This is a genomic window from Brevundimonas sp., assembly GCF_041688735.1.
Taxonomy (GTDB): domain Bacteria; phylum Pseudomonadota; class Alphaproteobacteria; order Caulobacterales; family Caulobacteraceae; genus Brevundimonas.
In genome coordinates this window covers 1-40,838 of the sequence record NZ_JBDNHO010000057.1, presented here as the reverse complement: position 1 = coordinate 40,838, position 40,838 = coordinate 1, and the positions used below count along the sequence as shown (strand labels likewise).

The window sequence follows — 40,838 nt, the reverse complement described above, 5'->3', positions numbered from 1 at the left end:
CGGCGTCAACATCATGGGCTTCGTCAAGGAGTTCAACGCCCGCACCGAGAAGGAAGTCAAAGGCACGCCCCTGCCGACGGTGATCACCGTCTATCAGGACAAGAGCTTCACCTTCGTCACCAAGACCCCGCCCGCGACCCACTTCATCAAACAAGCCGCCGGGATCACCTCGGGCTCGAAGATGACGGGCCGCGAAGTGGCCGGCAAGATCAAGCGCAGCCAGCTGCGCGAGATCGCCGAGAAGAAGATGAAGGATCTGAACGCGAACGACCTGGACGCCGCGACCAAGATCATCGAAGGCTCGGCTCGCGCCATGGGCCTCAACGTCGTGGAGGGCTGAGAAGATGGCCAATCAAACCAAGCGCACCAAGGCCCGCACCGGCGATACGCTGGTGAACATGCCGTTCGCCGACGCCATCAAGGCCGTCAAGGAAAACGCCACCGCCAAGTTCGACGAGTCGATCGAGATCGCCGTCAATCTGGGTGTCGATCCGCGTCACGCCGACCAGCAGGTCCGCGGCGTGGTGAACCTGCCGTCCGGCACGGGCCGTGACGTTCGCGTCGCCGTCTTCGCCAAGGACGCCAAGGCCGCCGAGGCCCTGGCCGCCGGCGCCGACATCGTGGGCGCCGAGGATCTGTACGAAAAGATCAACGGCGGGTTCATGGACTTCGACCGCGTCATCGCGTCCCCGGACATGATGGCCCTGGTCGGTCGTCTGGGTAAGGTGCTGGGCCCGCGCGGCCTGATGCCCAACCCCAAGGTCGGCACCGTGACCCCGAACGTCGCGCAAGCGGTCAAGGACGCCAAGGGCGGCGCGGTCGAGTTCCGCGTCGAAAAGGCCGGCATCGCCCACGGCGGCATCGGCAAGGCCTCCTTCACCCAGGAAGCCCTCGAAGCCAACGTCCGCGCCTATGTCGACGCCCTGAGCCGCGCGCGACCGTCGGGTGCCAAGGGCACCTACATCAAGCGGATCACCCTGTCCTCGACCATGGGCCCGGGCTTCAAGATCGATCCCGCCTCGCTGGGCGCCTGAACGGTCTGAGCGACTGAAATGAAGAGGGCGGCGACCGCAGGGTCGCCGCCCTTTTTGTTGGGCGCGAAAAGGCAGCTGCGGGGCGCGAAATTCTAGGTCCGTTCGGCCGCGGCCATAAAACAGCCCCTGCGGGCGGTGTGCAGGTGGATGCTGGCGGTGTGGCCGTCGGCGAACCAGTATGTCAGCCGCTCCGCCAGATCGCGTCCCTCGACGACATCGGCATCCGTCATCATCCAGTCGGCATCATAGACACGGGCGGACAGCAGGCGACGCGACAGCATGTCGGGCACGACGCCGGGGGCGAGGTCCGCCTCGGTGGCCATCTCGCGGACGAAGATGGGCCCCTCCGAGCGATACGGGCTGGAAGATGCGTCGAGATGGCGATGGTTCAACAGGATCAGCCGTTCGCCGGGTTCGGCGTCGGTCAGGCTGATGCGGTAGGGCGAGCTGTGGGGTTTGTCGGCGATCATGCGGCGCGCGCCGATCGCCTCCAGCGCCGGATCGGCGAGGGCGAACACGGGCTGGAACGGCGCGAGCGGCAGGGCGCGGATGCGAAAGGTCATGCGGGTCTCCTTCGCCGTCGATGTGACGCGCGGATGATCGGGCGTCTGGCGGGTTTCGGACGTTGCGCGGGGCGCGCTCCATCCCCACAACGGAGGGCATGAACGCGCCCTTCAAGACTTCCGCCGATCCGCTGGACGCCCCGCTGTGGGATTTGTCCGATCTGTATGCATCGCGCGACGACGCGCGCATCGCAGCCGATTTGGAGCGGGCGCGCGGGGTGGTCGCCGAACTGGGCACCTTGCAAGGCCGGCTGGTCGCGGCGCGGGCCGATGCGCGGGGGCTGGGTCAAACGCTGGATCGGGCCGTGAGCCTGTATGAGCAGGTGTCGGACCTGCTGGGCGGGCTGGGAGCCTATGCCTTTCTGGCAGCCTCGACCAACCGCAACGATGCGGGCGCGCAAGGCTTCGAGGCCACGGTGCGCGAGAAGATGACGGCCATCGCCACGCCGACGGTGTGGGTGACGCTGGAGATCAACCAGCTCGACGAAGCCGGGATAGAGGCCGCATTGACCGCGTACCCGGCCGCGGCGCGCTGGCGGCCCTGGCTGCGGCGCGTGCGGGCGATGAAGCCGCATGAACTGTCGCAGGAACTGGAGACCTTCCTGGCCGAGCGCGGACCCATCAGCGCCCAGTGGCCGCGCCTGTTCGACGAGACCCTGGCGGCGATGACGGTGAGGGCGGGCAAGGAGGACCTGACCCTGTCCGAGGCGCTGAATCGTCTGTCCGACCCCAAGACCGCGCGGCGCAAGTCGGCGGCGGAGGGGTTGAGCGTCGCCCTGAAGGCACGAACGTCGACCATGGCGCTGGTGATGAACACGGTCGCCGCCGACAAGGCGCTGGAAGACAGATGGCGCGGGTTCAAGCGGCCTGCCGACGGACGGCATCTGTCCAATGAAGTGGACGGCGAGGCGGTCGATGCGATGGCGCAGGCCGTGGCCGCCGCCTACCCGCGACTGTCGCACCGCTATTACGCGCTCAAGGCCCTGGCCATGGGCAAGGCGAAGCTGGACCAGTGGGACCGCAACGCGCCGCTCGAGACCACGGCCCCGCGCGGCTATGACTGGGCGGCGGGCAAGGCGCTGGTCCTGGAGAGTTTCGCCGACCTGGGCCCCGAGTTCGCCGATAGGGCCGCCGGCTTCTTCGACAAGCCGTGGATCGACGGCAAGGCGCGGTCGGGCAAACAGTCGGGGGCCTATGCCCATCCGGTGACGTCGGACCGGCACCCCTATGTATTTCTGAACTGGATGGGCGAGCGGCGCGACGTGCTGACGCTGGCGCATGAGCTGGGGCATGGCGTGCACCAGACGCTGGCGGCGGGGCAGGGCAGTCTGCTGGCCGACACGCCGCTGACGCTGGCGGAAACCGCGTCGATCTTCGCCGAGGGGCTGACCTTCGACCGGCTGCTGAAGACCGCGCCGAAGGCCGAACATCGCGGGCTTCTGGCGGGACGGATCGAGGACGGGCTCAACACCGTCGTGCGCCAGATCGCCTTCCACCGGTTCGAGACCCGGTTCCATGACGAGCGGGTGGCGGGCGAGGTTCCCGTCGAGCGGATCGGCGAAATCTGGCTGGAAGAGATGCGCGCGTCACTGGGGCCGGCGGTGACGCTAAACGCCGGTTATGAGCACTGGTGGAGTTATGTCAGCCACTTCGTCCACTCGCCCTTCTATGTCTATGCCTATGCCTTCGGCGACCTGCTGGTGGCGGCGTTGATGGAGACGCGGGCCAAGGACCCGGCGGGCTTCACGCCGCTGTATCGCGAACTTCTGGCTGGGGGCGGGTCGCGCGGCTATGTCGAGGCCCTGGCACCGTTCGGGCTTAACCCACGCGATCCGGCGTTCTGGACCATTGGGACGAAACGACTGGAAGGGCTGATCGACCGGTTCGAGGCTATGGCTTGATGTTGTAAATACAGAAATGTACGTACAGGGAGACATCTGCGGAGATTGTCTGGGATCCAAAAAAAGGCCCGACGGAATTTGGTCAAGCACCGCATCGCTTTTGATGTTGCGGTGCAGGTCTTTGACGATCCCAAAGCGACGAGCGAGATGGATCGGATCGTCGTCGGCGAGCAACGTTGGCGGACCATCGGTCGTGTCGGGACGGCGACCATTCTTTTCGTCAGCCACACGTGGATCGATGACGACGGCGAAATCCGGGTGAGGATGATTTCGGCTCGAAAGGCCGACAAACGCGAGGTGAGAGCCTGTGACAGAAGTGACGAGGGATATTTCCGCGGAGCTGGAGGCTTTGGCCACGATGCGGGACGAGGACATAGACTTCAGCGACATTCCACTCGTCACCGACTGGAGCGGCGCAGTCCGCGGCAAATTCTATCGGCCGGAAAAGCAGGCCGTGACCATCCGGCTGGATGCCGATGTGGTCGACTGGTTCAAGGGGCGCGAAACCAAATACCAGACCGCCGTCAACCGCGTGCTGCGCGAATACATGCTGAGCCACCGCAAGTCGGCTTGAGCCTGCGCCAAGGCCCGCTATAAAGCGGCCAACCGATTGATCTGAGTCCCGGACACCATCATGGCCGACCCGCACCCCGCCGATTCCAACGACGCCTATGTTCGCGGCTCCCAGGAGATCAGCGAGCAGGGCTCAACCTTCCACGCCTTCATGGGCCTGGCCAAATGGGGCTCGCTGGTCATCGCGGCGCTGCTGTTGTTGCTCGTGCTGTGGTTCCAGCCGGGCGGCAGCCTCTTCACCGGTCTGATCGCGGCCGTGGTCATGCTGGTCGCCGGCTGGTTCCTGCTGAAGTCCGGCAAGGCCGCACGCTGAAGTCGGCCTTCTTCCGCAAGGGGAGAAGGACAGTTCTGTTTTTGACGCGCCGTCCCGGATAAGCCTAACGTTCGTCGTCCAATCTTGACGGAGGGATTCGTTTGGCTGTCGCCATCGCCGTGACCCGCGAACGCCGAGACGGCGAGACGCGCTGCGCCGTCACTCCGGACACGGTCAGGAAGCTGATCGCCATGGGCGCGACCGTGACGGTCGAGGCCGGAACGGGGACGGGTTCGTCCATGCCCGACGCGGACTATGTCGCCGCAGGCGCGACGGTCGCTCCGGACACCAAGGCGGTCCTGTCGAACGCCGACATCGTGCTGAAGGTGCGCGGCCCGACGGCGCAGGAGACCAGCGCGCTGAAGCCCGGTGCCATCGTCGTAGCCCTGCTGGACGCTTATCGCGACAAGGAGACGGTGACGGCGCTGGCCCAGGCCAATGCGACCGCCTTCGCCATGGAGTTCGTGCCGCGGATTTCGCGGGCCCAGGTGATGGACGCGCTGTCGTCACAGGCGAACCTGGCGGGATATCGCGCGGTGATCGAGGCGGCCTCCGCCTATGGACGCGGCTTCCCGATGATGATAACGGCGGCGGGCACGGTCGCCCCGGCCAAGGTCTTCATCATGGGCGTGGGCGTGGCGGGCCTGCAGGCCATCGCCACGGCGCGGCGGATGGGGGCGGTCGTCACCGCCACCGACGTACGGCCCGCGACCAAGGAGCAGGTAGAATCTCTCGGGGCAAAGTTCCTCGCCGTCGAGGACGAGGAGTTCAGGAACGCCCAGACCGCCGGCGGCTATGCCAAGCCGATGTCGCCCGAGTATCAGGCCAAACAGGCCGAGCTGACCGGCGAGCATATCAAGAAGCAGGACATCGTCATCACCACCGCCCTGATCCCCGGCCGCGCGGCGCCGGTGCTGGTCACCGCCGCCCAGGTGGCGACGATGAAGCCGGGGTCGGTGATCATCGATCTGGCCATCGAGAACGGCGGCAATGTCGAGGGCGGCAAGCTGGGCGAGACCGTGGTCACCGCGAACGGTGTCTCCCTGGTCGGTATTGCCAACCTGCCGGGCCGGATCGCGTCCGACGCTTCGTCGCTCTACGCCAAGAACCTGGTCGCCTTCGTCGGCCTGATGATCAAGGACGGGGCGCTGGCTTTGGATATGGAGGACGAGATCCTGAAGGCGGCGGCGGTTACGCACGGCGGGGCGGTGGTGCATGAGGGGGTGAGGGGGTGAGCGACGTCAAGAAGCAGCATCCGATCATGGGAGTCACAATTTTCGCCGGTATTGCTGTGCTTCTTCTCGCTCTGTCCTACTGCCAAGAATTGCCGAAGCACGCCTTCGAACGCGAAGCTGCGGCGATCGATGCACGGCCCGGCACGAGGCTCATCGATACGATGAAAACTGGCGACCTAGCATCGCCGATCACTTGGATTCGTCCCAACCAAACCATGTGGCGTTACGCAGTCCCCGACCCGGTTCAAACTGACCGTTTTGCGGTTATGGCCTTTCATTTTGAACATGAACCGTCAGCATACATGATCGATGCTGATTGCCCGGAACGTCGCTTATATTACGCGGGTTTAGACGAGCCTGAAGATGCTGTGCCGATGAGAGATGTTTTTGGACGTTCCGTTTCATCTGGTGACGGTAGAATTTTCAGGATGGTGGAGAATGCTCCAGAGCCCGACCCGAAACTCTTGGCGGCATTCTGCAATACTGATTGGACACTGGAACGCAGCGAGTTACGAACCGCGCAGGGTAACTGAACATGGAACACGTCGATCCCACCGTCTTCCGCCTGGCCATCTTCGTGCTGGCGATCTTCGTCGGCTACTATGTGGTCTGGAGCGTCACGCCGGCGTTGCACACGCCGCTGATGGCCGTGACCAATGCCATCTCCTCGGTGATCGTGGTCGGCGGGCTGATCGCGGCGGCGGCCTTAGGTGGGGACGGCGGGTCCGACGGCTGGATCGCCAAGGGGGCGGGGGTGGCGGCGGTGACGCTGGCATCCGTCAACATCTTCGGCGGCTTCATGGTCACCCGCCGCATGCTGGCCATGTACAAGAAGAAGGAACGGCCCCCCGCGCCCGCCAAGGCGGAGGCCGCCAAGCCTTGACCCTCGACGTCAATCAGTTCGCGGTCGGCGTGTCCTGGGTCGCCACGACGATCGGGGTGGGCCTGTGGCTGTGGAGCTGGCTGCGCCAGAAGGATGCGATCCAGAAGCTGCGCTTCATGGATTGCGGCGCCGCGCTGCTGTTCGCCTCGGTCCTGCTGCGAATCGTCATTCAGGAAAGGGCGATGAGCGTCTGGGACTGGGCCATGATCTTCGTCGGACCGCTGTTCATCGCCGCCGCCCTGTGGCGGCTGGGGCGGACGGCCTGTCCGCCGGGAGGGCGGTGATGGACAAGCCGGTCACGACGCTGGACCACGCACTGGAAGCTATTCGAAACGAGCGGCCGGCCGCTCGCGCACTTGGCGTGGAACTGATCGGTGTGGTTGGCTCGGTTGCGCGGGGAGACGCGCGCGCGGACAGCGATGTCGATGTGGTCTATGACGTGATCGGACGGCCGCCCTTGTTCGATCTCGGCGCGATCGTGGTCGAGCTTGAGGCCCGGTTGGGACGACCGGTCGATCTCATTGGCCGACAAGCCATGAAACCGGACCGTTGGGCCTATATGGGCCGGGATCTGGTTGTTGCCTGATGGAAGAGGCGGTCCGGATCAAACTCGAAGATATGCGGGACAACGCCGTCAAGGCGTTGAGCTTCCTGGATTTTCGGACACCGGCGGACCTGGAGGCAGAGCCCCTCCGCGCCTATGCGATCCTGCATGCCGTCCAGATGGTAGGTGAGGCCGCGCGAAAGGTGCCTCAAATCGTTCGTGAGGCGGCCCCGTCGGTGGCCTGGCAGGCGTCTGTCGCGATGCGCAAAATCCTGGTGCACGACTACGGCAAAGTCAGTTTTCAAATTCTCGTCGATACTGTTCGCGATGACTTCCCACCGTTGATCGCAAATCTCGAACGTCTGCTGGGGCAAGACGACACATGAACGCATCCATCGCGGCCCTGGCCTATCTGGTCTCGGGCGTCCTGTTCATCCTCAGCCTGCGCGGGCTGTCGAGCCCGGAGACGAGCCGGCGGGGCAATACCTTCGGCATGATCGGCATGGCGCTTGCGGTCGGGGTGACCTTGGCGACCCTGTGGTCGACCGGCACGCTGGACCCGCTGACCCTCGGCCTGATCGCCGGGGGCGTGATCGTCGGCGGTGGCGCGGGCGCGCTGATCGCGGCCAAGGTGCAGATGACCCAGATGCCGCAACTGGTCGCGGCCTTCCACAGCCTGGTCGGCATGGCGGCCTGTCTGGTGGCCATCGGCGCGGTCTATGCGCCCGAGAGCTTCGGCATCGCCACGGCCGGAGGCGGCATCAAGACGCTGTCGATCGTCGAGCTGGCGCTGGGCGTGGCCATCGGCGCGGTGACCTTCACCGGCTCGGTCATCGCCTTCGCCAAGCTGAACGGAAACATGAGCGGGGCACCGATCATCCTGCCGGCGCGGCACCTGATCAATATCGGCCTGGCGCTGGGGCTGGTCTTCCTGATCGGCATCATGATCGGCACGGGCGGGACGGCGACCTGGGCCTTCTGGGGCGTGTTCGCCCTCGCCCTGATCCTCGGCGCGACGCTGATCATTCCCATCGGCGGGGCCGACATGCCGGTAGTGGTGTCGATGCTCAACTCCTACTCCGGCTGGGCTGCGGCGGCGCTGGGCTTCACGCTCGAGAACATCGCCCTGATCATCACCGGGGCGCTGGTCGGCAGCTCGGGCGCGATCCTGAGCTACATCATGTGCAAGGCCATGAACCGCAGCTTCATCTCGGTGATCCTGGGCGGGTTCGGCGGCGATGCGGCGGCGGGACCCGCCGGCGCGGTCGAGACCCGGCCGGTCAAACAGGGCTCGGCCGAGGACGCCGCCTTCATCATGAAGAACGCCTCCAAGGTCATCATCGTGCCCGGCTACGGCATGGCCGTGGCCCAGGCCCAGCACGCGCTGCGCGAGATGGCCGACAAGCTGAAGGCCGAGGGGGTAGAGGTGAAATACGCCATTCACCCCGTCGCCGGTCGCATGCCCGGCCACATGAACGTGCTGCTGGCCGAGGCCAATGTGCCCTATGACGAGGTCTTCGAACTGGAGGACATCAACTCGGAGTTCTCCTCCGCCGACGTCGCCTTCGTCATCGGCGCCAACGACGTCACCAACCCCGCCGCCAAGACCGATCCGCAATCGCCTATCTACGGCATGCCTATTCTGGACGTCGAGAAGGCGGGGACCGTGTTGTTCATCAAGCGCGGCATGGCGGCGGGCTATGCGGGGGTGGAGAATGAGCTGTTCTTCCGCGACAACACCATGATGCTGTTCGCCGACGCCAAGAAGATGGTTGAGGGGATCGTGAAGGGGCTTTGAGGCCCACACTGCGTCAGCGTGTCCGCCCCTTTGCGACATCGCGTCGGCCCCATCGCGGTCTCTCGCGCGTTATGATCCATGAACGCCGACCCCCTGCGGTCGGAGCGCCGCAAGGACTGTCTCCATGGTCAACAAGATACTCGCTCCCGACGACCTCGCCCTGGCGGAAGAGAAGGACGCCGAGCCCGTCATCCACCACGAGCCGAAGGGCTTTTCCGACCGGTTCGCGCTGGGCTTCACCAAACTGCTGCGGTTCCTGGCCGACACCTTCTTCGCCAAGCGGTACGGTCACAGGGCAATTGTTCTGGAGACCGTGGCGGCGGTGCCGGGCATGGTCGGGGCGACGCTGCAGCATCTGAAATGCCTGCGCCAGATGAAGGACGACGAGGGCTGGATCCGCACCCTGATGGAGGAGGCGGAGAACGAGCGAATGCACCTGATGACCTTCATCCAGATCGCACAGCCGACCTGGTTCGAGCGGCTGGTGATCCAGCTGGCCCAGGCCGTCTTCTACATCGGCTTCTTCCTGCTCTATCTGATCTCGCCGCGAACGGCGCACCGGGTGGTCGGCTATTTCGAGGAGGAGGCCGTCGTCAGCTACACCATGTATCTGAAGGAGATCGACGAGGGCCGGTCGCCCAATGTGCCGGCACCCGCCATCGCCATCCACTACTGGAAACTGCCGGCCGACGCGACGTTGCGCGACGTCGTTCTGGTGGTCAGGGCCGACGAGGCTCATCACCGCGACGTCAACCACGGCTTTGCCAGCACATTGGCCAAGGAGCCGCCGAGTCAGCTAAGCTCGGCCCCCTATCCGCCCCACGCCACGGAGCTGAAAGGCGCAGCCTGACCGGGAGCGGCGAATGGCCGAACCGAAGACAAGACCCACCGATGTGCCGGTCGCGGACTTCATCGCCGCCATCGAGAACCCCGGCCGACGGGCTGACGCGGAGACTGTGAAGGCGCTGTTCGCCGCAGTCACGGGCGAGGCTCCCGTCATGTGGGGGAAGTCCATTGTTGGCTATGGCTCATACCGTGCGGCGTCGGGCGACTGGCCGATTATCGGCTTCTCGCCAAGGAAGGCCCAGCTGGTTCTCTATCTCATGGACCAGCTTGCGGACCGGTCAGGGCGCGTCGCCCGGCTGGGCAAGGTGACGACCAGGGGCGGCTGCCTCTATCTTACGAAGCTGGCCAATGTGGACATGGCCGAACTGCGTGATCTCGCCACGGCATCGGTCGCCTGGATGCGCGAGACGCACCCGGCGGCCTGATCAGGCTGCCATGCGGAAGTCTTCGGACGGGTCGAAGAGGGGGCGCGCTTCGTCCCACAGGGCGTCCTCGTCAGCGTAGCGGGCGCTGGCGCTGGCGTCGATGACGTCGATCACCTGTTCTTCCAGCCGGTCCCAGACGACCGCCAGATCGCCGCAACCCTCGGCCTCGCAAGGCACGATCAGGTAGCGGGAGGCGATGACGGAAGCGTGGGCGGCGAAGGCGCGGGTCATGGGGTGTCTCCGTGTCGGGTGTCTGTGTTGAGTTCCACCTTGAAGCAGCATTGCGTCAGAAACGGTCGCATGCGATATTGGTTCCATGAGACACGACAAGGCGGCGATGGTGATCGAGCTGGCGCGGCGGATGGCCGCCAGCGCCGAGGGCCTGACGCTGGACGAGATGGCTCGCGAGTCGGGCGTGGGTCGGCGCACTGCGGAGCGGATGCGAGACGCCGTGCTGTCGCTGTTTCCCCAGGCCGAGGAAGTCTCGGATCCGCCGTCCAAGCGCTGGCGCATCCGGGGCGGGCTGTCCGCCTTTGAACAGGCCCCGACGACCGAGGAACTGGTCGAGCTGAACAAGGCGGCCCAGGGCTTGCGTTTCAGCGGAGAGCCGGGCCGGGCGTCAGCGCTGGAGGGGCTGGAGCGCAAGTTGAAGTCGGCCATGCGGTCGACGACGCTGAACCGGCTGGCCCCTGACCTCGAGGCGCTGGTGCGGGCCGAGACCATCGCCGTGATGGCCGGGCCGCGCCCCTCGGCGGACGAGGCGGTGCTGGCCGAGATCCGACAGGCGATCCTCGCGGGCCAGCCCCTGGGCTTCATCTACAGCCGACCGGGCGCGGAGGCCCGCCGTCGCTCGGTCGCGCCGTGCGGGGTCATGTTCGGCCGGGCCAACTATCTGGTCGCGGCGGATCGCGAGAGCGACCGCATCCAGACCTTCCGCCTCGACCGGATGAGCGCGGTGAAGGCCGAGCCGGGCATCGCCGCGCCCCCCGCCGATTTCGACCTCCAGGTCTTCGCCAGCCAGTCCTTCGGCATCTATCAGGACGAGATCGAGGATGTGGTGCTGCGGGTGTCGCCGGAGGGCGCGGTCGAGGCCACGGCCTGGCGCTGGCACCCGACGCAGTCGGTGGAAGACGAGGCCGATGGCGGCGTGGTGGTGCGGTTCAGGGCCAGCGGCATGCGCGAACTGGCCTGGCACCTGTTCAGCTGGGGCGATCAGGTGGAGATCGTGGCGCCGGACAGGTTGAAGTCGGTGATGCGAGCCGAGTTGGACGCGGCCCGGCGGGCGCTCGAAGCGACGTCGGCCTAAAGCTGACAGGATCGTGCCCGCCACGAACCAGCCGATGAATGAGGCGGCGGTGATCGCTTAAGCGACCACCAGAACGAACAATCCGTGTGTCTTCAACAAACGCGTTGCGCCGCAACGCGCCGGCCGCGACACGCTTCGCGGCTGCCGCCATTCATCCCCCCGCGAACGGATACGGGCTGACCGACTTGGACCAGTCGTCGACCACCAGCGGGCGGTCGATGGGGGGGGCGGCGCGTTCGGCGCAGGGGTGGCGGTGGCACAGGCGGCAGGCGGGACCGATGGGGGTGACCTCGGGCGCCGTCAGGTCCAGGCCGCGGGCGTAGGTCAGGCGATGGGCGTGCTTCAGCTCGCAGCCCAGACCGATGGCGAGGTCGTGGCCCTCGGTGAAGGCGTCGTGCCCCGCTCTGCCGTGACCTTGGCGGTCCACCGTCCGCGCCAGGGTGAACCAACGCTGACCGTCGGGGGTCTCGATGATCTGGGTGATGACGCGACCCGGCGTGCGGAAGGCGCTGTGCAGCCGCCAGCGCGGGCAGGCCCCGCCGAAGCGCGAGAAGGGAAAGGCACCCGAGGCGAACCGTTTGGAAATGTTGCCCGCCTGATCGACCCGCATGAGGAAGAAGGGCACGCCCCTCGCCGTGGGCCGTGAAAGCGTGGTCAGGCGGTGGGCGGCCTGTTCGTAGCTGACCCCGAACCGGGCCTGGAGGCGGCCGAGGTCGTAACCGGTCTGCTCCGCCGTGTGCTGGAACGGGCCGTAGGGCATCAGGATGGCGGCGGCGAGGGTGTTGGTCAGGGAGACCTTGAGCAGGCGGCGGGTCGGTTCGTCCGGCGCAGCGGCGGCGTCGGCGAGGGCGGTCAGTTCGGCATCATGCTCGGACAGGGCCAGCTGGAAAGCCACGGCGAAGGCGCGCGAGGAGGGGCCCAGGGTCTCTGACAGCAGGAGCCGCTTGCGGTGCGGATCATAGCGGCGGGTCCATTCGACCATGACCTCAGCGGGCAGGGTGCGGACGCTGAGCCCATGACGGAACTGCAGGCGGGCGCGGACGCGGGTCTCGAATGGTTCGCCGGCGGCGTCGGCGGCGAGGGCCTCGGCCAGGATTTCACCCAGACCGTCCAGCTCGGGGAAGTGGTTGCGGCGTGACTGGACATATTCGCGCACCCACTCCGCCGGGCTGTCGTCGCCGCTTCCGGTGTCGGCGCCGTCGCGGGCACGGCGGTCGGCGAAAGCGCGGTAGAGGCGCAGCAGGGCGTCGGCGGCGGCGGGCTGGTCCTCGGCCAGTTGCACGATCTCGTGGCGCGGCACGGTCAGGCCGTGGAAGACCGGATCGGCGAAGGCTTCGGCCAGTTCGGCTTCCGAGGCGGGGCCGGCGGATTGACCCAGGGTGCGCAGATCGACGTCATAGGTGTCGGCCAGCCGCAGCAGCAGCTGGGCCGAGACGGGGCGCTGGTTGCGCTCGATGTGGTTGAGATAGGAGGGCGAGACGCCCAGATCGCCGGCCATGGCGGTCTGGGTCAGGGCCAGATCGCGGCGCAGCCGTTTGAGGCGGCCTCCGAGGAACAGCTTGCGATCAGCGGCGACGTCCATGTGCGGAGAATGTCACAAAATGACTTAACAGCAAGTGTCATATTATGACTGAATGACACGAAATGGGCGCTACGGGCTGTGTCATTCATGACTGACGCGTGTTCTTGTCCTCGAAACCGGCGGTGATGTCCGCCGTCTGGAGCCGAGACCGATATGACCAGCTTCGCCCATCTCGTTCCGTCGCCCGTCGGCCGTTTCGACGGAATCGAGCGGCCCTACACGCCGGACGACGTCCGTCGCCTGCGCGGCTCGGTGCCGATCACCCACACCCTGGCCGAGCGCGGCGCCAACCGGCTGTGGGAGCTGCTGCATGACGAGCCCTATATCAACGCCCTCGGGGCGGTGACCGGCAACCAGGCGATGCAGATGGTCCGGGCCGGGCTCAAGGCCATCTATCTGTCGGGCTGGCAGGTCGCCGCCGACGCCAATACGGCCGGGGCCATGTATCCGGATCAGTCGCTGTACCCGGCCAATGCGGCGCCTGAGCTGTGCCGTCGCATCAACCGCACCCTGCAACGCGCCGACCAGATCGAGCACGCCGAGGGCGGCGCAAAGCGGGACTGGTTCGCGCCCATCGTCGCCGACGCCGAGGCCGGCTTCGGCGGCCCGTTGAACAGCTTCGAGATCATGAAGGCCTTCATCGAGGCGGGGGCCGCGGGCGTCCATTTCGAGGACCAGCTGGCGTCCGAGAAGAAGTGTGGGCATCTGGGCGGCAAGGTGCTGATCCCGACCCAGGCGCATGAGCGCAATCTGATCGCGGCGCGTCTGGCCGCTGACATCATGGGCGCCCCGACCCTGATCCTGGCCCGCACCGACGCCGAAAGCGCCCAGCTGATCACCTCGGACGTCGACGAGCGCGACCGGCCCTTCATCGACCGCGAGAGCCGCACGCCCGAGGGCTTCTTCCGGTTAAAGGCGGGGACTGGACTGGACCACTGCATCGCCCGCGGCCTGGCCTATGCGAAATACGCCGACGTCCTGTGGTGGGAGACGTCGCATCCCGATCTGGAGGATGCGCGTCGCTTCGCCGAGGCCGTGCACAAGCAGCATCCGGGCAAGCTGCTGGCCTACAACTGTTCGCCCTCGTTCAACTGGAAGGCCAAGCTGGACGACGCCACCATCGCCAAGTTCCAGCGCGAGCTGGGGGCCATGGGCTACAAATTCCAGTTCGTGACCCTGGCCGGCTTCCACAGCCTGAACAATGCGATGTTCGAGCTGGCCGACGGCTACCGCGACCGCGGCATGACGGCCTATTCCGAGCTGCAGCAGCGCGAGTTCGCCAATGAGGCCATTGGCTACACCGCCACCCGCCATCAGCGCGAGGTCGGCACCGGCTATTTCGATCAGGTCGCCACCGTCATCTCGAACGGCCAGTCGTCGACGACCGCGCTGAAGGATTCCACCGAGACCGCCCAGTTCGTGGCGGCCGAATAGGCAGGAGAGAGACCATGCAACCCCTGAACAGCCCCACGGCCATCATCGATTTCTGTCTGGCACCCCTGAACCTGGACACCGGAACCGATTCCGAGCGCGAGGTGCGTCGCCGCCTTGAGCATGTGATCAAGACCTTCCGCGCCAAGGCGGCCCAGCCGGTCAGCGTCGATTTCTCGTCCATGCCCTCGCAGGTCATCAACGAGGCGGCGCACGGCTACGAATAGGCGTCAGGCGGCGATGCGCCGGCCGGCTTCGGGCAGGTTGACCACGAGGTCGATGAGTTCGGCGGCTTCGAAGGGCTTGGCCATGTGACGATCCGCGCCGGCCGCCTCGGCGGCAGCGATATGTTCGGACAGGGCGTTGGCCGTCAGCATGACGATGGGCGTCCGCTCCAGACCCATCACCGCCTCGTGCAGGCGGATCTCCCGGGTGGCGGCCAGACCGTCCATCACGGGCATCTGCATGTCCATCAGGATGATGTCGAAGACCGAGTCCCTGGCGGCGGCCAGCGCCTGGGCGCCGTCCTCGACGGAGGTCAGGATCACGTCGATCTGGCCCAGGATCATCTCCACCACCTTGCGGTTCACGGGGTGATCGTCGGCCATCAGCACCCGGACGGCCGGCCGGTCGGCCACATCGACGCAGACCGGTAGCGGCTGGGCGATCGCCGGTGCCACGGTCGGGCGGAAGGGCAGCGTCAGGATGAAGGCCGAGCCGCCGCCCGTCTCGCTTTCGCAGTCCAGATCGCCGCCCATGATGTCGGCCAGCTGGCGCGAAATGGCTAGGCCGAGGCCAGAGCCGCCAAAGCGACGAGTGATGGCCCCGTCAGCCTGTTCAAATCGGGAGAACAGGCGTCCCCGGGCGTCGGAATCGAAGCCGATGCCCGTGTCCTCGACGGAGAACCGCAGGGTTTTCAGGCCGTCCCGGTCAGGCCCCGCGGCGACGGTCAGGCTGACGAAGCCCGCGCCGGTGAATTTGACGGCGTTGGACACAAGGTTGGTCAGGATCTGCTTCAGGCGAACCATGTCGCCGACGATCCAGCAGTCAGCCTCGGGCGCGATCTCCACGAAGAACTGGAGCCCCTTGGCCTGGGCCGTGGCTTCATACAGTTGGGCGGCTTCTCGTACCGCGCGCCCCAGATCGAAGACGTCCTCGGCCAGTTCCATCCGGCCGGACTCGACGCGCGCGAGGTCCAGTATGTCGCTCAGAAGTACCTGCAGCGTCTGCCCGGACGACTGTATCAACTCCAGCATCTCGGCTTGCCGGTAGGACAGCTCGGTCTTTGCCAACGCCTGGGCCAGGCCGATGACACCGTTCAGGGGGGTGCGGATCTCATGACTCATATTGGCCAGGAACTGGCTCTTGGCTGTGTTGGCCGATTCTGCGGCGTCGCGCGCCTCTGCCAGAGCTCCGGCGGCGTTCTTCAGATCGGTGATGTCGGTACAGACGGTGACGATGCCGCCCGCCGCGGTGCGCCGTTCCGAGACCCGCAGCCAGCGACCGCCCGCGATCCTTTGCTCGACGGTGTTCGACAGGGCGCGCCTGCAGTCCAGCCGCTCCGATACCCATTCGTCCTCTCGCCCGCGCGCCTCGGCGTACAGACCCTCGCTCAGGCCGATCTGGATGATCTCGCGGAAGGTCATGCCGACCTGAAGGTTGGACGACAGCTCAGGATTCAGCTCGTCGTAACGTTGGTTCCAAAGCACCAGCCGGTCCTCGGCGTCATAGAATGCCAAACCTTCCGGCATGGCGTCGATCGCCTCGCGCAACCGCTTGAGGGCGCCTGAATGCGAGGCCCAAATCATCCAGCCGATCACGCCGGCGACGCCGGCGATCGCCAGAGCCATGGCCACGATCACGCCCGTCATGACCGCGCCGGAGACCGTCAGGGCCGTGTCGACCTGAGGTCGCGAGGCGATCACCATGGCGCTCATGGCCGTGAAATGCAGGAAGCCCACCGCGAGGGTGCCACCCAGTGCGGTCGCCAGTCTGCGCCGCAGTCCGGGTCCATAGACGATTCCGCCGCTGATCAAGGCCAGGACGAGGCCTCCGCCGATCGCAAGCGCGGCCATGTCGGGATGCCAGCTGATGGCACCGCCCAGCCGCAGGCCGGAGATGCCGAAAAAATGCATGCCCGCGACCCCTGCCAGCGCAACCGCGCTTGAGAGGGTGCGATACAGGCGGGTCGGGCGCGCCATCACGGTTCCGGCGGCCAGGCCGAAACTGCCGAGAGCGAGGGCGAATGAGCCGACGGTCGGCCAAACGGCGTAGCTGATCTGCTGGTCGGGCTGATAGCCGTGCAGGGCGACGAAATGGGTGGTGAACACCGCCAGGCCCGAGATGAAGGCCGCAAGAACAATGCCGTCTCGTCGCCTGGAACCCGTCTGAAGCCGGGCGGCGGCAAGCAAATTCAGGGCTGTCGCCAACCCGAGGAGACAGATCATCCCCGCGGCTACCAGCCAGCGGGCGTCATGCTCGGTCGTGATGGAATACAGGATCTGGTCCAAAAAGGCCCCCTATGCGCGCGACCATGGCGCAAAGAGGTGAAGAAACCGTGGGGCTGAACCCGAATTCAGGTTCAGGTGGTGGCGGCGCCGACCTCAAAAGTGTGGCCGGCCACGTTCACCGGATTGACCTGCCGCTCGCCGCGCCGAACCTCGAAATGCAGATGGGGCCCGGTGGACCGACCGGTGGAACCGACCAGACCGATGCGAAGGCCGGCATCTACGGTCTCGCCCGAGGCCACGTCGATGCGGCTGAGATGGGCGTACAGGGTCGTCATGCCGTTCGGGTGGCGAATCTCGACGAAGCGGCCGTAACCCGCCGCATCGTAACCGGTGCGCAGAACGCGGCCTTCGGCGGATGAAAAGACGCTGGTGCCCTGCGGAGCGGCGATGTCCACGCCTTCGTGACGACGCGCGGCGGCCTCGGCCCGAAGACGCCGCATGCCGAAGGGCGAGTTTATGCCATGGCCCTTCACAGGCATTTCAAAGGCGATCAGGCGGGTGACTGGACCGGCCGGCTCGGCGACCGCGGTCATCGGCGGCGCTTCGGGCACGGCTAACGCGCCGTCGTTCGGCGCGGGTCCCGACGTCAGCGGGGCGGCGGCCATGGCGAGCACGGCGACCGCGCCCCAGGCGGCACCCTGGCCAGAATGAAACAGAAACGACCGGGCGGTCGGCAACAGGCGTCGCATGGGCGGCGTCAGCTCCGTCTTGGCTCGGATGAGCGGGGATTTGAGACGCCGGGGAGCCGCGAATGCGCGAAGGTCGTTGACGTCTGGTGAGGTCGCCTTGTCGGGGGTGGCCGGGGCGACTTTGGGGCGCCAGGGGGTGGCAGTTCGTCGCAGGCGGGAACCAAGCGAAAGGGCGCGCGCCCGAAGCCGCGCGCCCTCGCTCAGGCTGGGTTCAGTGCGCCTAGAGCGGCAGTTTGAAGGTGATCGCGCCCACGTGGCTGTCAGCCGCGTCACCGAAGCGACCGCGATAACCGAACGACAATCGGCCCGGCCCGACCTGGGCCTCGACCCCGGCCGAGGCGATCAGGGAACCGCCGAACGGATCCTCGAAGTCGCGTTGCAGGATCTGGGCGGGATTGGCGGCGATGCCGACCCGAACTGCGTCGTTGCCGTCGCTGAAGGAGTCGCGATAACCGCCTTCGACCCAGAAGCCGACGCCGTCGCCGCCGCCTTCAGCGCGAAGCGAGACCTCGCCGCTGGCCCCCTTGAGCGTGCGATCCTGATAGGCGTACTGGGCGGCGACGCCCTGTTCGACATAGCCGTTGACGTCCGTGGAGACGAAGTTGACCGCAGCGCGGGGCGACAGGGCGATGCCGCCCATGTCGAACCACAGGCCGCCCTGGAGCCGGGCACCCAGGCTGCCGCCGTCGGTCTCGCCCGTATGGACGATGGGGGCCAGAGCCGTGACGCGGGTAATGTCGTCATACTGGTCGATCGACCCGCCCGCCGTGGCGTTCATGAACAGGTTTCCGGACCGCCAGCCGGCGTAGAAGTCCAAGGCATAGGTCTGGACGTCGAAGGCCATGGCACCCGCCTCGACTTCGGCCGTCCGGAACGTGCCGGCGAGGCCGAAGCGCATGCTGTCTGACATGACATGATCAAGGCCGACACGGCCACCCCAGCCGGTTGCGTCCGCCGCCGCAACCACGCCACGAGCGTCGGTTTCGACACTGTCGGCGATGACGCCGAAGGTCATGCGCGTGCCCTCCTGCCAGGCAGCGCGTCCCGAGAGATGCTCGCTGGACAGGTCCAGCAGGTCTTCGCGCTGGCGGAAGCCGGTCTCGCCCTGCACGGTCGATTGAGCTCCAATGTCGCCGTAGTAGAGGTAGTCGTTGGCCAGCCTGGCGATCAACTGGTGGCCCGCGGCGGTCGGATGCACGCCGTCCCAGAACAGGAAGGTGCTGGGCGTGGCGCAGACTATTCCGCCGATGAAGCAGGCGTCCGTTACATTGGTCAGACCGAAGGCCGTCGGATTGGCGGCGAGGGTGGTGCCGATCTTGAAGATATCGAACAGGATGATGTTGGTCCCGGGCCGGGCTGCAGCCGTGGTCATCAGTCCGCTGAGCAGGGCGTTGTTGAACGATGTGCCGGCAAACTCGGCCAGTGGAGCGGCAGCCGTACCGCGAAACGCCGGGGCGTTTCCAAGGCTGGGAATGTTGCCGACCAGAATGGTGCCGGCACCGGCGCCGGCGACGCTGTTGACAATGAAGTTTAGGTCCGTCGCCGCCGAGAGGACGACTGGAGTAATGGCACCGACCGGGTTGCTCGAGGCACCGGCGGCGGGCAGGCCCTGGAAGATGTTGTTGGCGCCGCCGAGGATGCTGACCAGATCGGTTGAGCGGAAGGTGCCGCCGGCGCTCGTATAGGCCAGCAGTTGGTTGCGCATCCCGGGCGGGAAGGCCGATGAGTCCGTCCGCGAACCGCCGTAGGCGTAGTTGATGCTGCCTGTGACGGGGGCACCGGCGGCCGAGCGGCCGGCGTTGAAGCCCAGCAATTCAGTGAACACCGGACCGTTCGAGAACCGGCCCTGGAAATTAGGCGGCGACGTCGGCTGTGTGTTGCCGGTCGCGGCAAACAGGTTGCCGTTGTCGCTCAGACTGTCGCCGAACACGACCAGGCGATTGTAGGTCTGGGCCTGAGCGGCGCTGGTGGCGGCCGCCAAGGCGGCCACGACCAGTGCGGCCGAGCAGGCGTTGCGCAGGAAACGAGACATCGATGAACCTCCCTCGGCCGTCATGATGCGACCGTTATGTGGCACTCTGCGCCGCTTTTGCGTGGGCGCAAGATGCCGCCGGGGAAGCTTTCAGTGCAGCATTCGAAATCGCAGCGTTCCGGCAACACTCTTCAGCGCGCGGAGCGAATCCGGATCGTAGTCGCGATCGACGTCGGTGATGACGTAGCCGGAGCGTTCGTCCGTCTTCAGATGTTGTCCCAAGATATTCAGACCCGCGCTCGCGACGGCGCGGTTCAGTTCGGCCAGCACGCCGGGCTGGTTGCGGTGGATGTGCAGGATGCGGTGCGCGCCCGAGACCTCGGCCAGCTGCACGTTCGGCAGGTTGACGCAAAAGGTGGTGTCGCCCCGGTTCAGATATGCCAGCAGGCGCTCGGCCGCGAATTCGCCGATGGCCTCCTGAGCCTCTTCGGTCGAGCCCCCGATATGGGGCGTCAGGATGACGTTCTTCAGGCCACGCAGGGGGCTGTCGAACGGCTCGGCGTTGGTCGCGGGCTCGTCCGGAAAGACGTCCAGCGCCGCCCCGCCGATGCGGCCTGACCCCAAGGCCTGGGCCAGCGCCCCGATATCCGCGACATGCCCGCGCGACAGGTTCAACAGCAGGGCACCCGGCTTCATGCGTGAGAGCTCGGCCGCCCCGATCAGGCCCGCATTCTCCGCCCGCCCGTCCACATGCAGGCTGACCACGTCGCTTTCGGCCAGCAGGGCCGCCAACGACGGCATCCGGCGCGCATTGCCCAGCGCCAGCCGCTCGGTCAGGTCGTGGAAGATCACACGCATACCAAGCCCTTCGGCCAGCACCGACAGCTGCGAGCCGATGGCCCCGTAGCCGACGATGCCCAGCGTCTTGCCGCGCAATTCGCGCGCGCCGGTGGCGGACTTGTTCCACTCGCCGCAGTGCATGGCCGCGGACTTGTCGGTGAAATCGCGCAGCAGGGCTATGGTCAGGCCGACGGCCAGCTCGACGACCGAGCGCGTGTTGGAATAGGGGGCGTTGAAGACGGCGACGCCCTGGTCGGCGGCCGCGTCCAGGTCGATCTGGTTGACGCCGATGCAGAAGGCGGCGACGGCCATCAGCTTGTCGGCCGCCGCAAGCACCCGGGCGCTGACCCGGGTCTTGGACCGAACGCCCAGTACATGGACCCCGGCGATGCGCGCGATCAGGGCGTCTTCGTCGAGTGCGCCCTTGAGGCTTTCCACGGCGTATCCGGCGGCTTCCAGCCGGTCGACGGCGGCGGGATGGATGTTCTCGAGCAGCAGCATCCTCATCCGGCTGCGGGGATAGGACCAACGTCCGGCGACGCCTTCGAGGTGCAGCAGTTCGTCCAGCGAACGGACCTCGGCGTCAGCGGCTGCGACCACCCGCTCGCGCCGTGTGATCTCGGTGAAGGCATAGAAGCGGTCCGCCACGCCGGCCTGTTTCACCTCCGCGTCGGTCCAGCCGTCGCCGACCATGACCACGGGGCCGGGCAGGGCCAGCGCCTTCAGCGCCTCGACCTTGCCGCCCTGACGGCTCAGCGGGTTCGACGGATCGACGCCGGTGACGCGGCCCTCGTCGTCATAGGTCAGGTCGTTGCAGAGCAAGCGTTCCGGCTTGACGCCCAGTTGGGCGGCTACGGGGGCGATGACCTCGCGAAAGCCGCCCGAGACTATGGCGATCCGGTCGGCATGCTGGCGAAAGAACGCGCGGTTGCGGGCAACCGACGCGGTAAGCCGGCCGACAGCAGTGGCGGCCAGCGCCTCCAGATCAGCGCGCTTGAGCGGCAGCAAGGCCAGTCGGCGGCGCAGGGCTTCATCGAAGGCGACATCGCCGGCCATGGCCTGACCCGTCAGCCGCGCGATCTCGGCCCGGCGTTCCGCCGCGTCGGGCGCATCGGCCAGGACGCGCTCGGCCAAGGCCTCGAGAGTCTCGAAATCCACCAAGGTCGAATCGAAGTCGAAGACGTAGGTCGGCGTGTCACTCATGCCGCGACCTTGGCCGACCTTCGCAGACGCAGCAATGGTCCAGGAGCGCCAGACCTAGAACTTGCCGAGGTTGCGCAGGCGGCTGTCGGGGCGTCGGGCGTCCAGCGCCGCCGCGCCCACGACCGCTGCGACGGTGGCGATGGCCAGAAGGGCGCCGCCTTCCCGGGCGTGGTCCTTGGCATAGACTCCGGCGTCATGGGCATAACGTCGGGCGGTCTTGCCGTGCCTCTTCAATGCCTTGCGCGAGGAATGTCGGGCGTCTTGCACCAGACGCTCGCCGCGATGGCGGGCGTCATCGCTGAAGTCCGAGGCGCGGTCGCCAGCGTCGGACAGGCCGTGGCGCACAGTTTCGGCCAGATCGCCGAACCGGTCGCGCAGGGCACCCGTATCGATCCAGCCGCGTGGGTCGATGCGTCCGCGAAGGCGCTCGTAACGCGTCGGGCCGGAGCGCTGGTTCAGCAACAGGGCGGCGAGGCCGACCCCGGCCAGGATGGCGACGACGCCGCCGGTGATGCCTGGATGTTTGCGGACTTCGGCGAGGGCGGAGAACTGGCGAACCATGGGGTAATAGACCTCTTCGTCGAGGCCGTCCTCGGTCGGGTCATAAAGCCCGTCCTCATACGGCTGATAGGCGGAACGCCTGTCCCGCATGAGGCTAGGAGCGAACCGGGCCAGAAGTGGTTCCGCCAGACCCGGCATGGCCGCGTAGAAACTGGCGATCAGTCGGCCACCGCCACCGACGGTGATTTCCCGGATCGGATGGGTCGCGCAATACAGGATGGTGTCCGCCACCACATGGGTCGCATAGACCGGCTGCGGATTCTGGACGGCGTAACCCGTCAGGTTTCGGGCGTGCTTGCTGTAGGGCGTGTCGACGGCCGAGGGCTTGACCAGCGAAACGGTGATCGACGCCTTCTCGCGCATCAATTCCATGCGAAGCGCGTTGGTGAAGCCCTTCACCGCGTGTTTTGACGCCGAATAGACGCCCTGAACGGGAATGGGCGCGTCGGACAGGGTCGAGCCGATGTTGATGATGGCCCCGCCGCCGTACCGCTTCCGCAGATGCTCCGCCGCGACCAGAGAGCCGTTGACGACGCCCCAGTAGTTGGTCTCGAACAGCCGCCGCTGGTCCTCCAGCGTCGTCTGGCTAATCGTGCCGTAGATAGAGACGCCGGCATTGTTGATCCAGGTGTCGAAGCCCCCGAACAGGCGTTGGCATTTGTCGGCCGCCTCGCTCAGGGCGGCATGGTCGGCGACGTCGGCGACGGCCCAGGCCGCGCGCGCGCCGGTGGCCTGCAACTCCTCGCAAAGCGCCTTCAGGTCGTTCTCGCCGCGCGCGATCAGGAAGACGCAGGCCCCCGCCCTGGCCGCCCGGCGCGCCACGGACAAGCCGATCCCGGAGGTCGCCCCGGTGATGACGATGGCCTGTTTACTGAGGGGCTTGAAGCTGGGTTTGGTCATGAAATCGCCGGTTCCGCGCGGTCAGTTCGGGCCATCTGGAACGGGATCGAAACCCCGCCGGTTCCTGCTTTAGCATGCAGGCCTTACCATTCGCGATACGGGAGCCTATCTAGCGGCGCTTTCGCACATCCGCCATTCGAGGACCGCCGTGACCGATCACGCGCACGACCCCGCCGCGCCGTCCGCCCCCGCCGACGATCTGGCCGCCGCCTTCCAGATCGAGGGCTGGCCCGTGCGCGGGCGGCTGGTGCGTCTGGGGGAGACGATCGACGCCATCCTGTCGGCCCACGCCTATCCCGAGCCGGTCGCCGCCCTGCTGGGCGAGGCCTGCGCACTGGCGGCGCTGGTCGGCTCCAGCCTGAAGTTCGAAGGCCGGCTGATCGTACAGGCGCAGGGCGACGGTCCGGTGCGCTATGTCGTCGCCGATTACGATACCCGGGGCCACATGCGCGGCTATTGCCGATTCGATGAAGAGGCGGTGGCGGCGGCGTCGCAGGGCTTTGCCCGCCCGGGCGCGCGCTCGCTGCTGGGGCAGGGGGTGTTCGTCATGACGGTGGACCGCGGGCCGGATTTCGAGCGGACGCAGGGAATCACGCCGATCGAGGGCGAGAGCCTGTCTTTGGCGGCTGAGCACTATTTCCAGCAGTCCGAGCAGATCCCGACCAGGGTGCGGCTGGCCGTCGGCTCGGTGGTGACCGACGCGGGCGTGGGCTGGCGGGCCGGTGGGGCACTGATCCAGCTGATCGCCGGGGACGACGCGCGCGGCTCGACCGAGGAGGCGTGGGACCGGTCACGGGCGCTGTTCCAGACGCTGGCCGACGACGACCTGCTGGACCCGACGATCACACCCGAGACGCTGCTGTTCCGCCTGTTCCACGAGGACGGGGTGCGGCTTGAGGATGCGCGGGCGCTGGTCGCCCAGTGCCGCTGTTCGCGCGACCGGATCGCCGGGGTTCTGACCTCGTTCAACCCGGAAGATCGGGCCGAGATGGTCGAGGCCGACGGCAAGATCCGCGTGACCTGCGAATATTGCGCGACCGTCTATGAGCTGGAACCGGAGGAGATCACGGCAGACTGAGGCACGGGCTCAGTCGCTGTCCGGGCAGATCAGGTCCACGCTCGGGAAATAGGAGCGATAGCGCCGGGCGTCGCGGGTCAGCAGGGTATAGCGCCGCACGGTCGCATGTGCGCCGATGAAGAAGTCGGGGAGGGGGGAGTGGCGCTCGCCGCCCTCGCTCCGGTACCGCTTGAATGCCTTGCCCGCCAGAAACGCCGCGCTCCATGGAAGGTCCTCGCGCGTCAGCCCGGTTTCGTCCACAAGGGCGTCGACCTCAGCGATCTCAAGAAATCCGACCGAGACCTCGGCATAAATCATCGGATTGATGATGAGCAGTCGGTCCTCGGCGCCCTTTTTCAGCGCTGCTTCAGACCATTCGCGCCAAGGGCTGGTAGCGATGGCGATGTCCAGGATGACATTGCTGTCGACCAGGATCGGCCTCATTCCCTGTCGAACCGCATTGGCGCTTCGTGCACGCCGGTGACAGCTACGCCTTCGAGATCGTTGTAGGGACCACGGGTCATCTCCATGATCTCGTCCGTAGTCATAGACTTGTTTGTGGCGGTTCCGCGCAGGCGAGCGACCACGCTTTGTCCTCGTGTCAGACCGTCGGCCGGTTTGAGCACGACCTTGCCGCCCTCCATGACCCATTCCACTTCGGTGTGCGGCAACAGGCCGGCGCGCTCCCGGATGGCGATGGGGATGGTGACCTGGCCCTTGGAGGTGATGCGCATGAAAAAGTCTTACCACACAAAGTAAGACTTCTGAAGCGGCACCTGGGGGGCACCTCAGTAGGCCAGTGCGATCCCGTCCTTGCGCATCTCGGTGGCCGCGCCATAGGTCCAGGGGCCGCGACCGTTCACCTGGCGCACCACGTTCTGATAGCCGCCGAAGCCGCCGTTGGGACCGCCGAGGACCCAGCCCATGGCCTCGAGCTGGGCCTTCGACGCCGCCGGAACGCCCGTTTCCAGGCGCAGAACGCCGACGCCCTCGGCCAGGCGGCCGGTGGGTTCGGACGAGCCCTCGTGCTGCCAGCGCGGGCTGTCGCCGGCTTCCTGCGGGTCCAGGCCGTAGTCGACCATGTTGATGATGATCTGGGCCTGACCCTGCGGCTGCATGCCGCCACCCATCACGCCCATCGCCATCCAGGGTTCGCCGTTCCGGCAGGCGAAGCCCGGGATGATCGTCTGGAAGGGCCGTTTGCCCGGCGCATAGATATTGGGATGACCGTCGGTCAGGGCGAACAGCTCGCCCCGGTCCTGGAACATGAAGCCGAGGGTCGAGCCGTCGGGGCCGTCGGGTACGAGGCCCGAGCCCATGCCGCGATAGTTGGACTGGATCCAGCTGACCATCATGCCGTCCTTGTCGGCGACGCTGAAATAGGTGGTGTCGCCTTGCGTCGGAGCGTCGCCGGGGAAGACGCGGTCCATGACGCGGTCGGGGCGGATCAGGGCGGCGCGTTCGGCGGCATAGGCCTTGGAGTTCAGCCATTCGACCGGGGTCTTGCTGAATCGGTCATCGGCGAACCATCTGGCCCGGTCCTCGAAGGCCAGCCGCTTGGCTTCGGCCTGGTGGTGGATCGAGGCGGCGGACTGGAAGCCCATACCCTTGAGGTCGAACCGCTCGCAGATATTGAGGATCTGGTTGGTCGACAGGCCCTGGGTGTTGGGGCCCAGCCCATAGACGTCGACGCCGCGATAGTCGGTACGGATCGGCTCGACCCATTCTGTCGAATGGGCGGCCAGATCGGCGCGGGTCATCCAGCCGCCGATGCGGCGGAAATAGCGATCGATGTGATCGGCGATTGGCCCGTCATAGAAGGCGTCGCGTCCGCCCTCGGCGATCAGGCGATAGGTGCGGCCGAGGTCAGGATTGGCGAAGACCTCGCCGACGGCGGGGGTGCGACCATCGGGGGCATAGACCCTCTTTCGGTTGTCGTTTTCCTCGATGATCGCGGCAGACCGGTCGAAGCCGGCCATGTTCCGCTGCAGATACCAGGCGATCAGCTGGGGCATGGGCACGCCCTCCTCGCACAGCTCGGCGACGGGCAGCAGCACGTCCTTCCACGGCAGCTTGCCATAGCGCTGATGCGCGCTCCACCAGGCGTCGACCGTGCCGGGGACGTTGACGGTGACGGCCCCGACTCTGGGCAGATATCCGTCGGCCGCCTTCCTCGACCGAGCGGTCTCCAGAGACAACGCGAGGGGACTGTTTCCTGAGCCGTTTAAGCCCACGACCTTCCGCTGGGCCGGGTCCCACAGCATGCAGTAGGCGTCGCCGCCGATGCCGTTGCCGGTCGGCTCGAGAAAGCCGAGGGCCGCATTGATGGCGATGGCCGCGTCGATGGCCGATCCCCCGCGCCTCAGGGTGTCGATGCCGATCAGCGTCGCGCGCGGATGGGCCGTGGCGGCGGCCCCGTTCGCACCCCACACGGTCGAGCGACTGACGAACTGGACGCCGCTGTTGCGATTGCCGGGACCGACGCCGGCGTAGGGGTCTGTGGGTTGGGTCTGGTGGGGAGGGGCGGCGGGTGCGGCCCCGGCTTTCGCGGCACCCGCACCGGCCAGGAGGGCACCGGCGGGCAGGGTCGAGAGAAAGGTTCGGCGGCGCATGGGCGGGCTCCATCGGGTGAGCACAGACCCTAACGCGTCAGCGCGCCATGTGAAGTCAGGACCTCAGCCCCGAGATCCAGCGAATACCCCGCCGATCGCACCGTGCGGATCGGGTTGACCGTGCCCTCGACGTTCAAAGCCTTGCGCAGGCGGCCGACGTGGACGTCCACGGTGCGCGCCTCGACGTAGACGTCCGAGCCCCAGACGGCGTCCAGCAGTTGTTCGCGGCTGAACACCCGGCTCGGATGCTGCATGAAGTGGTCGAGCAGGCGGAATTCGGTGGGGCCGAGGTGAATCTCCGAGCCCGCGCGGCGGACGCGGTGCGCGACACGGTCGATGACGATGTCGCCGTGGTTGATGCGGTCGCCGCCGCCCGCGCGGTTCGACCCACGATCAGGCCGTGAGTGCTCAGCCGCGCGGCATCCGCCAAGGCCTCCGTCGGTCGATCTGTTGACAATCGCATCATCACCGCAACCCGCTCTTGCGTCGGATGTTATAAAGTAACATATGGCGAGAACAGGACGAGGTTTGGAGATGACAACAGTGCGGTCCGGATCTTTCGACATGGCGGCCATGGGTCTGGCCGGACTCTGCGTGGTCCATTGCCTGGCTCTCCCATTGTTGGCCGCCAGTCTGCCTCTGCTCGGTGCCTGGGCTGAAGCTGAATGGGTGCATTGGGCCTTCGTCGCGATGGCTGCGCCGGTGTCGATGATCGCCCTGTCGCGGCCATCGCGTTACGGGTTGGGCGTGGGTCCGTTGATCTTGGCCATACTGGGTATCGCGGCCTTGTTCGCAGGTGTTCTGGGCTGGCCCACGGAGGCGGATGAGACTTGGGTCACCGTGTCCGGCAGCTTTTTGCTCGCGACGGCGCATCTGCTGAACTGGCAGAGAAAGCGCCATCGTCACTGACACGTATCAGCCCGAAGCAAAATCTCCCTTGACCAAGGACTGGTTCAAGATGACTGGATCGTAGGCTGCTCACGCCGCCTCCGCGACCGGTCCCCAATGCGGGAAAGGATCGGGCAGTTTTCTCCAGCCCTCGATGCCGCGTTCCATCTCGAACCGGGTCAGCAATGCCTTGTCGAACATCTCGGTAAGGGCGGCCTTGTCCATGTCCTTTCCGATCAGGACGATCTCCTGACGGCGGTCGCCGTAGGGCTGACGCCAGGTCCGCTCCAGCGCGGCCAGCCAATCGGGATTGTCATCGGGCCAGCGTTCCTTGGGAGCCGAGGCCCACCAGAGGCCGCCCCACTGATGTTCGGTGACCGCCCCGGCCTGGCTCCAGCCACCGACATAGGCCATGCGCGTCGCGAGCCAGAAGAAGCCCTTGGAGCGCCAGACGCCGGGCCACTCCTGACGCATCACGTCGAACAGGCGCTGCGGGTGGAAGGGTTTCCTCGCCTTGTAGACCCAGGTCGAGACACCGTATTCCTCGGTCTCTGGCGTGACCTCGCCGCGCAGGGCCGTCTGCCAGCCGGCGGAGTTCTCGGCCAGGTCCATGTCGAACAGACCGGTGCCCATGACCTGATCCAGGGGCACGGCACCGCGCACGGCATGGACGACTTTGGCGCGCGGGTTCAACTGGCCCATCATGGCCGACAGGGTGGTCAGGCTTTCCTTCGACAACAGGTCGGTCTTGTTCAGCACGATGACGTCGGCGAACTCGATTTGGTCGATCAGCAGGTCGGCGACGGTGCGCTCGTCATCCTCACCCAGGTGCTCGCCCCGCGTTTTCAACAGGTCCGTGGACGGGTAGTCAGTGTAGAAGTTGAAGGCGTCCACCACCGTAACCATGGTATCGACGGTCGCGAGATCGGCCAGGCTGAACCCGTCCTCGTCCCGGAAATCGAAGGTCGCGGCGACCGGCATAGGCTCGGAAATGCCGGTGGATTCGATCAGCAGATAGTCGAACCGACCCTCGCGAGCCAGCTTGCCGACCTCGATCAGCAGGTCTTCGCGCAGGGTGCAGCAGATGCAGCCGTTGGACATCTCGATCAGCTTTTCGTCGGTGCGCGACAGGTCGGAGCCGCCGCCGGCGCGGACCAAGGCGGCGTCGATGTTGACCTCGCTCATGTCGTTGACGATCACGGCGACCCGCTTGCCGTCGCGGTTGGACAGGATGTGGTTCAGCAGGCTGGTCTTTCCGGCTCCGAGAAAGCCGGAAAGCACGGTGACGGGCAGTTTGTTCATGGTGGGCCTCGACAGGGGATCGATCTTTGCTCTAGATGTTATGGTATAACATCACAAGCCCAGGCCAGAATCCTCGTGACCGACCCCTCGATCGCCATCGGAAACCACCCCTCGATCCTGGACCGGCTCTGCGATCCGGCCGTTCGGCTTGTCGTGTGGGAGCGACCCAATCCATGCCTGATGGACAGCTTTCCGGAATCAGCGCGCCCAACGCCGGACGAACTGGGCTGTCTGCCGGACTGGCTGACGGCGGACATCGGCATTGTCGGCAGTCTGTTTGCGCGCGCGACCGGCTCGGCGTGGCGGGTCCGGTTGGAGACGGCCGTCGAACGCAGCTGCCCGCGCTTTCACCAGGACGCCAACACCCTGCGGTTTCTGACCACCTATCGCGGCACCGGCACTGAATGGACTGTCGATCCCCTTGCCGGGGCGATCCATCGGGCAGCAACGGGTGCCGTGGTGGCCGTCAAAGGCTCCTCCATGCCCCATAAGGGCACAACGGTCTTGCACCGTTCGCCGAAGGCCAGCCGACGAAGCCCGAGATGGGTGATGGCCATCGACGCGGCTTGAGTAGCCTTGTTGAAACTCGTCCGCGCGAACGTGGTCGGCGCGTTCCTGACGTAACGGCGGCACAAACTCTTTCCAAAGGCGCATGGTACGCGGTGGCACAGAAGAAAGAGCAGCGATCTCTCCAGATCCTGTGGTGGCCGACCATAGCGCGCGCGGACCGACTATGGCGGGTCCCGGCCTTCGCCGGGATGACGACAGCGGTGGAGCCTCAGCCCCCGAGATCCAGCGAATACCCCGCCGATCGCACCGTGCGGATCGGGTTGACCGTGCCGTCGATGTTCAGCGCCTTGCGCAGGCGGCCGACGTGGACGTCCACGGTGCGCGCCTCGACGTAGACGTCCGAGCCCCAGACGGCGTCCAGCAGTTGTTCGCGGCTGAACACCCGGCCCGGATGCTGCATGAAGTGGTTGAGCAGGCGGAATTCGGTGGGGCCGAGGTGAATCTCGGAGCCCGCGCGGCGGACGCGGTGCGCGACACGGTCGATGACGATGTCGCCGTGGTTGATGCGGTCGTCGGCCAGGCCCGGACGGATCCGGCGCAGCACCGCCCGGATGCGGGCGATCAACTCCGTCATCGAGAAGGGCTTCGTCATGTAATCGTCGGCACCGGTGTCCAGTCCGCGCACGCGGTCCGTCTCCTCGCCTCGCGCGGTCAGCATGATGATCGGCAGGTTGCGGGTTTCGGACTTGCCGCGGATGCGACGGCAGACCTCGATGCCTGACAGCTTGGGCAGCATCCAGTCCAGCAGGACCAGGTCGGGCAGCCGCTCGTCGATCTGCAGCATGCCTTCCTCGCCGTCAGCGGCGACCACGACACGGTAGCCTTCCTTTTCGAGGTTGTACTGAAGAAGGGTCGCCAACGCGTCCTCGTCTTCCATCACCAGAACATAAGGCTGCACTTGAAACTCTCCGGGCTCGTCGGGGGCGTCTATTTGGGCTCGGCGCGCGGCATCATGACGTCTGCCTCGCCGGGGGCCGGCGTCCAGCGGGGACGTTCCCCCGTCAGTTCGTCGCCGGTGATCTCATAGTGAATGGTCTCGGCGATGTTGGTCGCGTGGTCACCGATCCGCTCGAGGTTCTTGGCCATGAAGAGCAGGTGGGTTCCCGCCGTGATGGTGCGCGGGTCGCCCATCATGTAGGTCAGGAGTTCGCGGAACAGGCTGTTGTAATGCTCGTCAACCTCGTCGTCGGTGCTCCAGACGCCGATGGCGCGATCGACCTCGGCGGCGGAATAGGCGTCCAGCACATCGCGCAGCCGCATCGACACCAGCTTGCCCATCCGCTCGATGGAACGGGTCAGGGGCTGCATCGGCTCGCCCTCCGCCAGGATCAGGCCGCGCTTGGCGATGTTCTTGGCCAGATCGCCGGTTCGCTCCAGATCGACCGCCAGCTTCATGGCCGACAGCGTGCGGCGCAGGTCCGACGCCACGGGCTGGCGCAGGGCGATCAGGCGGATAGCCTTTTTTTCGATGTCGCGATGCATGGCGTCCAGCCGCGCGTCGCGCTCAACCACGGCGCGGGCCAGCGCCACGTCGCGACGGGCGACGCTGTCGACGGCGTCGGCGACCTGGGCCTCGGCCAGACCGCCCATGCGGGCGACCTCGGCTGTCAGCTGGTTCAGCTCGTCCCCATACGCCTTGACAGTGTGCTGGTTCATTCAGTCGTCATCCTAGCCGAATCGGCCGGTGATGTAGTCAAGCGTGCGACGTTCCCGCGGATTGGTGAAGATGTCCTCGGTCGGCCCGGTCTCAATCAGGCGACCCATGTGGAAGAAGGCCGTGCGCTGGCTGACGCGCGCAGCCTGGGCCATGGAGTGGGTGACGATGACGATGCAATAGCGCTCGCGCAGCTCGTCGATCAGTTCCTCGATCTTGGCCGTCGCGATGGGGTCCAGGGCCGAGCAGGGCTCGTCCATCAGGATGACTTCGGGCTCAACCGCGATGGCGCGGGCGATGACCAGCCGCTGCTGCTGACCGCCCGACAGGCCGGTGCCGGGGGAATGCAGGCGGTCGGCGACCTCTTCCCACAGGCCCGCGCGCTTCAGCGAGGCCTCGACGACGACGTCCAGCTCGGATTTGGTCGAAGCCAGGCCGTGAATCTTGGGTCCGTAAGCGACGTTTTCGTAGATCGACTTGGGGAAGGGGTTCGGCTTCTGGAAGACCATGCCGACGCGCGCGCGCAGCAGGACGGGATCGACCGAACGGGCGTTGACGTCCTCGCCGTCCATCTCGATCCGGCCGCTGGTCCTGGCCCCGGGGATGGTGTCGTTCATGCGGTTCATGGTCCGCAGGAAGGTGGATTTGCCGCAGCCGGACGGGCCGATCAGGGCGGTGACCGTCTTGTCCGGGATGTCCAGCGAGACGTCGAAGAGCGCCTGTTTGCCGCCGTAGAAAACCGAGACGTCGCGCGCGGCGATCTTGGTCGGGCCGACAGGGCCGCCGGTGGTCGCGGTGGGTTTGGGCGCGGCCATCGTCGGCGGGAGAGCCGGCTCGCCGTCCCGGGGTGCCTGATCGCTGGGGGCGAGAATGGATTCGTGGCGACGCTCGGGTGCCGCACCAGGCAGGACCTGTCCGCCCATGCGGGGCGTCGCCGTCGGGTCGCCGGACCCGCCGTCATTGCCTTCTGGGGCGCGGAAAATGTTAAACTTCATTGTCTTACCACCGGCGCTCGAAGCGCCGGCGCAGCACGATCGCAGCGGCGTTCATGACAATCATGAAGGTGAGGAGAACCATGATGGCCGCGGCGGTGCGTTCGTGGAACGCGCGTTCCGAGGCATTCTCCCAGATATAAACCAGCGAGGGCAGGGCGCCGGTCGGTTCGACCAGGCTGTGCGGCACGCCGGGAACGAAGCTGACCATGCCGATCAACAACAGCGGGGCCGTCTCGCCCAAGGCGTGGGCCATGGAGATGATGGCACCCGTCATCACGCCCGGCATGGCCAGGGGCAGGGTGTGCTGGAACACGGTCTGGGTCCTGGACGCGCCCATGGCCAGGGCGGCCTCGCGGATCGAAGGCGGCACGGCCTTCAAGGACGAGCGGGTGGCGATGATGATGGTCGGCAGGGCCATCAGCGCCAGCACCAGCCCGCCGACGATCGGCGAAGCGCGTGGCAGATTCATCCAGTTGATAAACAGAGCCAGGCCCAGCAGGCCGTAGATGATCGACGGCACGGCGGCCAGATTGTTGATGTTCACCTCGATCAGGTCGGTGATCCGCCCCTTGGGCGCGAACTCTTCCAGATACACGGCCGCGCCGACGCCCAGCGGAATGGCGATGCAGGCCGTGACCAGCAGCATCAGGGCTGATCCGACGACTGCGCCGAGGACGCCCGCCAGTTCGGGTTCGGTCGAGTCCCCGTTGGTGAACAGGGCGCTGTTGAACTTGGCGGTCACCTGACCATCCGCCTGCATGCGATCCAGCCAGTCGATCTGCTCGTCCGACAGACGGCGCTGGTCGGCCGGGGTCGAGCGACTGATCTCATCCTTGAAATACAGATCGGCGTCGTCGGAAACCGGAGCGGCGATGGTGAGGGTCTGGCCGATCAGGCTCGGCTGTTGCTGGATGCGCTCGGCGGCGACGAACTTCAGCTCGGTCGAGAACAGGCCGCGCATGGCGGTCGCCTTTGAGCCCGCCGCATCGTCGACGATGCCAAGGCGGGCGAGGTGTTGCTCGGCGACCAGTTGCTCGAAATTGGTGCCTTGCGGATAGGCGCGATCGACCCGGGCGGGGTCCATATAGACCGGCAAGGTCATCGTATGGGCGTAGAAGGCCGTGTGGCCCTGATCAATGATGCGACCCAGCAGCAGCAGCAGGAAGCCGACGGCCACGCCGATGGCCAGAAGGCCATAGAGCTTGAAACGGCTTTCGCGGGCATAGCGCCGCTTTAGCCCCGAGCGCAGGCGATCGACGCGTACGGCCTCTTCGGCGCTCATGGCACCGGACTGGGTTGGGGGCGCGTCAGTCATATTGTTGCCGATAGGTCTGGACGATGCGCTGGGCGATGATGTTCAGGACCAGGGTGACCAGGAACAGGGTCAGGCCCAGGCCGAACGCCGACAGGGTCTTGGTGCTGTTGAACTCCTGGTCGCCGGTCAGCAGGGTCACGATCTGGACGGTCACCGTGGTGACGGTGTCCAGTGGGTTCAGCGTCAGGTTGGCGGCGAGGCCGGCGGCCATGGTCACGATCATGGTCTCGCCGATGGCCCGCGACATGGCCAGCAGCATGGCGCCCGCCACGCCGGGCAGGGCGGCGGGCAACAGGACACGCTTGACCGTCTCGGACTTGGTCGCGCCCATGGCGTAGGAGCCGTCGCGCAGGGATTGGGGCACGGCGTTGATGATGTCGTCCGACAGCGAGCTGACGAAGGGAATTAACATGATTCCCATGACCATACCGGCGACCAGCGCCATCTGGTTCTGGACCAGCATCAGATACTGGCCGAGCCCGTCCAGCGGCCCGCCGACCAGAAAGGCACCGATCTCGTTGAAGAAGACCCGAAACGCCGGTCCGACCGTCAGAGCGGCGAAGAAACCGTAGACCACGGTCGGCACGCCCGCGAGGATTTCCAGCACCGGCTTGACCACGGCGCGGAACGTCGGCCCCGCGTACTCCGACAGATAAATGGCGGCGAACAGGCCGATCGGGGCGGCGACCGTCATGGCGATCAGCATGATCAGGAAGGTGCCGGCGAACAGCGGCAAAGCGCCGAACGCGCCGGTCGAGCCGATCTGGTCGGCGCGAATGGCGGTCTGCGGACTCCACTGCGTCCCGAACAGGAATTCGGCGATCGGCACGGACGCGAAGAAGCGGATCGAATCAAAGACCAGCGAGGCGATGATGCCGACGGTGGTCAGGATGGCCACGACCGAACAGGTGAAGAGGGCACCGACGATCCAGCCTTCCACGCGGTTGCGGGCGCGCATGCCGGGGCGGATCTGGCTGAAGACGAACAACCCGCCCAGCAATGCCGCCAAGGTGGCGATGACGATGCTTCCAAGGCCCAGCATCTGTTCGATGCGGGCGGCGCGACGGCCCTCGGCGGGCAGCAGTTCCGCATAGGGCGCGGGCCAGATCTGGACGGCGTCGCGTCCGGCGCCGACGGCGCGGGCGTCGGCGAAGAAGGCCTCGCGCCGGAAGGGCTCGAGTTGGCTCACCACTTCGGGCGCGCCGTTGGCCGTCAGCTGAAGCTCAAGCGGCCCGGACGCGATGCCGGCGGCGAGGAGCACGACCAGCGCGGGGATCAGCGTCCAGATCAGGGCGTACGCCCCGTGCTGACCCGGACGCGAATGAGGGCGTTGACCCTCGCCACGCCGACGCGCGAGCGAACGCGCGCCGACATAGGCGGCGAGCGCTGCGGCGATCAGAAGCGGCAGGAAGAGCCAGGTCATGAAGGTCCGGGACAGGAGAATCGGAACGCGCCGGTCACCCGGTCAGCCCCGGCGCGGAACCTGCCCCGGAATGGTCAGCGGATTAAGACGGCGGCGTGACAGTTCTGTTACGGCGTAAGGCCCTCCGTCAGCCCGGCGTCACGGAGCCGTCGTGGCGGGCTTTCTGGCCGCCACCGGAAAATAGGCGACGAACATCGCGCCCTGGCCCGGCGCGCTCTCCACCGTCAGCCCGCCGCGATGACGATTGACGATGTGTTTGACGATGGCCAGGCCCAGGCCGGTGCCGTGCCGTTCGCCACTCTTCTGGCCCTCGACGCGATAGAATCGCTCCGTCAGGCGCGGCAGGTGCTCGCGCGCCAGACCCGGTCCGTGATCGCGCACGCTGACGGCGGCGTAACGCTGGCCGGGTTCGCGATCGGGCGTCAGCAGGGGCAGGCGCGTCGCCCCCTCGCCACGACTGCCGCCCGACCAGGGCGCGGACGCTTCTTCCAGGGTGATGTCGGGTCGGACGACAATCTCAACGGACTGTCCGGGCGGCGAATATTTGATCGCGTTGTCGACAAGATTCTGGACCACCTGCAGGATTTCATCACGGTCGCCGTGCACCGGTGCCATGGCGTCCTTGTCTTCGATGATCACGACCACGTCGCGTTCGGCCGACAGCACGCTGACGGCATCGACCACGTCGGCCGTGGCGCGCGCCAGATCGACCCGGCCGGACGGTGGTATGTGCTCGTTCAACTCGATGCGGCTCAGCGACAGCAGGTCGGACACCAGGCGGCTCATCCGGTCTGCCTGGGCCGCCATGATGTCGAGAAAACGATCGCGCGCCTTGGGATCGTCGCGGGCATGGCCCTTCAGGGTCTCTATGAAACCCGAGAGCGACGCCAGCGGGGTGCGCAGCTCGTGGCTGGCGTTGGCCAGGAAGTCGACGCGCATCAGCTCCATGCGTCGCACATCCGTCTCGTCCCGCAGCACGACAAGCGCCAGGGTGCTGTGCTCGGGCGAGGGCAGGGGCCGCGTCAGGGCGCGCCAGTGGCGGGTCTGGGCCCCGACGCCGGCATAGTCCGTCGTGCGCGAAATGCCCCCGAACAAAGCCTCGTCCACCGCCTCCAGCACCGCAGGCTCGCGGAGGGCGGACACCAGCAGCGCCCCCTCGCGGTTTATGCGGAGCAGATCGCGCGCCGCGGTATTGGCCAGAACCACGCGGCGGCCGGCGATGTCGTCCATCTCGCCGCCCGAAACGACCAGCACGGGATCGCTCAACGCCTCGAACAGACTGTCCAGCAGAATGGCGTCAATCCTTTCCTCTGACGCCGCTTCGGCCAGGATCGCAGCGCCGCCTCCGCCTGTTGCGATTTCTGCGGGGCGTCGGTTGACGGCCCATGTCGCCAGGCCGATCAAAACGGCACCGCCGATCAAATAGGAAGAGAGGTGCTCCGGCCGGGTCACGGCCAACCCCAACAGGACCGCGATGGCGATCCCCGCGCTGGCCCCGGCGGTCCACAGGCGTGAACCGGCCTGGGGCGCAACGGGCGATGGGGCGACTTCGTAGGGCATTCACGCTTCCAATGCGGGGGTGCGCGACTCGTATCCCGCGATACATGACACGGAATTCATGACAAAGGGGCGTCGATGCGGCGCACTGCCCGTTGTCAAACATCCTTTACATACTTACCACTGGACACAGACGGGGCTGCAAGGTTGGACAGACGATGACGGCGGCATTGACGCTCGAGGCACTCCACAAGCGCTACGGCGAGTTCCAGGCCGTGCGCGACCTGAGCTTTCAGGTCGAGAAGGGCTCGATCTGCGGCTTCCTGGGACCAAACGGCGCGGGCAAGACCTCGACCATCCGCATGATCCTGGGTCTGCAGTCGGCGACGTCGGGACGCATCGACATCCTCGGCTCCGACGACGGCCGCAAGGTCCGCGACCGCATCGGCTTCCTTCCGGAAGAGCGCGGCCTCTACAAGAAGATGACGCCGGTCGACGCCATCGCCTTCTTCGGATCGCTGAAGGGCCTGCCGACGGGCGAGGGCCGCCGCCGCGCCCGCGAACTGCTGGAAGCCCAGGGCCTCGGCGCGTTCAGGAACAAGAAGATGAAGGAGCTGTCCAAGGGGATGGCCCAGAAGGTTCAGCTGATCGCCTCAATCGTGCACCGGCCGGAGTTCGTGATCCTGGACGAGCCGTTCTCCGGCCTCGACCCGGTCAATCAGCAGGGTCTGGAGGCGGTCATCCGCCAACTGGCGACGGACGGCGCGACGGTGCTGTTCTCGACCCATGTGATGCAGCACGCCGAGCGTCTGTGCGACAAGGTCGTGCTGCTGGCGCGCGGCCAGAAGGCGTTCGAGGGCACGGTCACCGAGGCGCGCGCCACCTCGAAGCGGTTCCTCGAGCTGGAGGGTGCCATCGAGGCGGCACAGGCGGCGGCCCTGCCGGGCGTCAGCGGCGTCGAGATCGTGTCCGAGATCGACGGTGTCCGGGTGCTGAAGGCGGCCCTGGGTAAGGGCGGCAAGGGACAGGAGGCGCTGAAGGCGGCCTTCCTGGGCGGTCTGGACGTGCGGCGGTTTGAGTTGCGCGAACCCAGTCTGCATGACGCCTTTATCGGCCTGACCGGAGACAATCCGGACCAGGACCAGTCGGTCAAACCGGCCCGCGCGGAGTCCGCCCGATGAACCGCACCCTGCTGATCGCGCGACGCGAATACGCCGCCTATGCCAAGACCGTCGGCTTCTGGCTGTCATTGCTGGCCCTGCCTCTGTTTGCGGTTCTGGGCGGTGGCGTAAGCTTGCTGGCCGGTTCGTCCGAGACGACCCGTGTCATCGCGGTTGTCGAAGACGGTCCACAGGCCGTCGGGCTGGCGGCGGCGGTTCGGTCCGCGCTGGCCGAGGACGGTGCGCGCCGCGCGCGGAACGAACGAGAAGCCGTCGAAGCGGTCTCCAGAACCACGGGCGGTCTCGGCGGCCCGGCGGCTCAGGACACCGCAAGCTCGGTGTCCGGTGAGCGGGTACGCATCGTCGAAACGCCCGCCGCCATAGGCACCGCAGCCCCGGGCACGGCTCAGCAAACGGCTGCGCGGGATTACCTTGCCGCAGATCGTCCCAAGGCTGACCAGATCGACGCCGTCGTGTTCCTGACCCGTGAGGGGGGCGAGCCTGGTGCCCGCATCTGGACCTCGCGCGCGACCGACGACAGGATCGAGACCGTCGTCACGGCGGCGCTCAAGTCCGCCAACCGCAAATCGGTCCTGGAGAGCGCCGGCATTGACGCCGGGATCGTCGACCGGACCGAGGCCTTCGATCCGGACGTGACGGCGTTTTCGCCGAAATCGGTCACGGGCGGAGAGATATCGTTCCGTGACCGCGCGCCTGTCTTCATCGGCCTGGGGGCAGGGTTTCTGTTGTGGTCGCTGATCATCACCGGCGCCTCCATCCTGCTCAACAGCGTGATGGAAGAAAAATCCAACAAGATCCTCGAGGTGCTGTTGTCATCGGCCTCGGCGACCGAAATCCTGGCGGGCAAGGTGTTCGGCGTGGCGCTGCTGACCCTGACGGTGATGGCCGCATGGGGCGGGATGGGCGCGGCGGCGCTGATATTCTTTGCGCCCGAACGCGCTGTCGATGTCGGGCAGATACTGCTGAGCGGCGGGATGCTGGCCTATTTCGCGGTGTTCATGGCGGGAGGCTATCTGATGTATGCGGTTCTCTTCGCCGCGATCGGCGCCTTCTGCGAGACGCCGCGGGACGCCCAGACCCTGATGGGGCCGATCATGATGATCCTGGTCGTGCCGCTGCTGGTCATGCAGCTGGCCTTGCGGACACCTGACGCGCCGGTGGTGCAGATCATGTCGTGGGTTCCCTTGTTCACCCCGTTCCTGATGATCGCCCGCCTGCCTTCCGAGCCACCGCTGATCGAGATCATCGGCGCCATGGCCGGCATGTTCGCCTTCGCCCTGCTGATGGTCTGGATCGCCGGCCGCGCCTTCCGGGCCGGGGCGCTGTCGGATGTGAAGCTGAACTGGAAGAGCTTCGCCCGGGCGATCAGAGGCGGGGGGAAGTAGGAACGGCGTCTCCTCCCCATTTCATGGGGAGGTGGCTCGACGGCGATAGCCGGCGAGACGGAGGGGGCGATCCGGTGACAGGGGATTGGCGATCCACGGGCCTCCGCCCGCGTCGCCCCCTCCGTCACGGCGCAAGCCGCGCCGCGCCACCTCCCCACAAGTGGGGAGGAGACCGAAACGAAAAGGGCCGCTCCGGTTTTCCGGAACGGCCCTTGATCTGTCTGGCGTCGCGTTCGCTTAGGAGCGGTTGCCGCCGCCCGGACCACCCACGCCCGGCACGCGGGGCTTCGGCGGCGGCAGCAGGCCTTCGCGCTGCATGCGCTTGCGGGCCAGCTTGCGGGCGCGGCGAACGGCCTCGGCCTTCTGGCGGGCGCGCTTCTCCGAGGGCTTCTCGTAGTGCACGTGGCGCTTCATCTCGCGGAAGCTGCCTTCGCGCTGCATTTTCTTCTTCAGGGCCTTCAGCGCTTGATCGACGTTATTATCGCGAACGAAAATCTGTACCAGGTTGAACTCTCCTTTGGCCGCCCGCCGCGCCCCTCGAAAGGGAGACGGGCAGACAAATAAAAATCGGCCCGGGGACGACAGCCCTCCGAGCGAAGGCGTGCCGATACACCAAGCCCCCCGCCATGTCCAGATCGTCGCGGCCTTTGTTGAGGCTCGCGCCGAGGCCCGGACGGGCTTATCCTCTCGCCATGACCGACGCGCCACACCTGTCGAACGACGCGCCCCAGGGTGACTGGGCCGACCAGATGGAGCAGTCCGTGCTGGACGTGGCCATCCAGTCCGCGCCCGTCCTCGGCTGGAACGGTCGCATGGTCAGGGCCGCCTGCGAGGCCAACGGCCTGTCGCGGGGCGACGAGGAACTGCTGCTGCCCAACGGAGCGCGCGATCTGGCGGCCCTGCTGTCGCGACGGCACGACGATCGGGCGATGCAGGCGCTGGCCGAGGTCGAACCCGCCGCGTTGAAGATGCGTGAGCGCATCTCTCGTGCCGTCTCGGCCCGGATGGAGGCCGGCGCCGCCGATCTGGCGGCCACCCGACGCTGCGCCGCCTTTCTGGCCCTGCCGATGAACGCTGACCTGGGGCTGAAGCTGGCGTGGGAGAGCGCGGACCATCTTTGGCACTGGGCCGGGGACACGGCGACCGACTGGAACCACTATTCCAAGCGGGCGATTCTGTCGGGTATCCTGATCCCGGCTCTGACGTTGCGCTGGTTCGACGGCAAGGACGCAGCGGACGCCTTTGTCGCCGCTCGCATCGAGAACGTCATGGCCTTCGAAAAATGGAAGGCCGGCAAGGATTTCGACGCGCCGCTGAAGCGGGTGACCGATATGCTGAGCCGGATGCGGTATGGGGCGAAGGCGGAGGTCTAGAGCGAAATCGGTCTTGATGGACGCAGTCCATCAAGGCTCAGATTTCGCTCCAGCATGATTCTGGACCATTTTTCGGATTCAGGTCGAATCGACCTGAAGCAAAAGTGGTCTAGCTTCAATTTACATTCAGGTGTCGGCGCCAGCCACCTTTCCACCGTCATTCCGGGACTGGGGCCGGCGTAGCCGGGAACAGAACCCGGAACCCAGGGGGCCCGGACGCTGCCGTCCACCACGCCCCAGACTGCCGAGTCCGGGCCCCCTGGGTTCCGGGTTCCGCTACGCGGCCCCGAAATGACGACGTGTGGTGATCGTCAGCGGCTCTGCTAAATGTCGGTCGAGCCTAGAGCGGCTTCACCCGGTTCACATGGCCCATCTTGCGGCCCGGGCGCGCCTCGGCCTTGCCGTAGAGGTGCAGGCGGGCGTCGGATTTTCCAGACAGTTTCGACCACTGCTCGACCTCGTCGCCCAGCAGGTTGG

Annotated in this window: 42 protein-coding genes and 4 pseudogenes; 24 read left to right on the top strand and 22 right to left on the bottom strand. The window is 66.5% G+C overall.

The window, feature by feature from the left end; translation table 11 throughout:
• Both rplK and rplA read left to right on the top strand, forming a co-directional pair.
• Positions 1–340: 50S ribosomal protein L11 (rplK, locus tag ACESMO_RS06470; RefSeq protein ID WP_372707344.1), on the top strand; the 340-nt coding region annotated here is incomplete at its 5' end.
• 4 nt (positions 341–344) lie between these two features.
• Positions 345–1,034: a 50S ribosomal protein L1 gene (rplA, locus tag ACESMO_RS06465; protein WP_372707343.1), complete on the top strand. Its 690-nt coding sequence runs from the start codon at positions 345–347 to the stop codon at positions 1,032–1,034.
• Between the two features lie 92 nt (positions 1,035–1,126).
• Here rplA and ACESMO_RS06460 read toward each other — a convergent pair whose 3' ends face one another.
• Positions 1,127–1,597: a DUF1203 domain-containing protein gene (locus ACESMO_RS06460; protein ID WP_372707342.1), complete on the bottom strand. Its 471-nt coding sequence runs from the start codon at positions 1,595–1,597 to the stop codon at positions 1,127–1,129.
• Between the two features lie 98 nt (positions 1,598–1,695).
• Between ACESMO_RS06460 and ACESMO_RS06455 the strand changes: the two genes are divergently transcribed.
• The 13 genes and pseudogenes from ACESMO_RS06455 (at position 1,696) to ACESMO_RS06395 (ending at position 10,115) form a co-directional block, all read left to right on the top strand.
• Entirely contained in the window at positions 1,696–3,498 is a 1,803-nt protein-coding gene (locus ACESMO_RS06455; RefSeq protein ID WP_372707341.1) for a M3 family oligoendopeptidase, read from the top strand.
• Between the two features lie 45 nt (positions 3,499–3,543).
• Positions 3,544–3,783 (top strand): annotated as a pseudogene (locus tag ACESMO_RS06450) (BrnT family toxin); the annotation flags it as partial.
• Between the two features lie 73 nt (positions 3,784–3,856).
• On the top strand, positions 3,857–4,072 hold the full coding sequence (locus ACESMO_RS06445; protein WP_372707347.1) for a BrnA antitoxin family protein: 216 nt from the start codon (positions 3,857–3,859) through the stop codon (positions 4,070–4,072).
• A gap of 60 nt (positions 4,073–4,132) precedes the next feature.
• Positions 4,133–4,384: an aa3-type cytochrome c oxidase subunit IV gene (locus tag ACESMO_RS06440; RefSeq protein WP_372707340.1), complete on the top strand. Its 252-nt coding sequence runs from the start codon at positions 4,133–4,135 to the stop codon at positions 4,382–4,384.
• A 101-nt stretch (positions 4,385–4,485) separates the two neighbouring features.
• Entirely contained in the window at positions 4,486–5,619 is a 1,134-nt protein-coding gene (locus ACESMO_RS06435) for a Re/Si-specific NAD(P)(+) transhydrogenase subunit alpha (protein ID WP_372707339.1), read from the top strand.
• Entirely contained in the window at positions 5,616–6,152 is a 537-nt protein-coding gene (locus ACESMO_RS06430; protein WP_372707338.1) for a hypothetical protein, read from the top strand. Before ACESMO_RS06435 ends, ACESMO_RS06430 begins: the two co-directional genes overlap by 4 nt.
• Positions 6,153–6,154: 2 nt before the next feature.
• Complete coding sequence (locus ACESMO_RS06425) at positions 6,155–6,502, top strand: proton-translocating transhydrogenase family protein (protein WP_372707337.1); 348 nt, start codon at positions 6,155–6,157, stop codon at positions 6,500–6,502.
• Positions 6,499–6,786, top strand: a complete 288-nt coding sequence (locus ACESMO_RS06420) for a hypothetical protein (RefSeq protein ID WP_372707336.1) — start codon at positions 6,499–6,501, stop codon at positions 6,784–6,786. Before ACESMO_RS06425 ends, ACESMO_RS06420 begins: the two co-directional genes overlap by 4 nt.
• A complete protein-coding gene (locus ACESMO_RS06415; protein WP_372707335.1) occupies positions 6,786–7,088 on the top strand; it encodes a nucleotidyltransferase family protein in 303 nt (100 codons plus the stop codon). Before ACESMO_RS06420 ends, ACESMO_RS06415 begins: the two co-directional genes overlap by 1 nt.
• The gene (locus ACESMO_RS06410) at positions 7,088–7,432 is read left to right on the top strand and encodes a DUF86 domain-containing protein (protein WP_372707334.1); all 345 of its coding nucleotides are present in this window, start codon (positions 7,088–7,090) and stop codon (positions 7,430–7,432) included. Before ACESMO_RS06415 ends, ACESMO_RS06410 begins: the two co-directional genes overlap by 1 nt.
• Positions 7,429–8,844 carry an NAD(P)(+) transhydrogenase (Re/Si-specific) subunit beta gene (locus tag ACESMO_RS06405; RefSeq protein WP_372707333.1) on the top strand — a complete coding sequence of 472 codons (1,416 nt, stop codon included), beginning with the start codon at positions 7,429–7,431 and terminating at the stop codon, positions 8,842–8,844. Before ACESMO_RS06410 ends, ACESMO_RS06405 begins: the two co-directional genes overlap by 4 nt.
• A gap of 124 nt (positions 8,845–8,968) precedes the next feature.
• Positions 8,969–9,694, top strand: a complete 726-nt coding sequence (locus tag ACESMO_RS06400; protein ID WP_372707332.1) for an alternative oxidase — start codon at positions 8,969–8,971, stop codon at positions 9,692–9,694.
• A gap of 13 nt (positions 9,695–9,707) precedes the next feature.
• The gene (locus ACESMO_RS06395; RefSeq protein ID WP_372707331.1) at positions 9,708–10,115 is read left to right on the top strand and encodes a DUF1801 domain-containing protein; all 408 of its coding nucleotides are present in this window, start codon (positions 9,708–9,710) and stop codon (positions 10,113–10,115) included.
• Here the strand turns inward: ACESMO_RS06395 and ACESMO_RS06390 are convergent, their stop codons facing one another.
• The gene (locus ACESMO_RS06390; RefSeq protein ID WP_372707330.1) at positions 10,116–10,346 is read right to left on the bottom strand and encodes a hypothetical protein; all 231 of its coding nucleotides are present in this window, start codon (positions 10,344–10,346) and stop codon (positions 10,116–10,118) included.
• 85 nt (positions 10,347–10,431) lie between these two features.
• Here ACESMO_RS06390 and ACESMO_RS06385 point away from each other — a divergent pair, with 85 nt between their 5' ends.
• On the top strand, positions 10,432–11,421 hold the full coding sequence (locus ACESMO_RS06385; protein WP_372707329.1) for a helix-turn-helix transcriptional regulator: 990 nt from the start codon (positions 10,432–10,434) through the stop codon (positions 11,419–11,421).
• 151 nt (positions 11,422–11,572) lie between these two features.
• Here the strand turns inward: ACESMO_RS06385 and ACESMO_RS06380 are convergent, their stop codons facing one another.
• Complete coding sequence (locus ACESMO_RS06380) at positions 11,573–13,003, bottom strand: short-chain fatty acyl-CoA regulator family protein (protein ID WP_372707328.1); 1,431 nt, start codon at positions 13,001–13,003, stop codon at positions 11,573–11,575.
• Positions 13,004–13,156: 153 nt separating this feature from the next.
• Here ACESMO_RS06380 and aceA point away from each other — a divergent pair, with 153 nt between their 5' ends.
• Positions 13,157–14,437: an isocitrate lyase gene (gene aceA / locus ACESMO_RS06375; RefSeq protein ID WP_372707327.1), complete on the top strand. Its 1,281-nt coding sequence runs from the start codon at positions 13,157–13,159 to the stop codon at positions 14,435–14,437.
• Positions 14,438–14,451: 14 nt separating this feature from the next.
• Positions 14,452–14,661, top strand: a complete 210-nt coding sequence (locus ACESMO_RS06370) for a hypothetical protein (RefSeq protein WP_372707326.1) — start codon at positions 14,452–14,454, stop codon at positions 14,659–14,661.
• 3 nt (positions 14,662–14,664) lie between these two features.
• Here ACESMO_RS06370 and ACESMO_RS06365 read toward each other — a convergent pair whose 3' ends face one another.
• From ACESMO_RS06365 to ACESMO_RS06340, 6 genes and pseudogenes are all read right to left on the bottom strand, one after another.
• Positions 14,665–16,944 (bottom strand): ATP-binding protein, encoded by a 2,280-nt coding sequence (locus tag ACESMO_RS06365; RefSeq protein ID WP_372707325.1) that lies wholly within the window; start codon positions 16,942–16,944, stop codon positions 14,665–14,667.
• 71 nt (positions 16,945–17,015) lie between these two features.
• Positions 17,016–17,633, bottom strand: coding sequence for a M23 family metallopeptidase (locus ACESMO_RS06360; protein ID WP_372707324.1), 618 nt, complete (start codon positions 17,631–17,633; stop codon positions 17,016–17,018).
• Positions 17,634–17,853: 220 nt separating this feature from the next.
• Positions 17,854–19,665, bottom strand: coding sequence for an autotransporter domain-containing protein (locus ACESMO_RS06355; RefSeq protein ID WP_372707323.1), 1,812 nt, complete (start codon positions 19,663–19,665; stop codon positions 17,854–17,856).
• A gap of 90 nt (positions 19,666–19,755) precedes the next feature.
• On the bottom strand, positions 19,756–21,000 hold the full coding sequence (serA, locus tag ACESMO_RS06350; protein WP_372707346.1) for a phosphoglycerate dehydrogenase: 1,245 nt from the start codon (positions 20,998–21,000) through the stop codon (positions 19,756–19,758).
• Positions 21,001–21,120: 120 nt separating this feature from the next.
• A pseudogene (locus ACESMO_RS06345) lies at positions 21,121–21,648 on the bottom strand (HAD family hydrolase); the annotation flags it as partial.
• A 54-nt stretch (positions 21,649–21,702) separates the two neighbouring features.
• Positions 21,703–23,109: an SDR family oxidoreductase gene (locus tag ACESMO_RS06340; protein ID WP_372707322.1), complete on the bottom strand. Its 1,407-nt coding sequence runs from the start codon at positions 23,107–23,109 to the stop codon at positions 21,703–21,705.
• A gap of 148 nt (positions 23,110–23,257) precedes the next feature.
• Between ACESMO_RS06340 and ACESMO_RS06335 the strand changes: the two genes are divergently transcribed.
• Positions 23,258–24,187 (top strand): Hsp33 family molecular chaperone, encoded by a 930-nt coding sequence (locus ACESMO_RS06335; RefSeq protein ID WP_372707321.1) that lies wholly within the window; start codon positions 23,258–23,260, stop codon positions 24,185–24,187.
• A 9-nt stretch (positions 24,188–24,196) separates the two neighbouring features.
• Here the strand turns inward: ACESMO_RS06335 and ACESMO_RS06330 are convergent, their stop codons facing one another.
• From ACESMO_RS06330 to ACESMO_RS06315, 4 genes and pseudogenes are all read right to left on the bottom strand, one after another.
• Positions 24,197–24,610, bottom strand: coding sequence for a type II toxin-antitoxin system VapC family toxin (locus ACESMO_RS06330; protein WP_372707320.1), 414 nt, complete (start codon positions 24,608–24,610; stop codon positions 24,197–24,199).
• The gene (locus ACESMO_RS06325; RefSeq protein WP_372707319.1) at positions 24,607–24,900 is read right to left on the bottom strand and encodes an AbrB/MazE/SpoVT family DNA-binding domain-containing protein; all 294 of its coding nucleotides are present in this window, start codon (positions 24,898–24,900) and stop codon (positions 24,607–24,609) included. Before ACESMO_RS06325 ends, ACESMO_RS06330 begins: the two co-directional genes overlap by 4 nt.
• A gap of 54 nt (positions 24,901–24,954) precedes the next feature.
• A complete protein-coding gene (locus ACESMO_RS06320; protein ID WP_372707318.1) occupies positions 24,955–26,778 on the bottom strand; it encodes a gamma-glutamyltransferase family protein in 1,824 nt (607 codons plus the stop codon).
• Positions 26,779–26,807: 29 nt separating this feature from the next.
• Positions 26,808–27,143: pseudogene (locus tag ACESMO_RS06315) on the bottom strand (winged helix-turn-helix domain-containing protein); the annotation flags it as partial.
• Positions 27,144–27,342: 199 nt separating this feature from the next.
• On the opposite strand from ACESMO_RS06315, the gene ACESMO_RS06310 reads away from it, so the two are divergent.
• A complete protein-coding gene (locus ACESMO_RS06310) occupies positions 27,343–27,687 on the top strand; it encodes a MerC domain-containing protein (RefSeq protein ID WP_372707317.1) in 345 nt (114 codons plus the stop codon).
• Between the two features lie 69 nt (positions 27,688–27,756).
• Here ACESMO_RS06310 and zigA read toward each other — a convergent pair whose 3' ends face one another.
• Positions 27,757–28,968 (bottom strand): zinc metallochaperone GTPase ZigA, encoded by a 1,212-nt coding sequence (zigA, locus tag ACESMO_RS06305; protein WP_372707316.1) that lies wholly within the window; start codon positions 28,966–28,968, stop codon positions 27,757–27,759.
• A 75-nt stretch (positions 28,969–29,043) separates the two neighbouring features.
• Here zigA and ACESMO_RS06300 point away from each other — a divergent pair, with 75 nt between their 5' ends.
• The gene (locus ACESMO_RS06300) at positions 29,044–29,538 is read left to right on the top strand and encodes a DUF1826 domain-containing protein (protein ID WP_372707315.1); all 495 of its coding nucleotides are present in this window, start codon (positions 29,044–29,046) and stop codon (positions 29,536–29,538) included.
• Positions 29,539–29,746: 208 nt separating this feature from the next.
• Here the strand turns inward: ACESMO_RS06300 and phoB are convergent, their stop codons facing one another.
• The 6 genes from phoB to ACESMO_RS06270 all read right to left on the bottom strand — a co-directional run bounded on the left by phoB (position 29,747) and on the right by ACESMO_RS06270 (position 36,485).
• Positions 29,747–30,436 carry a phosphate regulon transcriptional regulator PhoB gene (phoB, locus tag ACESMO_RS06295; RefSeq protein WP_372707314.1) on the bottom strand — a complete coding sequence of 230 codons (690 nt, stop codon included), beginning with the start codon at positions 30,434–30,436 and terminating at the stop codon, positions 29,747–29,749.
• A gap of 29 nt (positions 30,437–30,465) precedes the next feature.
• Entirely contained in the window at positions 30,466–31,194 is a 729-nt protein-coding gene (gene phoU, locus ACESMO_RS06290; RefSeq protein ID WP_372707313.1) for a phosphate signaling complex protein PhoU, read from the bottom strand.
• A gap of 12 nt (positions 31,195–31,206) precedes the next feature.
• Complete coding sequence (pstB, locus tag ACESMO_RS06285; protein ID WP_372707345.1) at positions 31,207–32,115, bottom strand: phosphate ABC transporter ATP-binding protein PstB; 909 nt, start codon at positions 32,113–32,115, stop codon at positions 31,207–31,209.
• Between the two features lie 76 nt (positions 32,116–32,191).
• Positions 32,192–33,502: a phosphate ABC transporter permease PstA gene (gene pstA / locus ACESMO_RS06280; RefSeq protein WP_372707312.1), complete on the bottom strand. Its 1,311-nt coding sequence runs from the start codon at positions 33,500–33,502 to the stop codon at positions 32,192–32,194.
• Positions 33,495–34,925, bottom strand: coding sequence for a phosphate ABC transporter permease subunit PstC (gene pstC, locus ACESMO_RS06275; RefSeq protein WP_372707311.1), 1,431 nt, complete (start codon positions 34,923–34,925; stop codon positions 33,495–33,497). The genes pstA and pstC overlap by 8 nt, the downstream gene beginning before the upstream one ends.
• Positions 34,926–35,063: 138 nt before the next feature.
• Entirely contained in the window at positions 35,064–36,485 is a 1,422-nt protein-coding gene (locus ACESMO_RS06270) for a sensor histidine kinase (RefSeq protein WP_372707310.1), read from the bottom strand.
• A 155-nt stretch (positions 36,486–36,640) separates the two neighbouring features.
• Between ACESMO_RS06270 and ACESMO_RS06265 the strand changes: the two genes are divergently transcribed.
• Both ACESMO_RS06265 and ACESMO_RS06260 read left to right on the top strand, forming a co-directional pair.
• Positions 36,641–37,603: an ABC transporter ATP-binding protein gene (locus tag ACESMO_RS06265; RefSeq protein WP_372707309.1), complete on the top strand. Its 963-nt coding sequence runs from the start codon at positions 36,641–36,643 to the stop codon at positions 37,601–37,603.
• Complete coding sequence (locus tag ACESMO_RS06260; protein WP_372707308.1) at positions 37,600–38,988, top strand: ABC transporter permease; 1,389 nt, start codon at positions 37,600–37,602, stop codon at positions 38,986–38,988. Before ACESMO_RS06265 ends, ACESMO_RS06260 begins: the two co-directional genes overlap by 4 nt.
• Before the next feature lie 237 nt (positions 38,989–39,225).
• Here the strand turns inward: ACESMO_RS06260 and rpsU are convergent, their stop codons facing one another.
• The gene (gene rpsU, locus ACESMO_RS06255; protein WP_305304291.1) at positions 39,226–39,492 is read right to left on the bottom strand and encodes a 30S ribosomal protein S21; all 267 of its coding nucleotides are present in this window, start codon (positions 39,490–39,492) and stop codon (positions 39,226–39,228) included.
• A 188-nt stretch (positions 39,493–39,680) separates the two neighbouring features.
• Between rpsU and ACESMO_RS06250 the strand changes: the two genes are divergently transcribed.
• Entirely contained in the window at positions 39,681–40,361 is a 681-nt protein-coding gene (locus ACESMO_RS06250; RefSeq protein ID WP_372707307.1) for a COQ9 family protein, read from the top strand.
• Between the two features lie 340 nt (positions 40,362–40,701).
• On the opposite strand, the pseudogene ACESMO_RS06245 reads toward ACESMO_RS06250, so the two are convergent.
• Positions 40,702–40,838, bottom strand: a pseudogene (locus ACESMO_RS06245) (5-(carboxyamino)imidazole ribonucleotide synthase); the annotation flags it as partial.

Bases quoted from the DNA above. Each gene is read 5' to 3' on its own strand.
- rplA (WP_372707343.1), top strand. From the start codon at position 345: ATGGCCAATCAAACCAAGCGCACCAAGGCCCGCACCGGCGATACGCTG.
- ACESMO_RS06340 (WP_372707322.1), bottom strand. From the start codon at position 23,109: ATGACCAAACCCAGCTTCAAGCCCCTCAGTAAACAGGCCATCGTCATC.
- ACESMO_RS06320 (WP_372707318.1), bottom strand. From the start codon at position 26,778: ATGCGCCGCCGAACCTTTCTCTCGACCCTGCCCGCCGGTGCCCTCCTG.
- aceA (WP_372707327.1), top strand. From the start codon at position 13,157: ATGACCAGCTTCGCCCATCTCGTTCCGTCGCCCGTCGGCCGTTTCGAC.
- ACESMO_RS06405 (WP_372707333.1), top strand. From the start codon at position 7,429: ATGAACGCATCCATCGCGGCCCTGGCCTATCTGGTCTCGGGCGTCCTG.
- ACESMO_RS06355 (WP_372707323.1), bottom strand. From the start codon at position 19,665: ATGTCTCGTTTCCTGCGCAACGCCTGCTCGGCCGCACTGGTCGTGGCC.
- ACESMO_RS06330 (WP_372707320.1), bottom strand. From the start codon at position 24,610: ATGAGGCCGATCCTGGTCGACAGCAATGTCATCCTGGACATCGCCATC.
- ACESMO_RS06370 (WP_372707326.1), top strand. From the start codon at position 14,452: ATGCAACCCCTGAACAGCCCCACGGCCATCATCGATTTCTGTCTGGCA.
- ACESMO_RS06325 (WP_372707319.1), bottom strand. From the start codon at position 24,900: ATGCGCATCACCTCCAAGGGCCAGGTCACCATCCCCATCGCCATCCGG.
- pstC (WP_372707311.1), bottom strand. From the start codon at position 34,925: ATGACCTGGCTCTTCCTGCCGCTTCTGATCGCCGCAGCGCTCGCCGCC.
- ACESMO_RS06260 (WP_372707308.1), top strand. From the start codon at position 37,600: ATGAACCGCACCCTGCTGATCGCGCGACGCGAATACGCCGCCTATGCC.
- ACESMO_RS06400 (WP_372707332.1), top strand. From the start codon at position 8,969: ATGGTCAACAAGATACTCGCTCCCGACGACCTCGCCCTGGCGGAAGAG.
- ACESMO_RS06390 (WP_372707330.1), bottom strand. From the start codon at position 10,346: ATGACCCGCGCCTTCGCCGCCCACGCTTCCGTCATCGCCTCCCGCTAC.
- ACESMO_RS06395 (WP_372707331.1), top strand. From the start codon at position 9,708: ATGGCCGAACCGAAGACAAGACCCACCGATGTGCCGGTCGCGGACTTC.
- ACESMO_RS06415 (WP_372707335.1), top strand. From the start codon at position 6,786: ATGGACAAGCCGGTCACGACGCTGGACCACGCACTGGAAGCTATTCGA.
- pstB (WP_372707345.1), bottom strand. From the start codon at position 32,115: ATGGGCGGACAGGTCCTGCCTGGTGCGGCACCCGAGCGTCGCCACGAA.
- ACESMO_RS06385 (WP_372707329.1), top strand. From the start codon at position 10,432: ATGAGACACGACAAGGCGGCGATGGTGATCGAGCTGGCGCGGCGGATG.
- ACESMO_RS06310 (WP_372707317.1), top strand. From the start codon at position 27,343: ATGGCGGCCATGGGTCTGGCCGGACTCTGCGTGGTCCATTGCCTGGCT.
- ACESMO_RS06425 (WP_372707337.1), top strand. From the start codon at position 6,155: ATGGAACACGTCGATCCCACCGTCTTCCGCCTGGCCATCTTCGTGCTG.
- ACESMO_RS06410 (WP_372707334.1), top strand. From the start codon at position 7,088: ATGGAAGAGGCGGTCCGGATCAAACTCGAAGATATGCGGGACAACGCC.
- ACESMO_RS06360 (WP_372707324.1), bottom strand. From the start codon at position 17,633: ATGCGACGCCTGTTGCCGACCGCCCGGTCGTTTCTGTTTCATTCTGGC.
- ACESMO_RS06380 (WP_372707328.1), bottom strand. From the start codon at position 13,003: ATGGACGTCGCCGCTGATCGCAAGCTGTTCCTCGGAGGCCGCCTCAAA.
- ACESMO_RS06455 (WP_372707341.1), top strand. From the start codon at position 1,696: ATGAACGCGCCCTTCAAGACTTCCGCCGATCCGCTGGACGCCCCGCTG.
- ACESMO_RS06460 (WP_372707342.1), bottom strand. From the start codon at position 1,597: ATGACCTTTCGCATCCGCGCCCTGCCGCTCGCGCCGTTCCAGCCCGTG.
- ACESMO_RS06265 (WP_372707309.1), top strand. From the start codon at position 36,641: ATGACGGCGGCATTGACGCTCGAGGCACTCCACAAGCGCTACGGCGAG.
- zigA (WP_372707316.1), bottom strand. From the start codon at position 28,968: ATGAACAAACTGCCCGTCACCGTGCTTTCCGGCTTTCTCGGAGCCGGA.
- phoU (WP_372707313.1), bottom strand. From the start codon at position 31,194: ATGAACCAGCACACTGTCAAGGCGTATGGGGACGAGCTGAACCAGCTG.
- ACESMO_RS06250 (WP_372707307.1), top strand. From the start codon at position 39,681: ATGACCGACGCGCCACACCTGTCGAACGACGCGCCCCAGGGTGACTGG.
- pstA (WP_372707312.1), bottom strand. From the start codon at position 33,502: ATGACTGACGCGCCCCCAACCCAGTCCGGTGCCATGAGCGCCGAAGAG.
- ACESMO_RS06440 (WP_372707340.1), top strand. From the start codon at position 4,133: ATGGCCGACCCGCACCCCGCCGATTCCAACGACGCCTATGTTCGCGGC.
- ACESMO_RS06445 (WP_372707347.1), top strand. From the start codon at position 3,857: ATGCGGGACGAGGACATAGACTTCAGCGACATTCCACTCGTCACCGAC.
- ACESMO_RS06270 (WP_372707310.1), bottom strand. From the start codon at position 36,485: ATGCCCTACGAAGTCGCCCCATCGCCCGTTGCGCCCCAGGCCGGTTCA.